Annotated in this window: 54 protein-coding genes and 1 tRNA gene (1 of these 55 only partly in view); 22 read left to right on the top strand and 33 right to left on the bottom strand. The window is 40.4% G+C overall.

Annotated elements, in window-relative coordinates:
• Nucleotides 1–92: 92 nt before the first annotated feature.
• The 7 genes from HZB59_01660 to HZB59_01630 all read left to right on the top strand — a co-directional run bounded on the left by HZB59_01660 (nucleotide 93) and on the right by HZB59_01630 (nucleotide 4934).
• Nucleotides 93–992, top strand: coding sequence for a DUF3667 domain-containing protein (locus HZB59_01660; protein ID MBI5020121.1), 900 nt, complete (start codon nucleotides 93–95; stop codon nucleotides 990–992).
• A gap of 31 nt (nucleotides 993–1023) precedes the next feature.
• The gene (locus HZB59_01655; GenBank protein ID MBI5020120.1) at nucleotides 1024–1524 is read left to right on the top strand and encodes a DinB family protein; all 501 of its coding nucleotides are present in this window, start codon (nucleotides 1024–1026) and stop codon (nucleotides 1522–1524) included.
• A gap of 84 nt (nucleotides 1525–1608) precedes the next feature.
• Nucleotides 1609–2850 carry an MgtC/SapB family protein gene (locus HZB59_01650; protein ID MBI5020119.1) on the top strand — a complete coding sequence of 414 codons (1242 nt, stop codon included), beginning with the start codon at nucleotides 1609–1611 and terminating at the stop codon, nucleotides 2848–2850.
• Nucleotides 2851–2878: 28 nt separating this feature from the next.
• Nucleotides 2879–3448, top strand: coding sequence for an RNA polymerase sigma factor (locus tag HZB59_01645; GenBank protein MBI5020118.1), 570 nt, complete (start codon nucleotides 2879–2881; stop codon nucleotides 3446–3448).
• Between the two features lie 51 nt (nucleotides 3449–3499).
• Nucleotides 3500–3964 (top strand): zf-HC2 domain-containing protein, encoded by a 465-nt coding sequence (locus HZB59_01640; GenBank protein MBI5020117.1) that lies wholly within the window; start codon nucleotides 3500–3502, stop codon nucleotides 3962–3964.
• 9 nt (nucleotides 3965–3973) lie between these two features.
• Entirely contained in the window at nucleotides 3974–4471 is a 498-nt protein-coding gene (locus tag HZB59_01635) for a periplasmic heavy metal sensor (GenBank protein ID MBI5020116.1), read from the top strand.
• Between the two features lie 16 nt (nucleotides 4472–4487).
• A complete protein-coding gene (locus HZB59_01630; GenBank protein MBI5020115.1) occupies nucleotides 4488–4934 on the top strand; it encodes a hypothetical protein in 447 nt (148 codons plus the stop codon).
• Nucleotides 4935–5039: 105 nt separating this feature from the next.
• Here the strand turns inward: HZB59_01630 and HZB59_01625 are convergent, their stop codons facing one another.
• Genes HZB59_01625 through HZB59_01600 form a run of 6 tightly spaced genes read right to left on the bottom strand, consistent with a single transcriptional unit; the run spans nucleotide 5040 to nucleotide 12563 of the window.
• A complete protein-coding gene (locus HZB59_01625; protein MBI5020114.1) occupies nucleotides 5040–6503 on the bottom strand; it encodes a sodium/solute symporter in 1464 nt (487 codons plus the stop codon).
• Nucleotides 6504–6554: 51 nt separating this feature from the next.
• Nucleotides 6555–6890 carry an STAS domain-containing protein gene (locus tag HZB59_01620; GenBank protein ID MBI5020113.1) on the bottom strand — a complete coding sequence of 112 codons (336 nt, stop codon included), beginning with the start codon at nucleotides 6888–6890 and terminating at the stop codon, nucleotides 6555–6557.
• A gap of 15 nt (nucleotides 6891–6905) precedes the next feature.
• Nucleotides 6906–7445 (bottom strand): hypothetical protein, encoded by a 540-nt coding sequence (locus tag HZB59_01615; protein MBI5020112.1) that lies wholly within the window; start codon nucleotides 7443–7445, stop codon nucleotides 6906–6908.
• Nucleotides 7446–7448: 3 nt separating this feature from the next.
• The gene (gene ligA, locus HZB59_01610) at nucleotides 7449–9470 is read right to left on the bottom strand and encodes an NAD-dependent DNA ligase LigA (protein MBI5020111.1); all 2022 of its coding nucleotides are present in this window, start codon (nucleotides 9468–9470) and stop codon (nucleotides 7449–7451) included.
• A gap of 11 nt (nucleotides 9471–9481) precedes the next feature.
• Nucleotides 9482–10303, bottom strand: a complete 822-nt coding sequence (locus HZB59_01605) for a DUF4115 domain-containing protein (protein ID MBI5020110.1) — start codon at nucleotides 10301–10303, stop codon at nucleotides 9482–9484.
• A complete protein-coding gene (locus tag HZB59_01600) occupies nucleotides 10287–12563 on the bottom strand; it encodes a PAS domain S-box protein (GenBank protein ID MBI5020109.1) in 2277 nt (758 codons plus the stop codon). Before HZB59_01600 ends, HZB59_01605 begins: the two co-directional genes overlap by 17 nt.
• 169 nt (nucleotides 12564–12732) lie before the next feature.
• On the opposite strand from HZB59_01600, the gene HZB59_01595 reads away from it, so the two are divergent.
• The 3 genes from HZB59_01595 (at nucleotide 12733) to HZB59_01585 (ending at nucleotide 15662) form a co-directional block, all read left to right on the top strand.
• The gene (locus HZB59_01595; GenBank protein ID MBI5020108.1) at nucleotides 12733–13131 is read left to right on the top strand and encodes a response regulator; all 399 of its coding nucleotides are present in this window, start codon (nucleotides 12733–12735) and stop codon (nucleotides 13129–13131) included.
• Nucleotides 13132–13286: 155 nt separating this feature from the next.
• Nucleotides 13287–14030: a glycosyltransferase family 2 protein gene (locus HZB59_01590; GenBank protein ID MBI5020107.1), complete on the top strand. Its 744-nt coding sequence runs from the start codon at nucleotides 13287–13289 to the stop codon at nucleotides 14028–14030.
• 27 nt (nucleotides 14031–14057) lie between these two features.
• Nucleotides 14058–15662, top strand: coding sequence for a glycosyltransferase family 39 protein (locus HZB59_01585; GenBank protein ID MBI5020106.1), 1605 nt, complete (start codon nucleotides 14058–14060; stop codon nucleotides 15660–15662).
• A gap of 26 nt (nucleotides 15663–15688) precedes the next feature.
• Here HZB59_01585 and HZB59_01580 read toward each other — a convergent pair whose 3' ends face one another.
• From HZB59_01580 to HZB59_01520, 13 genes are all read right to left on the bottom strand, one after another.
• On the bottom strand, nucleotides 15689–16600 hold the full coding sequence (locus HZB59_01580; protein MBI5020105.1) for a DMT family transporter: 912 nt from the start codon (nucleotides 16598–16600) through the stop codon (nucleotides 15689–15691).
• A 133-nt stretch (nucleotides 16601–16733) separates the two neighbouring features.
• Nucleotides 16734–17975 carry a DUF1015 domain-containing protein gene (locus tag HZB59_01575; GenBank protein MBI5020104.1) on the bottom strand — a complete coding sequence of 414 codons (1242 nt, stop codon included), beginning with the start codon at nucleotides 17973–17975 and terminating at the stop codon, nucleotides 16734–16736.
• A gap of 141 nt (nucleotides 17976–18116) precedes the next feature.
• Complete coding sequence (locus tag HZB59_01570) at nucleotides 18117–19025, bottom strand: D-2-hydroxyacid dehydrogenase (GenBank protein ID MBI5020103.1); 909 nt, start codon at nucleotides 19023–19025, stop codon at nucleotides 18117–18119.
• Between the two features lie 11 nt (nucleotides 19026–19036).
• Nucleotides 19037–20107, bottom strand: a complete 1071-nt coding sequence (locus HZB59_01565) for an alanine--glyoxylate aminotransferase family protein (protein MBI5020102.1) — start codon at nucleotides 20105–20107, stop codon at nucleotides 19037–19039.
• Between the two features lie 375 nt (nucleotides 20108–20482).
• Nucleotides 20483–20557, bottom strand: a tRNA-Pro gene (locus HZB59_01560).
• 27 nt (nucleotides 20558–20584) lie between these two features.
• Entirely contained in the window at nucleotides 20585–21004 is a 420-nt protein-coding gene (locus tag HZB59_01555; GenBank protein ID MBI5020101.1) for a MerR family transcriptional regulator, read from the bottom strand.
• A 73-nt stretch (nucleotides 21005–21077) separates the two neighbouring features.
• Entirely contained in the window at nucleotides 21078–21449 is a 372-nt protein-coding gene (gene acpS, locus HZB59_01550; protein ID MBI5020100.1) for a holo-ACP synthase, read from the bottom strand.
• A 2-nt stretch (nucleotides 21450–21451) separates the two neighbouring features.
• Nucleotides 21452–22132, bottom strand: a complete 681-nt coding sequence (locus HZB59_01545; GenBank protein ID MBI5020099.1) for a TIGR02253 family HAD-type hydrolase — start codon at nucleotides 22130–22132, stop codon at nucleotides 21452–21454.
• Nucleotides 22129–22407, bottom strand: a complete 279-nt coding sequence (locus HZB59_01540) for a hypothetical protein (GenBank protein MBI5020098.1) — start codon at nucleotides 22405–22407, stop codon at nucleotides 22129–22131. The genes HZB59_01545 and HZB59_01540 overlap by 4 nt, the downstream gene beginning before the upstream one ends.
• A gap of 116 nt (nucleotides 22408–22523) precedes the next feature.
• On the bottom strand, nucleotides 22524–24995 hold the full coding sequence (locus tag HZB59_01535) for a glycosyltransferase family 39 protein (GenBank protein MBI5020097.1): 2472 nt from the start codon (nucleotides 24993–24995) through the stop codon (nucleotides 22524–22526).
• A gap of 50 nt (nucleotides 24996–25045) precedes the next feature.
• Entirely contained in the window at nucleotides 25046–25558 is a 513-nt protein-coding gene (locus HZB59_01530; protein MBI5020096.1) for a hypothetical protein, read from the bottom strand.
• A gap of 4 nt (nucleotides 25559–25562) precedes the next feature.
• The gene (locus tag HZB59_01525) at nucleotides 25563–25970 is read right to left on the bottom strand and encodes a hypothetical protein (protein ID MBI5020095.1); all 408 of its coding nucleotides are present in this window, start codon (nucleotides 25968–25970) and stop codon (nucleotides 25563–25565) included.
• 2 nt (nucleotides 25971–25972) lie between these two features.
• A complete protein-coding gene (locus tag HZB59_01520; protein ID MBI5020094.1) occupies nucleotides 25973–27463 on the bottom strand; it encodes a HAMP domain-containing histidine kinase in 1491 nt (496 codons plus the stop codon).
• A gap of 218 nt (nucleotides 27464–27681) precedes the next feature.
• Between HZB59_01520 and HZB59_01515 the strand changes: the two genes are divergently transcribed.
• Complete coding sequence (locus HZB59_01515; GenBank protein ID MBI5020093.1) at nucleotides 27682–28830, top strand: response regulator; 1149 nt, start codon at nucleotides 27682–27684, stop codon at nucleotides 28828–28830.
• A gap of 77 nt (nucleotides 28831–28907) precedes the next feature.
• Here the strand turns inward: HZB59_01515 and HZB59_01510 are convergent, their stop codons facing one another.
• The 8 genes from HZB59_01510 to HZB59_01475 form a co-directional block, all read right to left on the bottom strand.
• Entirely contained in the window at nucleotides 28908–29648 is a 741-nt protein-coding gene (locus HZB59_01510; GenBank protein MBI5020092.1) for a succinate dehydrogenase/fumarate reductase iron-sulfur subunit, read from the bottom strand.
• A gap of 65 nt (nucleotides 29649–29713) precedes the next feature.
• Nucleotides 29714–31630 (bottom strand): fumarate reductase/succinate dehydrogenase flavoprotein subunit, encoded by a 1917-nt coding sequence (locus HZB59_01505; protein ID MBI5020091.1) that lies wholly within the window; start codon nucleotides 31628–31630, stop codon nucleotides 29714–29716.
• A gap of 9 nt (nucleotides 31631–31639) precedes the next feature.
• Nucleotides 31640–32296, bottom strand: a complete 657-nt coding sequence (locus tag HZB59_01500; protein ID MBI5020090.1) for a succinate dehydrogenase cytochrome b subunit — start codon at nucleotides 32294–32296, stop codon at nucleotides 31640–31642.
• A gap of 185 nt (nucleotides 32297–32481) precedes the next feature.
• The gene (locus HZB59_01495; protein ID MBI5020089.1) at nucleotides 32482–33354 is read right to left on the bottom strand and encodes an ABC transporter permease; all 873 of its coding nucleotides are present in this window, start codon (nucleotides 33352–33354) and stop codon (nucleotides 32482–32484) included.
• A gap of 25 nt (nucleotides 33355–33379) precedes the next feature.
• Nucleotides 33380–33856, bottom strand: coding sequence for a hypothetical protein (locus HZB59_01490; GenBank protein MBI5020088.1), 477 nt, complete (start codon nucleotides 33854–33856; stop codon nucleotides 33380–33382).
• 54 nt (nucleotides 33857–33910) lie between these two features.
• Nucleotides 33911–34477 carry a hypothetical protein gene (locus HZB59_01485; protein ID MBI5020087.1) on the bottom strand — a complete coding sequence of 189 codons (567 nt, stop codon included), beginning with the start codon at nucleotides 34475–34477 and terminating at the stop codon, nucleotides 33911–33913.
• Nucleotides 34474–35070: a recombination protein RecR gene (recR, locus tag HZB59_01480; protein MBI5020086.1), complete on the bottom strand. Its 597-nt coding sequence runs from the start codon at nucleotides 35068–35070 to the stop codon at nucleotides 34474–34476. Before recR ends, HZB59_01485 begins: the two co-directional genes overlap by 4 nt.
• A 45-nt stretch (nucleotides 35071–35115) precedes the next feature.
• Nucleotides 35116–35445 carry a YbaB/EbfC family nucleoid-associated protein gene (locus HZB59_01475; GenBank protein MBI5020085.1) on the bottom strand — a complete coding sequence of 110 codons (330 nt, stop codon included), beginning with the start codon at nucleotides 35443–35445 and terminating at the stop codon, nucleotides 35116–35118.
• A gap of 212 nt (nucleotides 35446–35657) precedes the next feature.
• Between HZB59_01475 and HZB59_01470 the strand changes: the two genes are divergently transcribed.
• The 10 genes from HZB59_01470 to surE are packed head-to-tail and all read left to right on the top strand — an operon-like array spanning nucleotide 35658 to nucleotide 45739.
• On the top strand, nucleotides 35658–36494 hold the full coding sequence (locus HZB59_01470) for an isoprenyl transferase (protein MBI5020084.1): 837 nt from the start codon (nucleotides 35658–35660) through the stop codon (nucleotides 36492–36494).
• A 6-nt stretch (nucleotides 36495–36500) separates the two neighbouring features.
• Nucleotides 36501–38888 carry an outer membrane protein assembly factor BamA gene (gene bamA / locus HZB59_01465; protein ID MBI5020083.1) on the top strand — a complete coding sequence of 796 codons (2388 nt, stop codon included), beginning with the start codon at nucleotides 36501–36503 and terminating at the stop codon, nucleotides 38886–38888.
• Nucleotides 38889–38932: 44 nt separating this feature from the next.
• Nucleotides 38933–39469, top strand: a complete 537-nt coding sequence (locus HZB59_01460; GenBank protein ID MBI5020082.1) for an OmpH family outer membrane protein — start codon at nucleotides 38933–38935, stop codon at nucleotides 39467–39469.
• A gap of 19 nt (nucleotides 39470–39488) precedes the next feature.
• On the top strand, nucleotides 39489–40019 hold the full coding sequence (locus HZB59_01455) for an OmpH family outer membrane protein (GenBank protein MBI5020081.1): 531 nt from the start codon (nucleotides 39489–39491) through the stop codon (nucleotides 40017–40019).
• Nucleotides 40019–41092 (top strand): UDP-3-O-(3-hydroxymyristoyl)glucosamine N-acyltransferase, encoded by a 1074-nt coding sequence (gene lpxD / locus HZB59_01450; protein MBI5020080.1) that lies wholly within the window; start codon nucleotides 40019–40021, stop codon nucleotides 41090–41092. Before HZB59_01455 ends, lpxD begins: the two co-directional genes overlap by 1 nt.
• A 6-nt stretch (nucleotides 41093–41098) precedes the next feature.
• Nucleotides 41099–42520, top strand: coding sequence for a bifunctional UDP-3-O-[3-hydroxymyristoyl] N-acetylglucosamine deacetylase/3-hydroxyacyl-ACP dehydratase (locus tag HZB59_01445; GenBank protein MBI5020079.1), 1422 nt, complete (start codon nucleotides 41099–41101; stop codon nucleotides 42518–42520).
• A gap of 29 nt (nucleotides 42521–42549) precedes the next feature.
• Nucleotides 42550–43332, top strand: coding sequence for an acyl-ACP--UDP-N-acetylglucosamine O-acyltransferase (gene lpxA / locus HZB59_01440; GenBank protein MBI5020078.1), 783 nt, complete (start codon nucleotides 42550–42552; stop codon nucleotides 43330–43332).
• A complete protein-coding gene (locus tag HZB59_01435) occupies nucleotides 43329–44114 on the top strand; it encodes a lipoate--protein ligase family protein (protein MBI5020077.1) in 786 nt (261 codons plus the stop codon). Before lpxA ends, HZB59_01435 begins: the two co-directional genes overlap by 4 nt.
• Entirely contained in the window at nucleotides 44101–44928 is an 828-nt protein-coding gene (gene panB, locus HZB59_01430; GenBank protein MBI5020076.1) for a 3-methyl-2-oxobutanoate hydroxymethyltransferase, read from the top strand. Before HZB59_01435 ends, panB begins: the two co-directional genes overlap by 14 nt.
• Before the next feature lie 7 nt (nucleotides 44929–44935).
• Entirely contained in the window at nucleotides 44936–45739 is an 804-nt protein-coding gene (surE, locus tag HZB59_01425; GenBank protein ID MBI5020075.1) for a 5'/3'-nucleotidase SurE, read from the top strand.
• A 25-nt stretch (nucleotides 45740–45764) separates the two neighbouring features.
• Here surE and HZB59_01420 read toward each other — a convergent pair whose 3' ends face one another.
• The 4 genes from HZB59_01420 to HZB59_01405 form a co-directional block, all read right to left on the bottom strand.
• A complete protein-coding gene (locus HZB59_01420) occupies nucleotides 45765–46895 on the bottom strand; it encodes a DUF1624 domain-containing protein (GenBank protein MBI5020074.1) in 1131 nt (376 codons plus the stop codon).
• 29 nt (nucleotides 46896–46924) lie between these two features.
• Nucleotides 46925–47299 (bottom strand): response regulator, encoded by a 375-nt coding sequence (locus HZB59_01415; GenBank protein MBI5020073.1) that lies wholly within the window; start codon nucleotides 47297–47299, stop codon nucleotides 46925–46927.
• Nucleotides 47300–47341: 42 nt separating this feature from the next.
• A complete protein-coding gene (locus HZB59_01410; GenBank protein MBI5020072.1) occupies nucleotides 47342–49309 on the bottom strand; it encodes a hypothetical protein in 1968 nt (655 codons plus the stop codon).
• Between the two features lie 352 nt (nucleotides 49310–49661).
• On the bottom strand, nucleotides 49662–52979 hold the full coding sequence (locus HZB59_01405; GenBank protein MBI5020071.1) for a T9SS type A sorting domain-containing protein: 3318 nt from the start codon (nucleotides 52977–52979) through the stop codon (nucleotides 49662–49664).
• A gap of 197 nt (nucleotides 52980–53176) precedes the next feature.
• On the opposite strand from HZB59_01405, the gene HZB59_01400 reads away from it, so the two are divergent.
• A complete protein-coding gene (locus tag HZB59_01400) occupies nucleotides 53177–54628 on the top strand; it encodes a T9SS type A sorting domain-containing protein (GenBank protein ID MBI5020070.1) in 1452 nt (483 codons plus the stop codon).
• Between the two features lie 82 nt (nucleotides 54629–54710).
• Here HZB59_01400 and HZB59_01395 read toward each other — a convergent pair whose 3' ends face one another.
• Entirely contained in the window at nucleotides 54711–57128 is a 2418-nt protein-coding gene (locus HZB59_01395; GenBank protein MBI5020069.1) for a response regulator, read from the bottom strand.
• 324 nt (nucleotides 57129–57452) lie between these two features.
• Nucleotides 57453–57671, bottom strand: partial view of an RtcB family protein gene (locus HZB59_01390; GenBank protein ID MBI5020068.1) — the 3' portion only. It continues 1206 nt past the right edge of the window; 219 of the gene's 1425 nt are visible here — the last part of the coding sequence; the start codon falls outside the window, past its right edge; it ends in the stop codon at nucleotides 57453–57455.

Raw genomic sequence — 57671 nt, 5'->3', positions numbered from 1 at the left:
ATGATAATTTCTATCGTGATTCTGACAGGATATTCGCGGAATGATCGAAATCTAATGAGATAACATGCACTGTTGGAAGTTTTAGAATATTTATGAAGTGTAAGAGAAAGTCTTTTTCCTCCTGCCCGAACTGTGGGTACAGTTTCCAAAGTGCAAGTAATTTTTGCGCTTCATGCGGTCAGGAAAATAATGATTTAAATATTCCTCTAAAACATTTGATCGGTGAATTGTTAGAACACACTCTTCATCTTGATTCGAAATCGTTCACCACAATTAAAGCACTGATATTCAAACCTGGTTTTCTTACGAGCGAATTCAATTCCGGCAAGAGGAAAAGTTATGTGTCCCCTCTGAGACTTTATATATTTGTCAGCTTTGTATTCTTTCTCATTCTCAATTTATCTTGGCAGGAATATAAAACTCCCGAAGAAATAAATCGGGAAAATAAGTTTAAATTATCATTCACATTTTTCAATCTTAATTCAAATGAGCTTATTGGTTTGACCGAATCTCAAACCGAGTCGTTGATGGCCGTCCGAAACATCGAACGAAATAAATATAATTTATATGCAGTTAAGCAGCTGCATAGGATCACGAATGGTGGTGCTGAAGATTTTTACCATTTGCTGATCAAGAATATTTCTTATTCGATGTTTGTACTGATGCCATTATTCGCATTATTGCTTAGCATTTTTTATAAGGGACAAAACAAATATTATATAGGATATCTAGTTCATTCCCTCCACATTCACACTTTCGGTTTCGTTGTCTTGTCACTGTTTTTTATTATCAGTAAAATTGTTTCTTCTATTTTCATTACTCTTGGTTTGATTATAATACTAATTCTATATTTTATTATCTCTCAAAGCAAAACGTATAATCAGACACGACTTAAAACATTCCTAAAAACCGTAGCAATAACTATTTTGTATCTGATATTAATTTTAGCCACTATTCTCATTGCAACGTGGATTATTGTTTTATTATTCTAATAAGCTATCAACGGATTGAAAGGATCACATCATGTATCATACCATAAACGAATTTATTATTGAATGGAATAGCGAAAGTAGTTCAACGCTTAAAGTTCTCAAAGCTATGACAGACAGTTCGCTTTCACAGAAAGTATCCGCTGAGGGTCGTTCCCTAGGTTTCATCGCATGGCATATCGTACTTACACTTGGAGAAATGGGGAGTAAAGCAGGACTCGTGATAGAATCACCTGCCGAAAATTCGCCTACCCCAACTTCTGCGTCCGAGATATCGATAATATATGAAAAAGCTGCAAAAGGGTTAGACAAGGAAGTTCAAAATAAATGGAACGACAAGATGCTTGATGAAGTAATTGAAATGTATGGTGAAAAATGGACGCGTGCCCAAACGCTTGTCGTATTACTCAAACACGAAGTCCATCACCGCGCTCAAATGACCGTGTTGATGCGACAGGCAGGATTGAAAGTTCCGGGTGTTTACGGACCTGCAAAAGAAGAATGGGCAACCTACGGTATGCCGCCGATGGCATAATTGATCTAACAACTGAACACCGGCAAAAATTGATACTTCCATCTACATTTCTTAAATTCATAGAGATTATTAAAGGAATTATTCGTGAATACATTTGAATGGACGTTCGAATTAAGATTTACCGTCGCATTAGCACTCGGTTTATTGATAGGTTTAGAGCGCGAAAGTGCAAGCTCGGACAGAAAATTTCAGTACTTTGCAGGTGTTCGTACCTACACACTGATAAGTTTGTATGGATTTGGTTGTGCTTGGTTGTACCACATTAACGTAGCACTCGCCCTTCCAATAGGAATGATATCCGTGACTGCGTTAGCGGTGGTAGGATATCTTGCGAAATTAAAAGACGGTAGAATCGGTTCGACCAGCGAAGTTGTAGCGCTTGTAACATTCATTATAGGCGCGTTGACCGTTTTGGCAGATGTTTGGGTGGCAATGTCTCTCGGAATCATCAGCACTATTCTACTTTCGGAAAAAGCCGACTTAGATAATTTTGTTGAAAAACTGGATAAATCGGAATTCCTTGCCGTCTTAAAATTCCTCTTAGTCACGGTAATCATACTTCCTGTGCTACCAAACCAGGAGTATACCCAATTCAAATTAAATCCAACCCGTGTTTGGCAAATTGTAATCATGGTTTCTACCATAGGATTCATCGGATATTTTCTGATTAAAAAATTCGGCAGTAAAGTTGGCTTGTGGCTTTCAGGATTACTCGGCGGTATCGCATCCAGCACTGCTGTTACGGTTGCAACAGCCCGGATTGCAAAAAAATCACCGGAAAAATGCGGCGATGCTTTACAAGCATCCATATTAGCCAGCAGTGTCATGTACTTACGAATACTTGTTCTTATTTGGCTCATCAATCCGATCTTCGTTTCGCACCTTTGGTGGAAAATGGTGATACTTTCAATCGTTGGAGCGGCAATGGTTGTAAGAATTAAATCCAAACATATCGCAACCGAAAATTCTGAAGTTACTTCAATTCAAAATCCGTTCGAAATCAGACCTGCAATGATGTTCGGGATATTCTTCGTGGGATTATCGGTAATTACGATCCTCACCAACAAACTTTTCGGCAGTACCGGACTTATCGCTCTTTCTGCTATCACGGGTGTAACTGATATCGATCCGTTCATTCTATCTTTAGTTCAGCAATCCACATCGGTTGAAAATATCTTCGTTTCTGCAATACTGATGGCAGCTATGAGTAACACAATTATGAAAGGGATTTATTTCACACTGATATCAAAGCAATTACGGCACGAGGCAACCATTCGATATGGCATTTGGGCATTGGCACATTTACCGCTTATATTTATAGCATGATATTTATATTGAAGATTGATAAGCATTCGTGAAGGAACAAGACCTCCTCCTTAAATTAATTTCCGGAGACCAATCTGCTTTCAAAGAACTTTTCGATGAATACAGTTCGATGGTTTTCAATGTCTGTTGCAGAATGTTGGGTAACCGGCATGAGAGCGAAGATATCACGCAAGATGTTTTCATTAACGCGTTCAGATCGATAAAACATTTCCGATCCGATTCAAAGCTTTCCACATGGCTTTATCGCATCGCCGTCAATCACTGTTTGAACTATCAATCCAGAAAAAAACGGAATAAATGGCTCTCCTTTGAAATTTTTTCTACCACTAATGGTGAAAACAAATCAGAGCCGTCCTCTACTGATAATTTACCTGATATATTAATGGAGAAAAAGGAAACAGAAATTATCATCCAGAGAGCAATCAATTCACTTCCTGAACATCAACGAATAGCTCTGCTTTTACATCGTTATGAAGAATTATCATACGAAGAAATTGCAAAAGTGATGGAATGTTCAGTTTCTGCAGTAGAATCCCGCATTTTCAGAGGAAAACAAAACCTTTGCAAGAAATTACTTCCCTATTTAAATCAGTTATGACCGCAAGTTTTATTAATAATCCTTGTCTAATAATATGAAAGGCACAAAAGGATGAAACACAGCAGTATCCAAAACAAATTACTCCTTTATCTCGATGGCAGTCTCAACGATGTCGATATGAGTGAGGTTGAAAGACACCTCCCTCAATGCCCCCATTGCAATAACCAACTTGCAGTGCTATCGACTATCTGGGAAAAAAAGGCTGCCATCGATAAATTTACGACTCCACCTTTCTTATGGACAAGAGTTCAATCAAGGATGAGTAATCCCGCGCAGAAATCCGCTTCAGGAATACTGTTGTATGCTCTTAAAACTACGACTGCAATTATTTTATTACTTATCTCATTTTTTATCGGTAACTATTTAGGGAAGTTGCCGAGCACAGAAACTGAAATGACATCGAACCTTTCGACAACAGAATATATAGCCAGATCATATCATTTCGATTCGTTCGAACCGATTTCCGAAGAATCAATCGGACAAGCAATCATCCTTACTTCATCCCAAAATAAGTGAGGTACTAAGATGATAAAACCTTGGATTATAATTGTTATCATACTGCTCACATTGATCAATCTTTCGGCATTGGGAACGCTTATTTACTACCGATGCTGCCCGTCAACTGCTTCAAATTGTATGATGGATCAAACCATGGATCACGGTTGCTACATGAAAGAACATCTGAATATGAGCGAAGAGCAAGCCGCGAATTTAAGTAAAGTCGAGAAATCCTCACGCTCAATCACTGATGCACTCACTGTAACCATGAAGGAAAAACGGATCAAGCTTGTTGAAGAATTGATGAAAGACGAACCCGACAGTTCCCGTATCGAAGATATATTACGTTCAGTTGACTCTCTTCAGGCGGATATGCAGCGCGCAGTAGTGAAGCGTTTGCTCCACGAAAAAAATGTACTTACACCTCAACAGCAAGAGAAGTTCTTCTCTCTTGTTCTTGGACAGTTTTGTATGGAAATTGATAGTATTAAACAAACTCAATGTCAAAACAACAAATCTCATTGAAAGGAGAAACCCCGCAGTGAAAAAACTAATTATATTCACATCGATTATTACGATTGCTATTTTGATCGTAGCTATGGCGCTTTATGCCGGTGACGACAAAGCCGCAAAAAAAGAAACAGTAAAATGCCCGATGAGCGGCAAACAGGCATCATCCAAGGATGCAAAAGCAACCTGTCCGAGCATGACCGGTGATAAAGCGAAAGATTGTGCTGCAACATGCGCAGATAAAACCGCAAAGGTGCAATGCGATCCTGAAAGCAAAGAATGCAAAGATAAGATGGCAAAAGGCGAATGCAAACACGGCAGCCAGGAGTGCAAAGATAAAATGGCGAAAGGTGAATGCAAACACGATAGTAAAGAATGCAAAGAAAAGATGGCAAAAGGTGAGTGCAAACCCGATAGCAAAGAATGTAAAGAGAAGTGCTCGGCAGATTGCAAGCACGAAAAAGGAACAAAGAAGTAAATTACTTTAATAGACAAAATAAAGCGGTATGTTGAACCAACTTACCGCTTTATTTATTATACCTCCATAGGACAATTATCCTATAAATACTGATTTACTTCGTTTTCATTGTGTGAATAATTTAGAGCCTAATTTTCCAACCGTTATCGTCATCAGAGCCCCAATCATCGTATGCCATGTCCAATCAATAGTTGTAAAATTTAATACAATGATCATTGTAACCAGCCCGGCAATAAATCCTATAAAAGCATCTTGCTGGTTCGTGCGTTTGAAAAATAAACCTAAAAAGAATGTTCCCAATAATCCGCCATAGGTGAAAGAAGCGATTTTGAGACCTATCTCAACAACCGGATTTTTATTATCGGTGAACAACAACGCTCCACCTATCAGAACCAATCCCCAAAACAATGTAAATATCTTCGACCATCTCAACTCCATCTTTTCGGTCAATAACTTTCCTCTCTTCGTCATCTTGAATAAATCAAGATATGTGGCGGATGCTAGTGAGCTTATTGATGAAGAAAGAGATCCCATAGCAGAAGCGAATACACCTGCTATTACAAGTCCGGCTACACCGACAGGAAGATTTTCAATTATAAATTTCGGAAATATTTCATCCGATGAATTTAATCCAAGCTGCTGGTATGGCACACCGTGGTAGAATGCGTACAAGCATAATCCCAAAATCAGAAAGAAAGCAAATTGCAGAACAATAATCGATGCATCAAGCATAAGCGCGCGTTGGCTGTCGCGCTTTGATTTGCATCCCAACAATCGTTGCACAAGCAATTGATCGGTTCCATGCGAAGCCATTGTAAGGAATGTCCCACCAAGCAAACCGCCAAGAAGTGTATACGGTAAAGAAACAAACTCAAATATATTTGTGCCGGTTTTTAGATTGAATATTTCAAATTTATTCAAGCTATTTTGTGTTGCATATCCAACGACATCGTTCCATCCGTTTGGAAGATGGTTGAAGATGATAACCATCGATGCTACTGCGCCGCTAAGATATATGAAAAGTTGAACCACATCCATGGCAACAACTGCTTTCAATCCGCCTAGGTAAGTATAAATTAATGTAAAGCCGCCGATGATAACAATGCTGGTCGGATAGTCGAATCCTGTTATAATGTGAACCGGTATCGCGGTTGCAAATAATCGAACACCGGACGCTAAAACACGTGTAATAATAAAAACTGAAGATGCGAATTTCCGGAGAGACAAACCGAATCGTTTACCTATAAAATCGTAAGCGGTTTCCAGATCGCCCTGATAATATGCGGGAATGAAAATGATGCTGACCAGCAGCCTGCCGATAAAATAACCGAATGCGACTTGAAGAAAGTGCATATCGCTTTTATAAGCCAACCCCGGTATGCTGATAAATGTAAGAGTGCTCGTCTCACTTGCGACGATTGAAAATCCGACCGACCACCACGACATATTTTTTCCTCCAAGGAAATAATCGCGCGACGATTTTTGTTTGCCCGAAATGATTGAGCCAATTACTGTAACACCCAATAGATAAACTGCTACAATAAAATAGTCAAGATTAGAAAAACCCATTGAAGAATTTACCGGCAGGAAACGAAAGAAATATCAATCAAATGCCACAGATTATGCTTTAAGAGCATCATCAACTTTTTTATTGATGGTGAACATCCTGTCTAATTGAGTAATCCGCATCAGATCCAAGACTTTATCGTGCACATGAACAAGATGCACCGTCCCGCCATGCTGGCGCATAGTGCGATCAGCGATGAGAAGTGCGCTCAAACCGCTGCTGTCGCAGAACTGAACCTCTTTCAAATCGATTATCAGTTTTGTCGAATTCTTCGGTTTGCAAAGGATAAGGAATTCAGCTTTCAATTCCGGTGCAACTGTGGAATCAAGTTTTCTTCCATGCAGTTTGAGAATTGTTGCTTTACCATCTTTAGTAATTTCAAATTTCATGAAAACTCCGGTGTTCTAGAACATAGCCAGACATTCAGCGAACTTTTCGTAGAGTGCCTGAGGTGTTCGTTCTTTGTTGAGATTTAAGATAATGTTGTAAAACGTGTCGGATACAGGTCCGGCGAAACCAACGCGAATTTTAGCTCGAGACGCTTTACAAATATACGCAGTATGTAACGCGAAATCAAGATTTAAATCGATTGCAACATCGTATTCACGTTTAAATATTCTTTGAAGTATTGTTTTTGTTGGAAGTGAAAATCTGTTTATATCCGGCGGGTCAAGACGTATAATTTCGCACCGCGGAAAATTTGCCAATGCAGTCTCACGCGTACTGTTATGTACTACAGTGATATGTATGTTTTTCATCCGCTCTCGAAAACTTCGCAATGCGTTGCCGGCGATTATTGCATCTTCGTACCCGACCGGAAGTGTAATCAGAACGTTTCCGGCTCCGCGTAAAAAATCGGTAAGCGGTTGCGGTTGATCGAAATCGTTTCGAAATTGAAATTTTGCAAACTGCAATCCGACATATGCAAGCGCATGTTCAAACATCTATCACCTTTTATTAGCCTTAATTATCGATTTAAATTTTTCTTCGTTCCAGATCTCGATCCCTAATTCTTTCGCTTTCTCAAGTTTGGAACCGGGATCTTCACCTACTACTAATATATCAATATTTTTTGAAACTGTCGAGGAAACCCTGCCACCTAATCCTATTATTAATTCCTTTGCTTGCTCACGCCCATATGAGGTCAACGATCCGGTGAGAACAAACACTTTCCCTGCCAGCGCACCGATTGCTACACCAGCTTCACTCCGCATTTTGATGCCTGATTTCTTTAAATGTTCGATGATTTTAATATTCCTATCATCTTTAAAGTATCTCAGGATGCTTTGAGTGATTTTAGGACCTATTTCATGAATTGCCTGCAAATCCAATGCTGTCGCATTCATCAACACATCCATCGATGTAAAATTATCTGCAAGAACTTTAGCCACTGTGGCACCAACATGCCTGATGCCAAGTGAGAATATAACATAATGGTATTGCCTCAGTTTACTCCTTTCAATTCCATCGAGTAATTTTTGAACGCTCTTTTCACCCCACCGATCAATCTCTATGAGCTGTTCTTTATATTTGTGAAGGTCATAAAGATCGGCAACGTTGTTGACGAATTTATTCGATACCAATCTATCAACAACCGATTCGCCAAGACCTGAAATATCCATTGCACCGCGAGCCGCCCAATGCTCAATGCGCCCTCGAATTTGCATCGGGCATTCGCTGTTATCACAATAATGATTTGCTTCTTCTTCTGCTCGCACCAGATTTGATCCGCAAGCTGGACAATTTTTTGGAAACGAATATTTTTTGGAATCATGTCTTCTCTTTTCGATAAGGACCGATGTTACTTTTGGAATTACGTCACCTCCACGTTCAACCACAACAGCATCCCCGATGTGAATATCAAGATTTCTGATATAATCTTCATTGTACAAAGAAGCACGACTTACAGTTGTACCTCCTATTAATACGGGTTCAAGCTCTGCTACAGGAGTGATGGTCCCAGTCCGGCCGACCTGTAAACGAATACCTTTTAGTTTTGTCTCAGCTTTCCTTGAGGCAAATTTACACGCCACCGCCCATCTCGGACTCTTAGCAATCGTACCAAGAATTTCCTGTTGTTCCAGAGAATCAACTTTTACAACGATACCATCGATATCGAATGGAAGCGTCTCCCTCTTTTGCTCCCATTCCTTCCAGTGTTGGATTACCTCTTCAATATTATCAAACCGCTTGGCGTGATTATCGATTAGAAATCCGAATTCCCGAAGAATTTTCAAATTCTCGAAATGACTTTTTAGCGGCAGGTTTTTTGAAAGCAGAGCATATCCGAAAAACCTCAATGGACGAGAAGCAACAATCTTAGGATCCTGCAACTTCAATGTCCCGGCGACAGAATTACGCGGGTTGGCGAATAATTTTTCTCCGAGCAATTCTTTTTCTTCGTTCATCCGCTTGAAATCCTTCAAATTCATAATCACTTCACCGCGCACATCACAATCGATTTTGGAAGATTTGTCATGACTAATTCGAAGCGGAATTGAACGAATGGTTTTTACATTTGCAGTAATTTCATCTCCCTGATAACCATCTCCCCTTGTCGCTCCGGAAATCAAACTGCCATTTACATATTTTAGAGAAAGCGAAACACCATCGTATTTCAGCTCACAAACATAATGAATATTTTGTTCGGGCAACAGTTCTCTCACTTTACGATCAAAATCTCTGATATCATCTTCTGAATAAGTATTGGATAAACTCAACATCGGTGTTGAATGTGTTACATTAGAGAATTCCTTGGTTGGCTCTCCCCCTACCCTTTGAGTCGGTGAATCAGGGGTAACAAGTTCGGGGTATTCTTTTTCCAGCTTTAGTAATTCCGAGTAAAGTTTATCATAATCAAAGTCTGAGATAACAGGTTCGGCAATCACGTAATAAAGATAATCGTGCCGGTTGATTTCGTCTCTTAACTTTTCAACTCTATTTTTGATTTTTGGAGAAAGATTTGTCACGATTGAATATTTTATGGATTTATGTTCTTAAGTTTATCGATTGTTTCTCGCGAAAGAAGAATATTTTTCAATGGGCGCTTAGTTGCAGAAAGTTGCCCGATTCTTTGACCGTTCAGAGTGAACGACATCGCAGCGCCGTTACCGATTGAAATAAGAAATTCTTTTTCCGCTACCCATCGTTTTCGGGCAAAAGCAGGTATGACAGCCTCAGAAAGATGGATTCCATCGGAGGAAACCCGTACCCATACACTTTCGGCGGCAACGCCTTCAAGCGTGATCGTATCGGCAATCATCTTTCCTGATTTCGATTGAAAAGCGAGTGATGTATCTTGTTTGAGATTCAATCTTGCTGCCTTCGATTCTTTATCGCGAAGCATTGCATTGAAAGATATCTCTTGTACAACTGTCGGCATTTTTTTTTCTCTGAAAAAGAATATCGAGAGAGCTAATCCTGTGAAAATGAAGATGGCAATGACTACAATTATCTGAAATTGATGTGTCTTTTTTTTCTTCCGTAATTCAGTATGCACCGATGGCGCAACGCGGTCGGAGACGCTTATAACCGTGTACCGTGGTAATTTATCTAACTCAAGTGCTGATGCTGCATCAGGATCTTTTCTTAATTCGTCAAGGATGGTTTCAGGTTCTATGCCGAGTTCTATAGCAAAATCGCGTATAATAGCACGAACGTATGTTGTAGGCAGAGATGGTATTTTATCATTCTCAATATTAATTAAAAATTGTTTGTTTATTTTTAATGCTGTAGCTACATCATCGATTGTACGATTTTGACTTTCTCTCGCTTTCCGAAATATTTCACCCGCTAACTTCATTTTTGACCCCCAATTTTCGAGGAGTATTGAGAACTTCCCTGACTTTGTAAGCCATATCGTCTATCGTGTATGGTTTTTGGAGAAATCCATCAATAAGCTCCATAAATTTTCCATCTTCCAACATTGTTGCGCTATAACCGCTGCAAACCAGGATTTTTATTATCGGGAATTCATTCTTCAATTGATCGAAAGTTGCCTTGCCACCCATGCGCGGCATATTCATATCGAGAATCACAAGATCATACGCGCCGTTCTTTTCACGGATTTTATCTATCGCTTCTCTGCCGTTTTGGGCACGATCAATTCTGTATCCTAATTCTTTTAAAATATCAGCCCCGACTTCGCTAACAGACACTTCATCCTCGACAAGGAGAATATTCTCCGTTCCACCCGTCATCTCGAGTTTGTTGTTTGGAAGGTCAGTTCTCGATTTTTGATCAGAAATACGCGGCAAGTATATTGTAAATATTGTTCCGCTGTTCACCTCGCTGCTTACATTCACAAATCCGTTATGACTTTTAACAACTCCGTACACAACAGATAAACCGAGACCGGTTCCTTTACCTTGCTCTTTGGTTGTAAAAAATGGTTCATATATTTTATTGATGATTGAAGTTGGAATACCCACGCCCGAATCTGCGACAGATATCATTACGTATGAACCGATATTCCCTTCAGTCAATTGCCGGGCTTTTTCCTCATCGATGTCGATCCCGGAACAACTCACAACTATAATCCCGCCGCTCGGCATGGCATCGCGAGAGTTCAGACACAAATTCAGAATTGCCTGCTGTAACTGTCCTTCATCTGCTTCAACAAAAAGCGGCTCGTGAGAAAGCGAGTGTTTGATGTGAATAGTTTTAGGTGTCGTTACTTCAAACAATTTGATTGTTTGATCAAGAATTGAATTCACGTTTGTACGGACAATGTTAGGATTATTTTTCCGTGCAAAAGTCAACAACTGGCGAGTAACCGCGGCTCCGCGCCGTGATGTTGTTTCAATAAGATCTACGTATTTTAACAGCCGAGGATTCTCCTCTACTCTTCGGCGCATTATGGAGGCAGAACCTAATATCGCTGTTAAAATGTTATTGAAATCATGAGCGATACCACCGGCAAGATTTCCGATACTGTCTATTTTCTGTGCCTGAAGAATTTTCTCCTCCATCAATTTCTTCTGTGTAATATCGCGTAAAACCATTCGAGCAACCGCAGGTTTCCCCTCCACATCATAAACTATAGAAGCATTTGTGCTGACATCTATGAAGGTACCATCCGACCGAACAATTTGTTCTTCGATTCCTTTTAATTCTCTTCCAAAATCAAAAATATTTTTAAGATTACTCGCAATATGTGCATGCTGTGCAGGTGGATAAAGCGAAGATAAAGATTTTCCTATGATATCTTCTTTATTCTTTCCTAAAAATAAGCATTCTGTTTTGTTACAACTTATCACTATCCCATCCCGATCGACGCTATGATACATATCGGGTGAGTTTTCATAAAGATCGGCGTACAATTGTTCCGATTGACGAACTTGCTCGAAGAGAGATGCATTATTCAGCGCCATGCTTATTTGATTGCCAAATGCTTGCAGGAGTGCCACATTTTTAAAATGGGCGCGATGAGTATCGCGCCTGCCTATTATCAAAGCACCGGCAAAAACTCCCTGCCGCAACAGCGGTATCGATATCAGCAGTTTAATCCCTTCATCAAACATTTTCGGATCAAATATATTGTTTCCATTTTCATCCAAAGTGATATAGAGTCCGGGAGTTTTAATCCACCCAAGGTATTCCTGATCAGCGTTTATATCAGTTTGAAAAAGTGGAACCGTAGTACCATAATGGTGTTTAAGCATCAGGGTTTTATTTTCGATAATATAAATCCAACCGGCATCAGCACGCATCAACTGAAGCACTTTTATCAACGAAGACTGTAAGACATAATTAATATCGACCGAATAATTTACAGCTTCCGCTATTGAATTTAGTTCTATCATCTCACGGCGTTGTGATTCTAAATTTCTGCCATATTTAAGAGCAAAAAATATGCTCACATAACCGAATAATCCAACAGTTACCACGCTGATAAGATCAACAGCGCTGAGCTCAACACCAACCGCGATTCGAACAGTAATCAGTGTTATCATCGCAACTATTACAGCGGTTGAGGCAACAAGCTGGGCTTGTTCAACCAACCCCATCGATTTAAAGAATACTTTTATACCGATAAATAAATTTTGTATGAGTTTAATCATATGATGAATGTAATAAGAAAAGCAATTAGTTTCAAAAAGCACAGCACGGCTTCTATCTTTTCAATTATCTCAATGTTTCAAAAGTGTCCTGCATCAATAGGTGTGAACAAATACACAACCGATTTCCTCTCTTTTAAGGATATTTAGATAGCTTTTAAAGGAGTGCATTATGGACAGTATGACAGTATTAATTGTTGAAGGAGATAAGAATTTAAGATCCGGAATGGAAAGAATTCTTACGAACGAAGGTTTCAAGGTTTATGGTGTTGCCGATGGAATGGTGGGATTGGATTTTTTGAGGAATCACAATTACGATCTCGTTTTATTGGATGTTTACTTGCCCCGGCTCAGCGGGATGCAACTGTTACGATACATGAAGCGGTACAAGCTGGCAAAACGAGTAATCATTCTTACCGCTACAAGCGAAATGAAGATCGGGCAGGAAGCTGTTCGAATCGGCGCAGACGATATATTGGTGAAACCGTTCGATCTGAAATCGCTTTTGAATTGTATTAGTAGGGTACTAACTCCGGATAATCAAAAAAAGGTTACCGCCGCATATAATTGATATTTCGATAAACACATTTTATCATTTATATTTGGTGTAATCCTTTACCTAAATTTTATTTCTTTTCAATTAAATTAAAATTTTCACCTCCGATCTTATGAGATCTCCCTGAACTACTATTGTTAATTAACCGATAGTTTCTTATTTTCGGTATAATTAAACTTAAGTATCTCGATTTTTCCGTGAAAAAGAATAAAGTTATTGTAGTATTTCCGGCTTACCGCGCCGAAAAAACACTCGAGCAAACGATTAATGATGTTCCGAAAGAAATTGTCAGCGAGATGATCCTTGTCGATGATTGCAGCAATGATCGTACTGTGGAAATCGCAAAACGTTTAGGTATGACAGTACATCAACATCAAACTAATACCGGTTACGGTGGCAACCAAAAAACCTGCTACAAACTTGCTCTCGATCGTGGCGCCGACATTATAATTATGCTTCATCCCGACTATCAGTACGATCCAAGATTGATTCGTTATTTCGTAGAGTATATATCCGATGGTTATTTCGACGTGATGCTCGGCTCCCGTATCCGCTCAAGAAAAGAAGCTCTCGCAGGAGGCATGCCGAAATATAAATATCTTTCGAATAGATTTTTAAGTGTTATCGAAAACATTGTTACAGGTCAGAACCTTTCGGAGTGGCATACGGGAATGAGGGGATACAAAAGAGAAGTGATTGAATCGATTGATTATTTACATAACTCCGATGATTTTGTTTTTGATAGTCAGGTTCTTTTTCAGATTATCGCTAAAGGTTACAGAATAGGAGAAATTCCGGTACCTGTTCGTTACTTCCCCGAGAGCTCAAGTATAAATTTTAAAGCCAGTGTTCGGTACGGAATCGGTACAGTTTGGGAAGCCGTTAAATATCTTTTCTCAAAAAAACAATTCTGATTCTAAACTATTATCAATAATTGAGAGTTGAATTCAAAAGAAGAAAATAACAAATTAACATACCTACTATTACTTCTGGTAATACTCATTGTTACCATTCTTCGCATCCGTTTCCTCGGGTTTCCGCTTGAACGAGATGAGGGCGGATTCGCTTATATGGGCAAATTGATTCTTCAAGGAATCCCCCCTTACATATCAGGATATGATTTTAAACCTCCGGGTCTGTATTTGACTTACGCGATCTTTCTTAAAATTTTCGGACTAACTGCCGGCGCCATTCATATCGGATTACTGTTATTTAACGCAGCGTCAATGGTGTTGATCTTCGAATTTACAAAAAGATTATTTGGCACCGATGAAGGAGTAATTTCAGCTTTAATTTATGGAGTGTTGGCTTTGGCTCCAGGCGTTCTCGGATTTGCTGCTCATGCAACACACTTCGTTGTTTTCTGGATGCTTCTCGGCATTATTCTTGTGATGCAATTCCATAAAACGGGAAAGATATTTCTACTTATCTCTTCAGGAATTGCTTTCAGTCTTTTGGTTCTGATGAAACAACCGGGCGTAATGTTTTTCGGATTCGGAGTCGTATTATTATTGTATCCTCCAAACCGAATAAAATTCAATCTGAGTAATGCATTAAAAAATATTTCACTGTTTATCCTCGGATTTATTCTCCCATTCGCACTAATTCTTTTTTGGTATCGAACTCTGAATGCCGTTGACAAATTCATCTTCTGGAATTTCGAATATGGTTTGAAGTTCAGCAATCTTGTTAAAAGTAGTGAGGGGATTAGCGAGTTCATGATGATCTTTCCCGAGGTTGCGCACGATTTCCTGCCGGTTTGGATTATCACTGCAATCGGCTTTATTATAATTCTAGCAGACCGAAAGCAACGATACTCAAGAGTTATAATTATGCTATTTCTCTTCACATCGGTGGTCGCGGTTAGCTTAGGTCTTCATTTCCGTAATCATTATTTCGTAATGATCCTTCCAATCGTTGGTATTCTCACAGGATATCTCATCAATAAATTTACACACTTGATAGCATCCAATAAAACGGAATTATTCAAATCAATCTTATCGTTACTTTTAGGTTTATTGATTGTCGGTTACGGAATCATCTTGAACCGATCTTATTTTATCTATGATGATCTCAATACTATTTCCCGACGTATATACAATCCTAATCCATTCGCCGATTCAGAAACTATAGCGAAATATATTCGATCCAAAACCCAAAAACACGATAAAATTGCGATACTCGGTTCTGAACCGCAAATATTGTTTTATGCGGATAGAACTTCGGCAACACCGTATCTTTTCACATATTTTCTGATGGAACCGCATCCTTATAGTTTAACAATGCAAAAAGAAATGGCAAGCAATATAGAAGCGGAAAAACCCAAACTTCTGATATATATCAATCATCCGATTTCATGGGTCGTATGGCAGAATTCTCAAATGTATATCTTTACATGGGCGGATAAATTCATTAAAGAGTATTACTCGCTTACAGGATTAGTTGATGTTGTCTCTCCGGATAAATCAATTATAAAATGGGGAGATAATGCGAGTTCATATGCGGATTTGGATCGTGCAACAGTTCTTATCTTCGAACGAAAATGAATAATAGATAACTGGAGGAGGTAATCTCAGCGCAAGAAAAGCACCACTACCCCACCTACCGCAATGAAAGATCCTATAATCGCTGTCATTGTTAATTTTTCTTTGTAAATAAATTTAACAAGCGGCAGCATTAATATCGGAACCATTGCCATAATTGTTGAAGCGATTCCGACATTTGTATTCGCGATTGCGATTAAACTGAATGTAATCCCGAAGAACGGTCCGAGGAATGAACCTGAAATCGTCAGCCAAAAAGCGGTGCTGTTACCCCGGAATGTTTTTATAGGATTTCCATATCTCTTTGTTAGAATCGCGAAAGGTAAGATTAAAATAAGTGAGGCGATGATGCGAAATCCGGTTGCGACGAAACCATTTATACTTCCTTCCTGAAATGCCATCTTAGCAAGCACCAACCCCGCACCTTGTCCCGCAGCAGCAATAAAAGCATATATAATTCCAAGAGGAATGATTTTATTCTTTTGAAATCCGTCTGACTCGCGATCTATAACAACAAGAACAATTCCTGCTATTGTAATAATAATTCCAACGATACCGGTAAATGATATACTTTCATTGAGAATGTAATAGCTAAGCAAAGCCGCAATTGCCGGAGCGAGCGACATCATCAGCATTGTAACGCGTGCACCAATTAACTGGTAAGATTTGAATAAAAACGTATCCCCAATCGAAAGACCTACAACTCCACTAGCGCAAAGATAAATTCCCTGCTTCAATGATATCCCGATATCAAAACCGGCGACAGGAATTAAAACAATCAGGTAAGCAGCGGCAAGAAGCAAACGCGATATATTTACATTGAACGAACCAAGACGCTTGGTTGCCGAAGCGAATGCCATCGAACTTCCAGCCCATAAAAATGCTGTAAGAAGCGCACTCAGTTCACCCAAGTATGGTATGTTTTGATTAAGGTCAGACATCTGAAAAATAATATAAAAGTCATGGTGAGCCTGTCGAACCATGACTTCTTGAATCAAAATCACGCTTCGACAAGCTCAGCGTGACAGTTATTTGTCGATTAAAATAATAACTTAGATGTCTCTAAGATAATAATCAACTTAAAAAATGAACAACTATTCCATCTCGAAGTTTCGGTTCGAACCATGTTGACTTCGGCGGCATAATCTTCCCTGCATCCGCAATTGCCAATAATTCTTCTATCGAAGTAGGATAAAGAGCGAATGCTACGGCCATCTCGCCCGAATTTACACGTCTTTCCAGCTCTGCAAGTCCACGTATTCCGCCGACAAAATCGATTCTCTTATCCGTTCTTGGATCTTCGATACCAAGCACGGGCTTTAAGAAATAATTTTGTAAGATTGCAACATCAAGTTTTTCTACCGGATTAGGATTAACAAGGTATTCATTCTTAATTTTTAGTAAATACCAATGATGATCAAGGTACATTCCAATTTCACCTTTGGCTCCCGGATGAACCGGATTTAAGCTATCTCTTACATCAAAAAACTTTTTCACTTCTGATTTAAATTCATTAACCGTACGTCCATTTAAATCTTTAACAACCCGGTTATAATCCATTATCTTCAATTGATTGTGCGGGAAGAGAACCGCAAGGAAGAAATTATATTCTTCTTTCCCCGTATGACGTGGATTGGCATCCGCATACTCTTTCCCCACCCGCGCGGCGGCGGCGGAACGATGATGTCCATCGGCAACATATAAAGAGGGTACTTTGCTGAACGCGGTACTTATCTCATCTATCTGTTTCGCGTCTGCTATTATCCATAATTTATGTCCGATACCATCGTCAGCTATAAAATCTACTTCCGGCTTTGTGTTTTTAATTTTATTTATCATCGAATCAATCATATCAGTTGCGCGATACGTTAAGAAGATAGGACCCGAATGCGCGTTTGTTACTTTCACATGTTTAGTTCGATCGTCTTCTTTATCTTTTCTTGTTAACTCGTGCTTCTTAATCGTATTGTTCAAATATTCCTCAACCGACGCACACCCTACTATACCGTACTGCGTATGAGTTCCCATAACTTGGGCATAGAGATAAAAGCATGGAGTTTCATCTTCTTTTATGATACCATCGTTGATCAGCTTTTGAAGATTCTCTTTCCCTTTTTGATAAACTGATTCATCGTAAAGATTTGTCCCGACAGGAAGGTCAATTTCCGGTTTACCAACATGAAGGAAAGAAATTGGATTTCCTTTCGCCTCAATTCGTGCTTCTTCTGAATTTAATACATCATAAGGTCTAGCCGCCACAGATTTCGCATATTTGGGAAGTGGTCTGAACCCTTTAAAAGGTTTAAATGTTGCCATAATTAAATTTCGAATTAATAATTTGATAAAGAACGGACGCGCTTGCTTGTGCCTTTGAATCAGCAAAACGCGTCCGATTATTATTTAAGAATCGAAAATGATTTGTAATCTTTTTTCGACTTTTCTAAATTAAAGCGGATATTATTTTAATGCCTGTACAACCTTCTGAGCTATCTCTTCTCCAACACGTTCCTGCGCTTCGTTCGTTGACGCACCGATATGAGGTGTAACAGAAACATTCGGATGCTTAATTAACTCGCTTTCTTCCGGTGTTGGAGGCTCGTTCTCGAAAACATCCATCGCCGCGCGTGCCACTCTGCCGTTCTTTAACGCTTCGAGAAGATCTTTTTCCGAAACTACTCCACCTCTCGCGCAATTAATCAGAATTACACCCTTCTTCATCAGGTCAAACTCTTTCTTTGTTATTGTCGGACCTGTTTTTTTATCCAAGGGGATATGCAACGAGATGTAATCTGAATTCTTAAGAACATCATCCTTGCTTACAAGTTTAACATTCAATTCGGTACTTGTAACAAAAGGATCATGCGCGATCACTCTCATTCCTAAACCCAGTGCGCGCTTTGCCACTTCTTTACCGATATTTCCAATACCGATAAGTCCCAACGTTTTTCCGGTAAGCTCAACGCCTTTGCTGTATTCTTTTTTGGGCCATTTTCCTTCGCGCATTTCGGTGTTTGATAAATGCAAGAATCTGCTCAACGCAAACATATGCCCGATGGCAAGTTCAGCTACGGAAATAGATGATGCGCCGGGAGTGTTCAACACTTTGATTCCTTTTCCTTTCGCATACGGAACATCTATGTTATCAAGTCCAACACCGCCGCGCGCTATGGCTTTCAGATTCTTTCCCGCGTCAATGACTTCTTTTGTCACCTTCGTCGCGGAGCGAACGATGATTGCGTCGTACTGCGGAATTTCTTTCAGCAACTCTTCGGGAGTTAATTTTTTATCAACGACATCAAGACCCGATTCGATTAAAATCTTTTTCCCAATATCTTCAATTCCATCAGAGATTAAAATTTTCATAATTCATCCTTTTTTTAAAGTGATAATACTTTTTCAATTGCCGAAGTCACCTCTTTAATATCGGCCATTGTCAACTCGCCCATATGAGCGATACGGAAAGTTTTTTCTTTCAAATCGCCGTATCCATTAGAAATTTGTAATCCAACTTTTCCCAGCGCAGAATTCAGATCGCCAACATTAATATTCTTCGTGTTGGTGATTGTTGTTAATGTTTGCGATGAATATTTTTCAACAGGGAATAAAGCGAAATGCTTCTTCGCCCATGCGCGTGTGAATTCTGCCATTTCAAAATGACGTTTGAATCTGGCATCTAAACCTTCAGCCAATATTCTGTCTAATTGGAAATTCAGAGCGAACATATGCGAGAGCGAAGGAGTTGACGGGTACTGATGATCTTTTTTCTCGATGTAATTATAAAGATCAACTATATCAAGATATAAGCCGCGGTTCTTTACTGTCTTTGCGTGTTCTATTGCCCGCATCGAAACCGACGCAATCGACATTCCCGGCGGAAGCGCGAGCGCCTTTTGGGTTGATGTTATACAAACATCGATACCTAATTTATCTACATCAATCTTAACACCGCCAAGTGAACTTACAGCATCCACGAGCCAGTAAACATCCGGATATTTTTTCTTTAAGTCGGCAAATGGTTGAAGATCGTGCATTATGCCTGTGCTTGTTTCGTTATGCGTGATTGTAAAAACATCGTACTTACCTGTTGATAAATATTTTTCAACATCTTCTGGCGTAGTTGGTTTACCCATCTCGGCAGAATGTTTTTCTGCCGGTACGCCATTCGCCTCTGCCATTTTGAACCAACGGTCGCCGAACGCACCGACAGAAAACACAACAGCACGCTTTGCAGTGATAGAGCGGATTGCGCCCTCCATTAAACCGGAGCCGGATGTTGTTGAAAGTAAAATCGGATTCTGAGTGAACATTAGCTTGCGGAGCTTTTCGGTAATTTCACGCTGAAGAGCCGACGCGTCTTTAGATCGGTGTCCGATCATCGGTGTTGCCATTTTCTGTAAAACTTCTGGAGCTACTTCTGTAGGTCCGGGTATAAATAATTTTTTTCTCATGCTGATTTAACTCCTTTATAGTTTAAATTTTTCAGGTAAAAATTCACAAAGATTTCAATGTTTTTATTCAACTTAATCAGAGAAAACAATCTTATTTCGAGAATTTCATCTATTTTTAAAATCATGCGGGTAGATCGTAGAAGAAGATAAGAAGAGAAATTGACTATTTCAAACCGTAACTACGATTGGATTAGAGCTATACAATTTATTAAATGATAACATAGAATATGACACAAATAAAAAAAGCCGTGTTTCTTTCACGGCTTTCTTGTTGGAACGGCGGGATTTTCCGCCAGAGGCGGATCAGCCTACGGCTGAGAACCCGCGACTTTGACATAAATAAAAAAAGCCGTGTTTTTCTACACGACTTTCTTGTCGGAACGGCGGGATTTGAACCCGCGACCCCTTGCACCCCAAGCAAGTGCGCTAGCCGGGCTGCGCCACGTTCCGAGGACTGAAATTTTTTAGACTAAAACTTTAGGTTAACTTCACCAACAACTCTTCGAGGAACATTTTTATTTCCACAAGATCGTTAGATAACCGATTGTCGACACTTTTAGAAACAGGCACAACATTCGGTTGAACGGAGACATCGGAGCTTTGGGATTGTTCCGGTATCAACTCTAACTGCTCACCGTTATCGGCATCGGGTAAATAAGTCGCAAGAATTTGTTTAGCGCCTTCAATGGTGTACCGTTCTTCCCGAAGTAATTTCTTTATAAAAAGAATCAGCTTAATTTCTTTGTTGGTATAAATGCGGTTCCCGGCACGGTTTTTCGCTGGTTGAAGTTGTTCGAATTCCGTTTCCCAGTACCTTAGCACATACTGCTCAAGATCGGTGATCTTGCTGACCTCGCTGATCGAGTAGTAAAGTTTTTTTATTCCAAGCTGTTTCATAATATTTCCGCCAAATTGACGTTTATACAATTCTTCATATCAATAATACGGAAAATATGAAAGAAAGGCAATCTTATCGCTTTTCGATGATCGCGAACGCGATCACCACATTCTCGGAATGAGAAATCGAAACTAACACGTTGCTTCCCGATAATATCTCTTTCACATGTCCGTAAAGAATAACCGACGGCTTTCCAGCATCATCGTTTTCAACTTCAACATCTTTCCATTTAAAACCGCCGCTCCACCCTTTTGCCAGCGCTTTCGCGACCGCCTCTTTTACGGCAAAACGCGCGGCAAGATGCTGTACCTGATACATTTTGGAATCGGCATAGGCGCGTTCTTTATCGGTAAAGATCTTGTTCAGGAAATGTTCACCGAATTCATCTATCGATTTTTTAAATCGGGATATCTCAACAACATCAACGCCTACTCCTTCAACCATATTTATCCGTTCTCCTCGTCGACTATAAGCAGTAAATCTTTTATGTCGTTGATCTCAAAATCAGCGTGTGTTTCAATCGTACCGAATGTGTCGCCATAGCGGGCAAAGACAGTTTTCATCCCAATATTCGCCGCGCCGATCATGTCACGCTCTGCCCAGTCGCCAACCATCAGCGAATCTTCAGGTTTAACATTCAATCTTTCAAGAGCTTTTCTAAAAGGTTCCGGTTTGGGTTTACGTTCACCCGTATCATCGAAGGTGACAACCGCATCAAATATGTGATGGAAGTTTAAGTAGCATAATCTCAACCATGCTTCACGCGCTGGCGCATCCGAAACTACCGCGAGTTTGATACTCCGTTTTAATAATTCTACCAGCGTGAGATAAACGTGGGGATATGGAACAAGAGCCGCTTCGCGTGCGCGCCGGTAAGCGATAATGCCTGCAGAAAGGATTTTATAATCGACTTTGTTAAAGACATCGTACAAAAGCTGATCGAAAACACTTTGGAATTCCATTCCCCTTTCTTTGTAAATCGTATCGATTCGCGACTGCACCTCTTCCTGGGGAATATTTAAACCGGCATCTATCATAGCATGAATCGCCGCTTCTATTGCTTGTCGCTTCATTGCCATGAAATCTACGAGCGTATTGTCAAGATCGAAGACGACAGCTTTTATCATTGTGTCCGATCCGATCTGCGAAGTTTAGCCGCTTCATCTTCAACAAAGATACGTAGTTTATCGCTGATACCTTTCAACTCAACTCCATAATCGTTGAGAGCCAGTGCAAGAGCGCTGGCTTTTCGTGAATCGAGTAAACGCTTGTTGACCACAACAACCTTTTGATCTTTCAATACGCAAAATCCACCCTCGAAGTCACCTTTCTCGTACCTTATATTTATGCCTAACTGTTTGGCGAGCTGTTCCAACTCGGTTACTAAATGTGAATAATTCATTTTCTCGTTTAAAGAAATCTTTCTTTTGATGAGGAAAAAATAACGATTTTCTATTCGATATACAAATGATTTCCAGATCGGAACTAATACCTTTGTTAAAAAAGATATGATTCAGATTATCTTTTTATTTTTAATTCAAGAGAATCTATATGATTTTGCAACGCAAAATTGGTAGGATTTATCTCCAAAGCGTTTCGATATACTTTATTTGCAACTCTAAATTTTGATTTTGTTTCGAATACCTGTCCAAGAGAGAGAAACGCAGGCTCATTCCGTGGATCATAATAAACAGCCCGCTCGAACTGATCAATCGCCTCTTCAAACAACTCGATTCGTTTATATTGCTCACCGATGTTGAAATATAATTCACTCTTCTCCGTGACTGATTCAATCATCGCCAGTGAATCGTACAAATTGAAGATCGTATCGAAGGCAGATACAACTTGATTTTTTTGGTCGATATTCTTAAGTGTCGCTAAATATTTCTTTGCATGAGCCGTATCTCCATTCTGAAGATTGAAATGTATACCCCAAAGCAAACCGACAAAATATGTCGAATCGCTTTTAAGATAGTCATCAAGAATTTCTTGCGCACGGCGCGGATAACCCAATTTCCAGTAAAGGGATGCGGTTTTGAATGATTCAACTCCTCTGCTTAGTTCAAATTTTTCAATTCTGGTATTCAATACTTGTTCCATTGCTTGCAGATGAAGGCGGGATTGAAAAATAAAACCGAGAGACTGCGGTAATTTATAAAGCGTATTATAATGTTTCATTGCATCCACAGAATCGCACGCAAGAGATCTGCATACAATCATCTGGTAAATCAATGCAGGGTGCAATGAATCAATTTCCAGAGCTCGTGAAAATATCGAACGTGCTTCATCGTATTTACCGTCTAGCATATCGGCGCGTCCCTGTTCAACTAAATAATTTACAGTTGTTGAATCGCTTGAATAAGTGAGCACTGCACCGGAAGTTGCCGGCTCGCGAAATCTGGAGTGAATTTTATATAAATATAAATTTCCGACCGAATATACCTTTTCGAACCATAACCTTTTCGATTCAAGCATCAGGAAATGAAATATTTTTAAATCTTGTCCGCGGCTTGGCGAAAGTATATACCCGACATTATTATCGCGCAGTAACGTCTCGAACACCGGCTGGACCACACCTTGATCGATTTCGATCATTTTTCTATTTCCAATAACGGTTGAGAGATTTTTCGCCGGACTAGCAATTGTCACGCTGTCGGGTAAATTTCTTGAAATCCACTCACCTAACATCGACCATGGCTGTGTGAACATGATTGGACAATGTTCCTCTTTGCCATATTTCTTGAAGAATTCAACCGGTGAAGATCGGTAGGTGGTATTAAGTTTTAATATTTCCCACGCACTAATGAAATTCGGAGACAGCAATATCACCACGACTGCGGTTATTATATATTTATTTTGAAATATTTTTCTATACGTGTAGTCGTTTTTATATTTTATGATTGTCCTGCATGAATAATAGATGATCAATGGCAGAACAGGCATCAGAAATCGGATATCATAAACAGGATATAGGAATATTGTGCATAAATAAAGGAAAAGAAAAATAGATTTCAGCAACGCAGTTGTTGATGACTGAAAATCGAGGACAATTCCTCTAGCGACAAAAGGTATAACCACAAAAAGAACGAGAAACTTCCCGGCACCTGCAAAGAACGAGACTAATCCGGTATAGATGCCCGACGATAATAATTGCAGCTTGAACTGATGAGCAATGAACAACGGATAAATTACCATTCCGCCAAGTTGATAAAAATATAATTTGATATTCAGCCAAACACGCAAAGCAATTTCGTTAATTAAAGGAGTTTCGGGTGTTGTAACAAAATGCTGTGCAAGTAATGAATAATTGCTCGATTGTCCTTCGGGAATATCGCCGATCAAATAATGATTCCTCAGATACCACAACCCCATTAATGAAACCACAGCGCCGGCGATTATGAAGGCGCGTCTCCATTCTTTCTGCAGTAAACAAGAGATGACTGCCCCGACTGCAAGTACAACACCGATTTCACGTAAAAGCGCGACAGCCGCGATTGACCAAACAGATATAATTAGATTTTTTTTGTTCTCTATTTTTTTATCTAACCATATGAATGAAATAAAGAGAAAAGAAAGAAACGGGGCTTCCGATAAAACTTCGGTGCTGTAAATAAAAGTCAGAGGATTAAACGCGAACATTATTGAAGCGCCAAGTGCAACTCCGTGATTACCGAAGGTAAGGATGAGTCTATAAAACAATATGATCGCAAGAATGCCCCAGAGAAGTGTCCAAATTTTTGCGGCTTCAAGTGAAAACGGAAAAATCAGTTGAGAGGGAATTAAAATGATCGGATAAAGAGGTGCCTGAACTGAAAACATATCCGGTTCCGGCTGTGTATTATCTACAAATCCGTTTCCATGAGCAAGAGAATTTGCAAAGATAAGATAGCGGCTGCTATCAGGTGTATATATTGTCAGATCGTTCAGCCGTAACAATCCGATTCCGAAAAATATGACACAAATCGAGGCCAAATATATTTTGTGTCTCATATTTAAATTAGATAGCATTAAAAAATAATCTGATAAATTAAATGGCTAGTTCAATTAACAGCAGATTTCTTCATCGGTTGTAAAACTGCAATAATAATTGCTGTATAATAACTTAACAAAGCAATCATCGGCACTCCTGAAAGGGCGGCAAGGCGATGTATGAGAAGTTTCCTAAATTCAACAAGATCATTAGACCCTAAATGATCCAGGTACCACAATTTTAAATCGAGTATCATACTGTAAATTTCAACAGGTGTAAATAGATAAAAGAGAATCGCAGTCATCATTAACCAGCCATTATCTTTCAATCGAAATGGTGATGTTTTGAGAAAAACAATTCCGCATATCCAGACTATCAAATAAGCGACATAAATGACCATCGAACTTTGGGCTATTAAACTGAAAACTGCTCGTTCAACGAAAGGATGAATATTCGGTTTAAAATCGAGCGTACCCATCTGCAGCAGATCGAAACCGACCATAGCCCTGATATTTATTCCGCCAAGCCAAACAATTGCTGCCATTAATAATATTGCCAGAGCGATTTTCCAACTTTTCAACATTTTTCTACCGTTTTGCCTTTCGTTCAATATAATAATTTTGCAGCCAACTCAATTCGTGTATAAAGATTCTGAATTCCTGAAAATCCTCGGAAGTTGTAATCTCGCAGAGCCGCGAGAACGAGTCCTCTCCTTCTGTAAGATTGCCGATGATTGCTTGGGTCGTTTCTATACTTTTTGTGAATTCCAATTTGATCTTTTCTGTTTCCTGTGATTCTACACCTGCGCGATCTAAGATATTCCAAGAGTTTGTAATAAACTTCGCTAAAAAAATCAACTCATCGAATTTAGATCGATTATCTTTTTGATTTGCATAATCAACAAGTCGGCATATTTGATTAAAGTATTGAAATTTTCGCCGGGAAAGATCTTCAACATTTCTTACTAACTTTATGGACTCAGGCGTAAGATGCAATTTTAGTTCACCTTAACAAGTGGAAGAAGTATGGTGAATGTTGAACCTTTGCCAACTTCACTTTGAACACCGACTTTTCCACCATGCGCTTCCGATACGTGTTTAACCAAGGCAAGTCCCAATCCTGATCCTTTCTCTTTCACTAACGGTACATTTTGAGCTTGATAAAATTTATTGAATAATTTGGCGAGGTCGGCTTGCGGAATTCCAACGCCGGAATCTTTTACTTCGATACGCACACAATCAGATGGCGGTTTGCCTTCTGCCAAAGAAGTGAGAACCGTTTTTACCTGAACCGAGATGGTACCGGCATCCGGTGTATATTTCAACGCGTTCGATAGCAAATTACTGAACACTTGACTCATGCGTTCTTTGTCGAGCATCATGCTGCCGAATTTATCGTGAGTAAAATCTAAATTGATTTGACGCGTTTGGGCGATCAATTGCGCTTCCTGAATCAATGGTGTGATCACGTCAATCAGATCGGTCTGCTCATAATTAAATTTCATCAAACCGGCTTCCATCTTGGCGATATCGAGAAACGAATTTACGAAATTATTTATTCGGTTTGTTGCCTGATGAATCATTCCAACAGCATCCTTTTGCTTCTGGGTCAGCGGAACACCGTCTTTTGTATGAACGATTGAATAACACCCTGCTTTGATAACCTGCAAAGGAGTGCGCATCTCGTGCGAAATTTCAGACATCATTTGCATTCTCATATCGTCGAGTTGTTTCAATTTTTCACTCATCAAATTAAACGCGCGGGTTAAATCGGCAATTTCGTCGTTTGATGTTATCGGAACTGTTTCATAATGCGCCTCACCCACCTTCATCGTTCCAAGTTGAAGCGCGCGTATAGGTTTGATGAACATACGCACAAGTAAGAACGCAATTGCACTCCCGACAACCAACCAAAGGGCTATGGCCCATCTGACCGTTGATACAGCATCGGTCATTTTTTTATTGTAGCGGGTCATTGCTTCGTCGAGAATCGGGATGAACTCATCGTTCAATTTTTCTATCCACTGCCTGATAGCATTAAGTGTTATTGATTGTACCGGTCCTTCACTGAATTTATACCCATTCTCTTTCCTCTCCGCTTTGCCGACTTCATCGAGAAGCATAGATTCGTACTTATCGTGTTCACGTCTAATCGCTTCAAGCAACAATCTCAGAGTGTCGACACCAATAATCCGGCTGAGCGAATCAGTGGTTTTGACGAACTCACTTTTTGTTAAACTGAATTTCCTTTGATCATCGCTGCTGCCACTAATAATGTATTTGTCACCGACAACGATCTCGGTCTCAAAAACACGATCAAGGTATCTGATTAATGATAGCGTACGAAATGCAGGTTGATCTTCAGGAAAAAGCTCGGATAAGACCGTCATGCTTGCCATCACGAAAAAAAGGATAATTAGACCATATCCGGCAAGTATTTTTAGTAACAGCGGGAAACGGTATTTGGAGAAATTTTTATTTTGATTCAATGATAACCTGTAATCGATAGTTCTTATAATCTAAACGGTTTCAAGATAGGCGAGAAATCTGAAAAAGTCAAATTTTTCGTAGTTGTTTCTTGTTTTCATTATTTTTATATTTTCTCAGAAATATTAGCGTTTCTCATTATTTGTTAGATGTAGTGTGTATGCGAAATCTCTAACATGACAAACATTTGAATTCAATTCTGCAAAATTAAGGAAATGAGATGGAAGATATCCGTACTGCCTCGTTAGATGCAAATCAGAAATCACAAATTGAAGAATGGCTTCGGGAAGCCGATAAAAATATACGCACAGGTAGATATCTTGCCGCCGACGAATTACTTCAAAAGGTATTCGCCATCCATCCTCAAAATACAACCGCACGTGCATTTCAGGATAGGATACAGTTTCTGGTTAAACAATTATCTCAGCGTGTCGGGCTTGAAGATGATATGTACAAAGAGATAAAAAAATACAGAGACCTAATCACTAAACGAGGAACCATACAGCTCAATAATCTTCTATCGTCGGCGCAAAATTTCCTTAAAGAAGGAAACATAAGAAAGGCAAACGAACAGATTAGTAAAGCACTTTCACTCGATAGCCAAAACTCGTTTGCCAAAGCTCTTCAGCAACAACTTATTGATCTTCAAAACAGACCTGGCGTTTCCGCAGCCGATGTCGGAAAGGAACTTAAATTTTGCGCTATCTTAAAGGAATCTTGGAAAGATGGTATCCCCAACGATGCGCAGGAAGCATTAATCGCCAAAATGCAGCAGGAATTCAGTGTTACTCCTGGCAAGCGTTTGCAGTTTGAAAGAGAAACAAAAAATTTATTATACAAAGAATCGCTGGAGAGTATCTGGGCTACAGGGGGATTATCTGCGTTCACGACCGAGGCAGTTGACGCTTTAAGAAAAAAATACGAAGTCTCCCGCGTCGATCACGCTGTTATTGAGAGCAATCTCCTCAAAGAATTTAGAAAAAACAGAATTCGCGGAACTATTCTTGTTGTGGATGAGGATGATCAAACTCTCCTTAATATTACGAGTGCATTGCGAACTAATCATTTCGCGGTTATCGGTGCAAACAATATCGGGGAAGCTCTTTCCTGCCTGAAGATTGCGACACCGAATGTGATTATATCCGAATCGCATTTTCAATCGGGCGAAGCGGGATTCGAATTATACAACTTTATTCGCGGTAACTCTTTTTTAAAAGGAATACCATTCATATTCATCACCGGTTCGCTGGATCGAACAACATTATTGATAGGAAAACGACTTGGTGTTGATGAATTTGTACCTAAACCGATAGATTATGAGTTGCTCGTCGCGATCATTACCGGGAAAATTCATCGAAGAACAAATTGATTAATCCGGATAAAACCTCATGAAAAAAGGCGAATTAATAATTCGCCTTTTTGTTTGGAATTCATTACTGATACCGGTCAGAAAAATTTAGCGCGTATAAATTCGCGGTTCATGCGGGCGATATGAGCAACGGAAATTTTCTTCGGACATTCGGTTTCACATGCGTAAGTATTCGAACATAAACCGAAACCCTCTTTATCCATTTGACGAACCATTTGTTGAACTCTTAATCGTCTTTCGGGATCGCCTTGAGGCAGTAATGCTAATTGTGATACTTTTGCGCTCATGAAAAGCATGGCGGAAGAATTTTTGCATGCTGCCACACACGCTCCGCATCCTATACATGCGGCAGCGTCCATAGCTTCCTCGGCATTCGCTTTCGGCACCGGAATAGAACTGGCATCCGGCGCTCCTCCGGTATCAACGGAAATATAACCACCGGCTTGAATTAGACGTTCGAAAGCGGTACGGTCTACCACTAGATCTTTTATCACAGGAAACGCTTTCGATCTCCATGGTTCTACGATGATGGTAGTGCCATCAACAAAGTGGCGCATTCTGAGTTCGCAGGTCGTAACCCCGCGCTGAGGACCGTGGGCTCTTCCGTTTATGTATAAACCGCAACTGCCGCAAATTCCTTCCCGGCAATCGTGATCGAACGCGACTACATCTTCATTCTTCTTGGCAAGATCGCGATTTATTGCATCGAGCATTTCGAGAAAAGACATATCAGGAGATATATCAACTGTCTTATATTCCACAAACTTCCCTCTCGAATTTCTATCGCTTTGCCGCCAGATCTTTATTGTAAAATTCATATGATATCAATACAAAATTAATATGGAAAATTTCAAAAATATTTCTAACAAAAAAAATATTAATCTTATTTATAACTACGTGTTGCCTGCTTTACATTCTCAAAAGTTAACGGTTCTTTATGTAAATCCCATTTCATTCCGTTTCCTTTATATTCCCAAGCAGCGACGTATGAAAATTTTTCGTCGTTCCGTTTCGCTTCACCGTCTTCTGTTTGGTACTCCTCACGCAAATGACCGCCGCACGATTCCTCCCGGTGCAAGGCATCTGTTACCATTAATTCGGCTATTTCAAAATAATCTGCTGCACGGATCGCCTTTTCTAATTCGGGATTAAAATTATCTGCCGAGCCCGGAACCATTACATCTTTGTAAAACTCATCGCGAAGCTGGGGGATTATTTCAAGCGCTTTTTTCAAACCTGCTTCATTACGGGCCATCCCGCAATAATCATACATAACTTTACCTAACCGCTTGTGTAATTCGTCTACTGTTTGCTTTCCCTTGATCGATAGAAGGCGTTTGATCGTCTCGTTAATACTCTTTTCACTCTCTTTGAATTCAGGATGATCATTTTTCACGGAAGGAAATTTTGTTGAAGCCAGATAATCGCCGATTGTGTATGGAATAACAAAATATCCGTCGGCAAGTCCTTGCATTAATGCGCTTGCACCAAGGCGGTTTGCGCCATGATCTGAAAAATTAGCTTCCCCGATAGTATATAAACCGGGAATTGTTGTCATTAAATTATAATCAACCCAGAGGCCACCCATCGTGTAATGGACTGCGGGATAAATTCTCATCGGTGTTTCGTAAGCGTTTTCCGCAGTAATCTCATGATACATATCGAACAGATTACCATACTTCTCCTCTACCCATGCTTTACCGTTTCTTTTTATTGCATCAGCAAAATCTAGATAGACTGCAAGACCGGTTGAGCCGACTCCGAATCTTTTATCGCACATTTCTTTCGCGCGTCGCGATGCAACGTCGCGAGGAACCAGGTTTCCAAACGACGGGTACATCCTTTCTAAGTAGTAATCTCTTTCAGCTTCAGGAATATCTTTTGGATTTCGTTTATCACCCTGTTTCTTGGGAACCCAGATGCGTCCATCATTCCTTAAGCTTTCGCTCATAAGAGTAAGTTTAGATTGATAATCGCTGGATAGTGGAATGCATGTTGGATGAATCTGAGTAAAGCACGGATTACCGAAGAACGCCCCTTTTTTGTGCGCTTTCCAGATGGCAGTGCCATTAGAATATTTTGCAAGCGTGGCAAGATAAAAAACATTTCCGTATCCGCCGGTAGCAAGTATTACTGCGTCTGCTATGAATGGTTCAAGGACGCCTGTCTCTAAATTGCGTGCAATCACTCCGCGGGCTTGACCATCAATTTTAATCAAGTCAAGCATTTCGCGCCGACCGTAAAATTTCACACTCCCTTTCTTTATCTGTCTCGATAATGCGCTGTACGCACCCAATAAAAGTTGCTGTCCGGTTTGTCCGCGAGCGTAAAATGTTCGGGAGACCTGAGCTCCGCCAAAAGATCGGTTATCCAATAATCCGCCGTACTCGCGGCCGAACGGCACTCCCTGCGCAACACATTGATCAATAATGTTACCACTTACTTGCGCCAGCCGGTAAACATTTGCTTCACGTGCGCGATAATCACCGCCCTTTACCGTGTCATAGAACAATCGCCAAATGCTATCGCCGTCGTTCTTATAATTTTTAGGCGCATTGATGCCGCCCTGTGCCGCGATACTATGCGCCCGCCTTGGAGATTCGTGATAACACATCGATATCACATTGTAACCGAGCTCCGCAAGAGAAGCCGCTGCAGAAGCACCCGCTAAACCGGTCCCGACAACTATAACTGAATACTTTCGTTTATTGGCGGCATTCACCAGCTTCATGTTGAATTTATGGTTATCCCATTTTTGTTGTATGGGACCTTCAGGAATTTTTGAATTTAATATGCTCATAAAAATCGATCAAAAATATAAAAGAAAATAGAGTGGCATACTTGCAAAAGCCAACGGAATAAAGAGCCAAATAATTATACCGATCATTTCTATAAAAGATAAATAAGATTTTGTACGAATACCGAAAGTTTGACATGCAGATTGGAATCCGTGTTTAAGATGAAAACCGAGTAGGAACATCGCAACAACATAAAAAACACCATAGACAGGATTGCTGAATGTTTCTCTCACTACTTCAAACATAGAATACTCTGCACCTGCTTCATAGCGCGAGTTGAACCAGAATTGCCGCATATGCACAACAAGAAAAATGAATACGATACTTCCCGACAGGAACATTGTCCGTGACGTGAGTTTACTGGTTTCACTTTTTTTCTGAAGTTTATATGCGGAACCCCGGGCGCGCTTGTTCAGGAACCAAGTATACGCTGCAGTAACCATGTGAAATATAAAGATCAGAAAAAGTCCCACCTCGATGATGCGAATAACGACAACCTGAGGTAGAATTTCGGCATAAGTATCAAACGCTTCGCCTCCGTCGTTTCGGAAGATTAGTAGATTACCAAACAGATGAATCACCAGATAGGTGATAAGGAAAATGCCGGTTGCACCCACTACCAATTTTTTCCCGACCGACGAGTTATAAAAATCTACAAGGACACGCATTGTTCAATAAGTATAAAAATGATTAAAAAAATATGGTATCGAAGAACAAATCAAATGATGGTGTGATTGGTCTGAAACAGATATTATCACGTTGAAAAATGTAGGAAAAGAAATAGAAAGATGCAAGCCATTTATTCTTTCATCTGCAGGTGCGTTTGTTTAAATCGATCCGGAATTCCCATTATTCAGATAGATTCATTAATAAATCTTCTGACGGAGATAATACTTCCGAAAAATCCAAGGAATATTCCACCCGAAATTATTGATAAATAAAACAAAATATCCACCTCAAGGAAATCTACTAATTCATTCGATACTAATCCTGCAGCCATTGTGAACAGGTAATAAAATATCGCGGTAGAAATTATACCTCCGATCAATCCTTGTAAAATGCCTTCGATCACGAATGGCAAACGAATCAACAAGCGTGATGCCCCAACCAATTTCATTGTTTGAACAGATTTTCTCTTTGCATAAATTGTCAACCGAATTGTATTGGATACAAGGAAAATTGAGGCAACGGCGAGTAAAGTTCCTAATAAAAGTCCTACCGAATAGAGCATCTTAACTCGTTGATCTAAAAATTCTAAAAGTTCTCGACGATAGGCGATGTTATCTATACCTTTAATCTCTAAAATTTTCTTATGAATCTCTTCAGCTTTTTCTCTGGTTCGATATCCTTCTTTAAGGACAATTTTAAAAGACGATGGTAGCGGGTTGAAATCCAGAACACTGTTAATATCTTCGCCGAATTCTTCTTTGAATATTTTTGCCGCTTCATCTTTTGAAATAAACCGTACCTGCTCGATACCCTCAACCGATTTTAACTGACGCTCTATTTCAATAAGGCGCGCATGATTAATTGGCTCTTCTAAAAACGCTTCCAACTCAACACGCTGTCTGATACCTTCTACTAATTTAGATGTATTTGTTGAAACGACATAAAAAAATCCAACAAGCAGTAAAGAGATGGTAATCGTAATAATCGATCCGAACGATGCGAATTTCGCCCGACGAAAGCCGCCTATTCCTTCTTTAATAATGTACCCTAAACTCACTTTTTATCCTTTCAGATAAACAAAGTTAAAAATTCGATTCATCACGCCAGTGTACAAGTTTCCATGAGTCGTCTTCAGTTGACCTGGTAAAAACAAGTTTTGCGTAACCGTCGACCCGCTCAACATCACCGGGATTGAATGTAACGGTCAAATTAAAACCACGGACTACTGACCTCCGCGTCTCTCCGGTATCGGCAGAGATCAGTGTATTCCATATAACCGAAATAGATTGCACACTCTGAAACAATCCGTAAGTCGACCTCATCTCATCGTCTCTTCCCCAGCTTACGTCAACACCGTGGTCGTAGTCGCGGTAACTGAATGTAAATTTTGAATCGATAAGAGAACCGTAAAGATTTGTGTCTTTAAATGCGTAGGCATTCCTGAACGCGCAGAAGAAATTTTCCAGGTTCCGGAGATCGGAACAAGATTGTGACGATGATTCGGTATCTAATCTTGGAGCAAACGGATTTATACATTTGATTCCTGTCAATGAAATCATTACGGTGATGATTACAATGAACAATATGTTTGATAATTGTTTGATGTTAGTGTTTCAAAAATTAAAATTGTATTTCAAATAACTCCAAGTAGAATCGGTGGTGGTTTTACTGTCTTCCCATCGATAGATCGACCAGCGCTGTTGTTGATTTATCGAAAGAAACAGATGCATATATCCTTGAACTTGCTTTGTAACACTCGCGCGTTGGTGAGGATAAATCAGCAGATAATTCGCGGTGAATTCCGCTGATGATGAAGTTCGGTTTTCGGAGTTGAGATTTGTAAAAAGCAGAATCGGTACCGAATAAAGCGGCTTTCCCAAATTCTGGAAATATCTTTTTTCGTCTTCCAGTGACCACGATGTGAAGATTCCCTGAAAATTTCCCGAGGGAACGAAGGTGAACGATTGCGCAGAGAGAGCTGTATCAACAAAACATCTTATATAATTATCGACATTTGATGAAACAATGGCATTCTTTAAATTATCAATAACAATTTCCGGAGTTACGGGCGGTTCGAATAGGGAGCCATCGGACACAGGTTTCTCCGGCGTACGCGGCGTGAACAAATCGCAGCCGACAATAAAGATGAAGAACGGAAGTGAAATCTTCCAGAGCTTCAAACAACAACTCTCCCTTCAAGCGCCCTGGTAAGTGTTGCCTCATCTGCGAATTCCAAATCGCCTCCAATCGGAATTCCACGCGCTAATCGCGTCACCTTTACACCGAGCGGTTTAAGCAATCGAGTAAGATATATTGTCGTTGCTTCTCCCTCGATGTTCGGATTGAGAGCGAGTATAACTTCATGAATGTCGGCATGAATTCTAACCAATAACTCTTTCACTTTGAGATCTTCGGGTCCAATTCCTTCCAGAGGCGATAGCGATCCGCCGAGGACATGATAAACTCCGTGATACTCGCTTGTTTTTTCGATGGCAAGTACGTCGTTCGGTTCCGCCACGACACAAATCGTATCAACCTCGCGTTTATTACTGATACAAATCCCGCACGGATCGGTTTCTGTAAAATTACAACAAATGGAACAATACTGCATTCGTTCTTTAACATTTACCAGCGCCTGAGAAATTTTCAGCACATCTTCTTTCGGCAATTTTAAAATATATAAAGCAAGTCGCTGTGCCGATTTTTTCCCGATACCGGGTAACTGAGAAAATTCTTCTATCAATTGGTTCAGAGATTCAGAGATATAAAGCATGGATTAATTTAAGAGAGATTAAAAAAACCATATTAAATCTACGATTTAAAAACCAGGTAAGTTTAAACCCGGAATATTTGGTATCATCCCCGCTGTAACTTTCTGCATTTCTTCCTGTGCCATCTTCTGCGATTCATCAAGTGCCTTGTTTACGGCAGCAACTACGAGGTCTTCCAACATATCGGCATCATCGGGGTTGATTACTTCTTTTTCAATTTTAATTGAGGATATTTGTTGTCGGCCGTTTGCTGTTACTTTTACCATACCCCCACCTGAATCAGCCGTAACGGTTTTATGTTCGAGTTCCGCTTGCACCTGAGCCATCTTCTCCTGCATTTTTTGAACCTGCTTCATCATCCCTTGCATATTGGGCATACCCATTGTTTAATCCTTTGCTTTATAAAAAATAATTGAAATGATATTTGAATTTCACATTAATATATCTTTTTTCGTAAGGAAAAACAATCTGTTATTTAATATCTGTATGATTTAAATATATTCGGTGATTTCTTGACTTTCTATGCAAAATGCCGTAACTTTTAATACAAATCATCAACAAACTATCGAATCCAGAGGAAATTTCAAGTTTGATCTCCCGTCGGACTAAAAAATCAAACATAGACGACAATTATCTTCAGAACCAACTGAAACAAAGCGGTGCTGTACCCGTTCACATCGCAATAATTATGGATGGAAACGGACGCTGGGCGAAGAAGCGAAATCTACCAAGAGTTGCCGGACATAAAGAAGGCGTTGAGTCGGTTAGAGATATTGTAGAAGTGTGCGGGCAACTCGGTGTTCAACATCTGACTTTGTATGCTTTTTCAACCGAGAACTGGAAACGACCCAAAGATGAAGTCTCAATGTTGATGCGGTTATTGATGAATGCTCTGAGAGATGAAACCGATAAATTACATAAGAACAATGTTCGGGTGAATGCGATCGGAGATATTTCAGCACTGCCTGTTGAGGTAAGAAATGAATTGAATGATGCGAAAGAGAAAACTCTTAACAACACCGGTTTACAATTACATCTAGCTTTAAGTTACAGCGGACGCTGGGATATCACTCAAGCGGTCCGTAAAATTGCCGATGAAATAAAAACCGGAAATCTATCTCCGGACCAAATCACCGGCGAAATAATTGAAAAGCACTTGACCACGCAGAATATTCCGGATCCGGATTTGCTTGTCAGAACAAGCGGAGAATTTCGGATAAGTAATTTTTTACTTTGGCAGCTTGCCTATTCCGAAATTTTCATCAGCACAGTATGCTGGCCCGATTTCAGACGCAATCAGTTGTACGAAGCGATTATCGATTACCAAAAAAGGGAACGACGGTTCGGCATGGTCAGTGAGCAATTAGGAAAAACATCTTCTGAATTCAATTTCGTAAAAAAAATTTTAAAACACGTATCAGGATAAAATACTTTGCAAAAATACTCAGTTCTTATCATCGCATTAATCGGAATATTGCTACTCAACAACAAAAGTATTTCACAGCGATCCAAACCGGAACAATTCAGCATTCTCGGAATCTCAGTTGAAAGAAACACAAAATCCACGGGAACCGATATCGGCGCGATAATCGGTAATTCAGGACTGAAAATCGGAGATGAGATTTCAATCCCCGGAGATGAAATTCGTCAGGCGATTCAAAAGCTTTGGGCATTAAGAATATTTTCGGATGTCCAAATCATGATTGAGAACAAGATCGAAAAAGGTGTTTATCTCCTGATTAAAGTTAAAGAATATAATCGACTCGGGAAACTCGAATATACCGGCTTAGACGATTTAAGTGAAGATGACATTAAGAAAAAAGTCATGCTAACAACCGGACAAATACTAACCCCCTCCGATATTCAAAGCGCTATCAGCAAAATCAAATCTCTCTGCGAAGAAGAAGGGCATTTGCTCGCTACTGTCACACCCGAGGAGATTATTGAAGATTCATCAAACAATAATAAAGTCACTTTAAAACTTCATGTTGATGAAGGACCGAGACTGACGATCAAAGAAATTTATTTCACCGGCAATAAATCTTTCGAAAACAGCGATCTTAAAAGCGAGTTTGAAGACACGGAAGAAAAGAAATGGTATCACTTCATTCTCCCTTCACCTAAGTTCGAGAGAAAAAAATACGAAGAAGATAAACGTCGATTGATAAAGTTTTATCAAAAAAGCGGTTATATCGACGCAGAAATTCTTTCAGATTCCTTATGGTACAGTGAAGATAAGAAGAAAATATTTCTTCAGATAAATTTAAACGAAGGTGAACAGTATAAAGTCCGCAATATCTCTTGGGAAGGAAACACAGTTTATTCATCTTCAACTCTTTCGGAACGTCTTGGTTTCGTGAAAGGTATGGTGTTTGATCAGGATAAATTTGAAAAGAACCTGCGCGGGAATGAAGAGCAAACCGATGTCGGCTCGTTGTATTTAGACGATGGTTATTTGAGGTTCAATCTTGATCCGTCTATTCAACGCGTTGGTGCCGATAGCCTGGATATAAACATTCAGATTTATGAACGTAATCAATTCCGCATCGGACAGGTTGATGTGCGCGGGAACAGAAAAACGCGCGAGAATGTGATTCGCCGTGAATTATTCACAAGACCGGGAGATTATTTCAGCCGAGCGCTGATTATCAGAAGTTTACGCCAACTCTCTCAATTGAATTATTTTAATCCCGAGAAACTTCGTCCCGACACTCGGCTCGAAGATGATCAAACGGTCGATTTAATTTACGAAGTCGAAGAAAAATCTAACGACAACGTAAACGCATCGGTGGGGTACAGCGGAGCGTTCGGAGTAACCGGCGCGCTCGGTTTCACCATAAACAATTTCGCCATTTCAAATCCGCTTGAAGGCGGAGGCGGACAAATATTAAATTTCGATTGGCAGTTCGGCGAAGGAGCGAGGTTCAGAACTTTTTCGTTGAGCTTTACTGAACCATGGCTATTTGATCGTCCAACCACTCTGGGTTTCAGTATCTTCGATTCGCGTCAACGGTTTCAGTGGGACTTACGGCAGACCGGAATTTCGGTACGGCTTGGCCGGCGGTTGAGCTGGCCAGATAATTATTCACGCGCCGATTGGACTCTTAGATACCAGAGTAATGATATACGCGATGCAGGTGGAAGTCCGTATTATGAACTTGGAGTTTCGAAACAAGTTAGCATTACACAAATTTTATCAAGAAACAGCACAGACAGCCCGATATTTCCGTCAATCGGTTCTAGTGTCGCTCTATCAACAGAAATTTCTGGCGGTCCGCTTCCGGGTACTGTAGATTATCACAAATGGAATTTCAATTCCGAATGGTATATTCCGCTGTTTGGATCGAGCCGGGTTGTTTTGTTCTCTTCAACCTCAATAGGATTTCTCGAAGGCTTCTTCGGTAATTCGAAAATTCCTCCGATAGAATATTATTATATGGGTGGGACATTGATGGGATACGTTTCAACAACTCCGCTACGCGGATATGAAGACCGAAGCGTAGGCCCGATAAACAATCTCGGTCAGGAAGAAGGCGGAAGAGTGATGAGCAAACATTCTCTGGAACTTCGGTTTGCAGCTACCATCAATCCGATGCCGATTTATTTTTTATCCTTCGTTGAAGGTGGCAATGTTTTTCGTAATTTGAAAGAAACAGATTTCTTCGACCTCAAACGTTCTTACGGTATAGGCGCGCGGTTATTGATCCAACCTATCGGAATGATCGGTTTCGATTATGCATACGGCGCGGATGACGTATTACCTAAAGACGGTAAACCGGACGGATGGCATTTTCACTTCCAATTCGGAAGAGGTTTTTAAAAAATTAAATATTAATTTCATTAACAATAATTCAAGAGGTAAAAGTGAAACAACCAATTTATTTTCTCTCCATCATTCTCGCAATCATTATTTTATCGACGGCAGCTTTTTCACAAGCCCCGAAGATCGGATATGTGAACTCGGCTAAAATCCTTCAGGAATTCCCCGATGCGATAGAAGCCAACAAGAAAATTGAAGCGATGGGTAAACAATGGCAATCGGAACTTGAACGGATGAGCCGGGAGCTTCAGGCGAAATATGAAGAGTTCCAGAAAAAAGAACCTCTCCTAAAAGAGGAAGAAAAAAGATCACAACGCGAAGAATTAGTGATGCTTGAACAAAAAGGGATTGCCTACCGACAAGAAAAATTCGGAAACGACGGCGAATTGGCTATCGTGAGTGATTCCTTGATGCGACCGATAAAACAAAAAGTCATGAAAGAGATTGAATCAGTTGCCAAAAATGAAAAAATTCAATTTATGTTCGACCGGAACGAGCAAATCATGTTCTTGTTATATGGTGAAACCAAATACGATTACACAAATCTGGTTATCGATCGTTTAAAACGCGGTAAAAACTAACTCAACCCAAGAGGTATATATGAAACGAATATCATTAATCGTTCTTATTTTTCTTTTTATTTTCTCATTGTCACCAACATTCAGTCAATCCAAAATCGGCTGGTTTAATTCGAAGACAGTGATGGAAAAACTTCCCGAAGCACAGGATGCTCAAAGGCAACTTGATAATTTGGTTGCCGAATGGCAGAGTGAGCTTGCAAAAATGCAAAACGATTGGCAAAAAAAATATCAAGAATATGACAAGAAGAAACTTATACTCACAGATCAATTGAGAGTTCAGGCAGAAAAAGAATTGCAAGACCTCGATAAAAAAATTGCCGAATACAGAAATAAAAAGTTCGGACAAAACGGCGAACTGTTTGCCAAGCAGAACGAAATCATGAAACCGATTCAGAATAAAATATTCAAAGCGCTTCAGGAGTTAGCCCAGGAAGATGAATATGACTACATCTTCGATAAAAGCGGCGACGTATTGCTGATGTTTTCTAATGACAAATTCGATTTGACATCTAAAGTCATTGATCGACTAACAACTTATGATAAGCAATAATGCTGCTAAGCGAGATAAATAAACTTATCCGCGGAGAATTAGCCGGACCGGACGTCGATATCCAAGGTGTAGCAAAAATCGAACATGCCGGTGATCGAGATATCACTTTTCTCTCGAATTTGAAGTACAAAAAACATCTCGCCACCACAAAAGCAGGCGCGATTCTAATATCAACCAATACCGAGTTTCCCGAATTACAATCTCGCAAAACACCGATTAGCATTATTAAAGTAAGCGATCCTTATATCTCGTTTCTTCAGTTGATCGATTTATTCCATCCTCCGGCTTCACCTCCGGCAAGAGTCATACATCCAACCGCGATAGTCGCATCGACGGCATCGATAGAAAAAGAAGTCGCTATCGGTGCAAACGTTGTGATCGGAGAACGAACGGTTATCGGAAAAGGCGTGATCATTCATCCCAATTCTACGATTGGTGATGATGTTATAATTGGCGACGACACTCTCATATATGCGAACGTTGCAATCCGGGAACAATGCAAAATCGGTCAGCGAGTAATCATCCACAGCGGCGCGGTTATCGGCAGCGATGGATTTGGATTCGCACCAAAATCTGATGGCAGTTATGAAAAAATTCCACAGCGGGGAAATGTCGTCATTGAAAACGATGTCGAGATTGGATCGAATTGCACAATTGATCGTGCTACATTGGGCAGCACGATAATCAGATCTGGTACCAAATTAGATAACTTGATTCACGTTGCTCACAACGTAATAATCGGTGAGCATACGGTAATTGCCGCCCAGACTGGAATCTCGGGCAGTTCCTCAATTGGAAATTTTTGTCAAATCGGAGGTCAAGTCGGGCTAACTGGACATATCTCTATCGCAGATCGGACAACCATCGGCGCACAATCTGGAGTTCCAAAATCGATAACTGAAGAAGGTAAAATTTATTTCGGTTATCCGGCACGGGAAATTCACGAAACATGGCGCATCGAAGGAGCTCAGCGACAGTTACCACAACTCCTTTACGATTTTCGCGCTCTCCAGAAAAAAATAGAAGAGTTGGAAAATATTATTTCTTCACTTAAATCAGAAAATAAGTTATAGATAATCATGTTAGAACAGCAACGAACCATAAAACAACCGGTATCAATAAACGGGACCGGACTTCACACAGGGGTTTCTACAAGCTTAACATTCAAACCCGCACCATCCAATTACGGTATAAGATTTAAACGAATTGATTTACCGGGACATCCCGAAATACCCGCGCTTGTCGATTACGTTGTTGAAGTTGCCCGCGGTACAACGCTCCAAGTCGGTGAGGCAAAAGTCCATACAGTTGAGCATGTACTTGCCGCGATTGTTGGATTGCAGATTGATAATATTGTCATCGAGTTAAATAATATCGAACCGCCCATAGAAGACGGCAGCGCAAAACCGTTTGCCGATGCTCTTTTAAAAGCTGATTTCGTTGTTCAAGATGCTCCAAAAGATTACCTCATCATCGATCAGACTGTTCAATATATCGATGAAGCAAAAGGTGTACACATAGTCGCTCTTCCAACCGATGAATATAGGTTGACCGTGATGATCGATTATCATAATCCGGCATTGGGCAGTCAGCATACCGGTCTGTTCAATTTAGAAAAAGAATTCATGGGAGAATTCGCGCCTGCGCGCACATTTTGTTTTCTTCACGAAGTTGAATCGCTCCACGATCAGGGTTTAATCCGCGGCGGCACTTTGGATAACGCGATAGTGATCGCGGATGAAGATTTAACGGAAGAAAAAGTAAAAAGAATCACGGATAGACTAGGGATCAGCGACAAATTGATAATCGGTACGAACGGAATGCTGAACAATAAATTACTCCGTTTCAAGAACGAACCTGCACGGCACAAGCTGCTCGATCTGATGGGCGATCTGGCACTTATCGGCGCACCGTTCAAAGCACAGATACTTGCCGCGCGGCCCGGACATGCAAGCAACGTCGAATTCGCGAAGAAAATCCGCAAATTGTATCAGCAACAAGCCCTTATTAAGAAATATCAATTCGAGAAGAAAGAGGGAGTTGTTTTCGATATCAATGCTCTGCAAAAAATTCTTCCGCATCGTTATCCTTTTTTGTTCGTCGATAAGATTATTGATTTTCATCTCGATGAAAAAATCGTCGGCGTTAAAAATGTAACGATGAACGAATGGTTTTTTGAAGGGCACTTTCCCGGATACCCTGTTATGCCGGGTGTGCTTATCATAGAAGCGATGGCGCAGGTCGGCGGAATCTTACTCCTCAATGGTCTCGACAACATGCAGGGAAAGCTTGCTGTTTTTACAACCATTAATAATGCAAAATTCCGGAAGCAGGTTGTACCGGGTGATCAATTATTGATAGAAGTAGTTATAAAAAACCGACGATCCAAAATTGCAGTCCTTGAGGCGAAAGTGTATCGTAACGGTGAGTTGGCTACGGAAGCAGAATTCAGCGCTGCCGTTGTAGAACGCGGAAACTCGGATTCCGAAAAGAAAATTTAACATTATTTTTTAATCTTTAGATAATTTTTATGAGCATTGTAATCGATAGTCATGCTATAGTCAGTTCAAAAGCACAGATCGGGGATGGGGTGAAAATTGGTCCATTCACAATCATCGAAGATGACGTAATAATTGATGCAGGAACAGAGATTGGTGCGAACGCTCTTATCGCGAATGGCGCACGAATTGGCAAGGAATGTAAAATACATCATGGTGCAGTTCTTGGAACTCCACCACAAGATATTAAATTCCGCGGCGAAACAACCACACTCGAAATCGGAGATCATAATGTGATCCGTGAATATGTAACAATGAACCGCGGCACACATCATCGGATGAAAACGACTGTCGGGAGTCATTGCTTTCTCATGGCTTATGTGCATGTTGCTCACGATTGTTCAGTCGGTAATCATGTAATCATCGCGAATGCTTCTAATATGGGCGGGCATGTTTCAATTGAAGACCACTCTGTGATCGGTGGCTTGGTCGGCATACATCAATTCTCTCATATCGGGTGCCATTCGATGATAGGTGCTTGTTCAAGAGTCACAAAAGATGTTCCGCCCTATACTCTCGCCGGCTCAGAACCATTATCCTTCAAAGGATTGAATGTTGTTGGTCTGAAACGGCGGGGATTCAATTCCGAAACCATTCAGGTGATTGATCGAGCATACAATCTTATCTACAATTCACAAATGAACGTCTCACAAGCATTGGAAATTATTCGCGGTGAATTGCTTGTAAATGATGAAGTGAGGCATATAGTTGAGTTCGTGGAGAAAAGCAAACGGGGAATCATCGGCCGAAGATGATTTGGCGTTTTCTCAATACCGGTTTTAACACCGGCAAATTCAATATGCAACTTGATGAGCAATTAGCCCGCAGTTTCGATTTCAATTCCGATATCCCTATCTTCCGTGTATACGGCTGGAAGCCATACACAATATCGCTTGGATTTAATCAATCCGAATCTGATTTTAATATTTCCAAAATTCTCGCTGACGGCTTAGAGATCGTTCGCCGACCGACCGGCGGACGTGCAATCTTTCACGCACACGAATTAACATACAGCGTAATAATGTGTTTGGGAGATCAACGACCACGGGATATTTATCATTCTATCAATAACGCCCTGATGCGCGGTTTGAGAATGATGAAAATTGATGCTCAACTTTCGCCGGAGAGCGAAAACTTTCGGATCCATTATCAAACTGTAAATTCGATTCCATGTTTTTCATCTTCAGCCAAGTATGAAATTCAATATCAAGGGAAAAAAATTATCGGAAGCGCGCAAAGACGTTTCGGAAAAATTATTTTACAGCACGGCTCATTTTTACTCGGTATCGAGCACCGTCAACTTAGCTCTTATTTAATCGATCATGCCGCAGGTAAAATAAATGACGCCGAAGAATCATTCACGGCAAAAACAATTGAGGCAGAAACAATATTAAACCGGAAAGTTTCATTCGAGGAATCGGTTGAGTATATTAAAGAAGGATTTCAGGAAGAATTTGATATCACGTGGGAAAATTTCGGAAGCGAATCGATTCCCAAACTAAACGATGGAAAGGTAGCATTATATGAAAAAGATTAAACCGAACGGTCAAAAACCTCGCGTCGTAACGACAAAGACCGTTGTAAAGATGAAAGAGACGGGTGAAAAAATAGCAATGCTGACCGCGTACGATTATTTAGTTGCCAAATACCTTGATCAGGTCGGTACAGATATCATACTCGTAGGCGATTCACTCGGTAACGTAGTTCACGGTTACGAAACCACATTGCCCGTAACGGTTGATGATATGATCTATCATGCTAAGGCAGTAAAACGTGCAGTTAAAAATGCTCTGATCGTAGTTGATATGCCGTTCATGTCGTTTCAGGCGAGCACAGATGATGCGGTGAGAAATGCGGGTAGAATCATGAAAGAGGTCGGTGTTGGTGCGGTGAAATTGGAAGGTGGAGCATATATCGCAGACATCGTTAAGCATCTTGTAAAAATCGGAATTCCCGTGATGGGGCATTTAGGTTTGACTCCGCAGGCAATCAATAAATTTGGTACATACGAAGTGCGAGCCACAACGAAACAGGAGGCAGAAGAGTTATTACAAGATGCGAAAGTCCTTGCTGAAGCAGGTGTATTCGCTCTGGTGCTTGAAAAAATTCCTGCTGAACTGGCGAAGAAAGTAACAAAATCGATTCCTATCCCGACAATCGGAATCGGCGCCGGTCCGCATTGTGACGGTCAGGTACTTGTGGTTTATGATATGCTGGGATTAACCGAAGAATTTAAACCGCGATTTGTGCGACGTTATTCGGAATTGGCAAATACAATACGCGACGCGTTCCGTCTTTACATAAATGACGTAAAGTCAAATAAATTTCCAACGAACAAAGAGAGTTATTAGGAATAGAGTGAAAAATCCAAAAAGAAAGAAGCGACCCACAATTCTAGTCTCAAACGATGATGGCATAGATGCACCCGGAATATATGCTCTCGCCCAGGAATTGAGTAAGATCGGCGATGTTATTGTGGTTGCACCTGATGAACAACGAAGCGCTGTAGGACATGCGATCACCATGAATTATCCTTTACGCTTAAAAAAATTCTACAAGAACAAAAAATTCTTCGGGTATGCGGTTGATGGAACCCCGGCTGACTGCGTAAAACTTGCGGTCCGGAAAGTGTTCAAAAAAAATCCGGATTTATTGATCTCCGGAATTAATCACGGATCGAACACAGCGATAAATATCATTTATTCCGGAACGGTTTCTGCAGCGACTGAAGGTACTATTCTGGGCATTCCCTCCATCGCAGTTTCTCTCACGACGTACGAGAAAGCTGATTTCCGTTATGCCGCCAAACTTAGCCGCCAACTGGCAGCTTATATTTTAAAAAAACCGATTCCAAAAGATACACTTTTGAATGTGAATGTTCCTCCGTTGAAGGAAAAAGAAATTCAGGGTATCAGAATCACACGCCAGGGGAAATCGAGGTGGGACGACACATTCGATGTGCGCCGCGACCCGAATAACAAAGAATACTTCTGGCTGACGGGCAAACTGGATGTTGTAGATTCTTCTGAAGAAACCGATCTCATTTCAATATTTCAGAAATATGTTTCCATCACACCTATTCATTTCGACCTTACAGATTATAAAGCTCTCGCCGAAATCAGGACCTGGCAACTCGATAAATTATTGAAACCGGGGAAATAAAAATCTGATCGATGCCAACTTAAGATTACTTAAGGATGAAAACAACCATGATCGCGGTTAACCAAACATACTGAACACTTTTCGCGATTTTCGGATTCCAATTCTTCATCCAATGCCACAGATAAGCCAGCAGATACATTACCAATGTTAAAAGCAAAAACAGACCGATACATTCGGTATAATTCAGAGTTTGGCCGAAATATCTTATAAAACTCCAAGGGTAGGTGTAGCCATAGATTATTAACAGATGAACAACATAGACAAGAAGCGATTCCTGTCCGAATAACGAGAATACAGAATTGCCGGCAGAATTTTTCCGTTGTTCATATTTCCATAAACCAAACAAACTGAGCACAACAAGTCCTAACCGAACGAAGAAGAATTCAGGGCTTGCTTTCCAAAAATTATGATTCGGATAAGTTGTAAACGGAATATATTCAGCCACAAGTGCAATCACAACCATCAACACCGATGTAATCCCCGCACGTTTCATAAAAGATTCTTCTACACCGGCTGTTCTTGATTTGATGAATAATAATCCGAGTATCGTTCCGCTGATTAAGAACGCAGACCAAGGAAATAGCGGAAATTGAGATTTATATTCAATAGTGAAAAGCGGCCGCAGCCATACATTCCAATCAGAATAATCGAACGCTCTGATTATTGGAGCTGAAAAAACTATTAATAATCCGAAAATGATGATGGCAGGAATAAATATTTTCTCTTTTCTAATAATCACGGCAATTAACGTAAGTAGAAAAAGAGTAATAGCTATCGTCTGAAGAATGTCGATTTGAAAGAATGAACTCCACGCTTGGACATTGCTCAAGACAAGTAGTTTTTTAAGAGAAAAGAATGGCAGATGAAGGGAATAGCCAACAATCAATATGAAAAAGAGTCGCTGAATATATTTCCAAAAAGGTTTCTCAAGTTTGACGTATTGATCCCACTTCCTTGATAAAGAAATAGCCAAACCGAAACCCGCGCAAAATAGAAACGAAGGAGCTACAAGTCCGTTGATGAAAGTCAATATCTTGAATGTAGGTTCATCCCTCAAATTTGGGACAATGAGTGCGTTCACCACGTGCGTTTCGATCATTACAAAGACCGCCCACCCTCTGAGGATATCGACAAAATGAAATCGTTGAGATGTCAAATTATTTTCCTAATGGTAGGTGAGGATTATTATTTACCGACTTTTTGTTTTATTACCGAATCAAGGTAATCCAATTCAATCGGTTTCGTAATGTAAGCATCAACGCCAAGCGTTTGACCGTATTTCTGGGCAAGAAAATCATCGACCGCAGTTAGAAAGAAGAAGACCACCGACTTTAGATTTTTCTTTTTCTTGATTTCCTGATATAATTCAAATCCGTTCATCGGCGTCATTCTTAAATCGGCGATAATCACATCGGGTTTTTCGGACCTTAATATCTCGAGTGCATCTGCACCTGTTTCTGATATCAGCACTTCAAATCCACGATCTTCCAACCCAAGCTTAAGAGCGTGCAGAGCATCGACCTCATCATCAACATACAATATTTTAATTTTTGGTTTCATAGTATTGTTCCATTTTTCAAATACCGTCGGTTGACATGTTCATTATTTAATTTCCTTCAGAGCTTTTTCAGTGGCAATAATCAGAGATTCAGGCCCAACGAATAAACCGGTTGCTTTTTTCATCCATAAGTCAGGTGCTATCCTGCCGATCAATGCCATCCTCTCAACTTCCGAACCGATGTTTCCAACTTTTTTTACTTGTTCTTCGATCTGGAACGCGATCAGATGTCCGATGGTGTAATCGGGAAGGTACATATACGAATCGATCATGTGCGAATATATCCCGAGTAAAAGAACATCTTTTTTCTTAAACACAGGCGCATAATACTGATTCCAAATCTGTTTTGATATTTTGATAACCGCTTCTTTCAACTCGGATGGTGATGAATTTGGATGATCGTACATCCAATGCCACACCGTCATATCTACCAGTGAGACACCGGCGATTTCGTAGGTCTGCCAAAAATCATTCAAAACTTTGAAAGAAACATTTTCAGAAGTCGGGGCTGCCAAGTCGAGTAATTTTAAATCGTTATCCTGAAAAGTGTAAGCAATCGCTTCGGTGAACGCTGTGTTAGGAACACCCTGTAAACACCAATTATCAATATTATCCAAAGAAAATATCTGCTCAACATTATGACCCATTTCGTGAACAGCAATGTTGAATCCTTTATAATTCATTCCTCCGGCGGCAACACGTGTGCGGAGGTGCGCTTTTTCTCCCTTCATTCCGGCACCCATTGCATGACCTGAACCGCGCGCAGGATCAACTTCAATCCTATCTGCTAAATATTTTGCACGTTCCTGCGAAAATCCAAGTTTTAAGAGCATGTTAGGTATATCATTCTTGTAAGCTTCAGGAGTCGGATATTTTTTCGATACTATCTCATCTAGTTGAGCTTCACTATAAGTGCTGCGCTGGCGGAAACCATTATACCAAATATCGAACGGTTCCAGTGGACGTCCCAAACGCTTTTGGATAATTTTTGCAACCTTCTCCACCAATGGTGAAGTAAGTACTTGTTCGAACATCGCTTTCACTCTCAATTCAGGTATCTCACGATTCTCGTCAAATCGTCGGGTGATCAATGTTGGTGCTGTTGGAGAGTATACATCAATTTTTTGTGAGGCTTTGAATGTTGATAAGAGAGTCGCGTATCTCGTGTCCGGTTCAGGAGAATTGGAAATTTTCAGATCCGATTGGACCGGTTGATCGAAATCTTTCACGCCAGTCAATTTTACATCGTTAGTGAATGGATTCCAATCAACGTTTGGATTGTTCACGGCAACAGCAGGAATGGTTTGAGTTACTATTCTCTCCATAACTTGCTGAATCATTTTTTGTTTAACTAAACCGTTTTTTTCGTCAGCATAATTCGCTTTCAATTCATCTCGCAGATTCCAATGTGAAAGCAATCTTAGTTTTGGAGGAAACAATCTCTCTCCTTTCGAGTCGAGCAGGTGGTGCATCCAGATATTATAATCAGAAATGTATCTATCTGCATCGGACGAGATTTTAGCAACTTCGAGATTGACTTCCGCCGGAATGCGTTTTGAGAACATTTGTGCCAATCGCGCTTCTGCCCATTGCCTGCGCGTCCATTTTTCTCCTTCGGCTAATCGTTGCTCCAAAGTTGTCAATGGAAAATTTAAGAGAACTATAAATGCTAATTTATTCTGGAAGAAGTCATCCGCGGTATGTGCCGAAACGTCGTAACCGGCAAATATTTCGTCGTAATTTTCAACAGGTCCGAAATCGAGATCGACTTGCGTGCGAAATTCGCGGCCGATCTCCTGCATGTGTCCATTAAGTTTTTCAAGAAGGTATTGATACCTATTGAACATCACATCGAGTTTCGATTGATCACCTGAGAAATTTGATCCAACAAATTCTTCGTAAGCCAACGCATCACCATCTTCGGAACGCCAGAAATCGGCAACCTGCTTGAGTCCCCTTACAATCCGGTCTCTCTGATTTTCACCATATTTTTTTACAAGTTCCCCTTCCATTTTGGTGACAGATGTTTTTGGAAAAGCGGGTGAAAAATTTTGAGTGTGCACTATTTGCATTCCAAAGATTAATAGAATTACTGAAGTCAATACTAAACGATTCAGGTTCATCGTGAATTACTCCGTTTTATAAATATAAAGATTTAAGCCATCGGAAAGAATTTAACTCAATTTCTGAAGGATTGCAAATTCGCGCGATGAAATAGAAAACCTCCAAAATCCATCTCTGAATCTTGGAGGCATATAATTATCAAGCGAATATCTCACATCTCAAATCTCACATCTCACATCTCAAATCGCATATCGAAGATCTGATGTTCGATCTCCGTCGTTCGCTCTTCGCCTTTCAGTTTTATCGCATCAGCACCATCTTCTTCACATCAGTGAATTTTCCGGATTGTAAGCGGTAGAAATAAACACCACTTGACATCTTACTCGCATCCCAAGTGACTTTGTAACTTCCGGGCTTCATCTCTTCGTTCACTATTGTCGCAACTTCCTGTCCGAGAAGATTGAACACTTTCAAAGAAACAAATGCTCCGCCAGAGGCGGATCCGCCTTCGGCGGAGAAATCGGCAATCTGAAATCCGAAATCTGTTGTCGGGTTGAACGGATTAGGATAATTCTGCGACAATGAGAACGACGACGGAATTCCACCGTCGGTTTCAGTTACACCCAGAACGATGTTGTTCGTTCCGCCTGCTTCGTAATAACGAGCGGCAAACTCTTGGAGATAAAGATTTGTGATCCGGTCATCTTTAACAATGACAGTGTTCTCATCGTTCTTGGTTTCCGCGGAGTTCGACCAGTTGTGCGAACCGGTGATCGTATACGACATTCCGTTCATATGTTCCGCATCAACCAGCGCGTATTTATGATGCAGGAAACCGGTGCCGACGTTCAATAATACATCTACTCCATTCGATTGGAGATATGCGTACTGATTGCCTGTGTCTACATTGTTATCCATCAACACACGTGTTGTCTTTCCTGAGTTCTTTTTATTCACAACACTATCGGCAAGGTCTTGCCGGGTAAAAGTGAGAAGCGCAGCATTGATTGAATGTTCTGCTTTGCCTAATGTTTTCCCGATCTGGGATGTTGTTCGATCGCTTGGACTAAAATAACATTCGACATTTTTTCCACCTATGATAAATTTATGCGGGGTGTTGTTAGTCTTGCGAGCACTGAATCGTGAAACGGATGAATTGGGTGTTTGTGTACTGCTTCCCCACATCTCTTCGAACTCAACAGTGTAAGCACCTGCGAGCGCGACATCTTGAAATTCGATAACATTTTGTCTGTCATCGTTGGTACCGGGATCGGTCAAATTCCATGAACCTGTCCACACCCAAACACTTTCAGGTGCGCCGCCTTTGTAATCGATCACTAAGAATTTATTGTGCTGTAACCCTGTACCGTCATTTACGCCATACAGATCAAAGATCACCGGAACACCATTGTTCGATAATGTTGTCCAGGGGGCAGTGGTTCGATTATCGTACTCGCCAATCACACGGATGTTCACACCACGATTTTTCGCGCTAACCAGCGCGTTCGCTACTGTCGCACCAACCGTACCACTAAGACTATAAATGGACGCATCGATTGAACGCTTCGCATCATTAATACGTTGAACGAGTTTTGATGTCAAATCGTAGTTCCCGAATGCTGTTTCGCCTGAAGAGACAGACGTGTTGATGCTCTTGCTGAAATAAACATTGATCACTCCGGTTGTTGGTGCATCGGAGGTTGTGCTTACAATAAGATTACCAGCAAAACTTGTATCGGTCCCGCTTGTGGAAAATGCTTGTATGTTATAGATGGTTGCAACCGATAAACCATTAAGCGGTACATAGTGGTCAGTCTGCATTGAATCTGCATGTACTCCCACTACACCAAGCTCGTACGATGTCGTCATCCCATAACGAATGCGGGATGTCCCCGGTGAGATTGTTTTCCACGTGATCGCGAGCGAAGACGGGGTTAATTCAATTTCCTGCGGAAATTCCGCGAATAACGGACCCTCAGAAATAATATCTTGGGTTGAGCGTGGCATAATTTGATAACCACCGATGAACGGACTCGTCGTCTTATACTGGCTGATCACTCCGATGACATCAAAAGCTCCTGCCGGTGCCACAACACCGGGAATATTCGTGCTCTCGTCTATTCTTATTTGCAATGTATCACTTAGAGAAGCACCTGTCAAACGATAATTCTTTCCACTCGTTCCACCACTCCAATTGGCTACAACGGTACCATTTAATTCAGTAACTGTGACACCATTTAAACGGACAAGTTGACCCTCGTAATTCTCTATACCCCCAATCCCATCGTTGTTTACTGCAGAGGGAGTTACGACAATTGGATCAATTATATTTCCGGTACTGATGATCGAATGAAGAATTGGCAATTCAATCTGGTTCAGTCCACTAAATTGAGTTACCTTACCACTCACTAATATTTCGTCGCCAATATTGACGGTTGATGAAAAGGGAACGTTATAAATTGACATACCGCCGGAATTATCTTGGATATAACTTGGGCTTGGGAACTGATTGGAAGCAGTAATAATACCCCGGACTGTAACAAGATCCCCGATGCGAGTTGCTACGCCATTAGCGTCGTTTACTTTTGTTTCGGCAATTGGAACAGGAGCTCCATAAACGGTCATGACGGAGATTGGTGAGACGTCACCGTATGATCCGTCAACACCGGATTGAAGTTTTATTTTGTAATATCCTGTGTACATCGGAGTTATAATATGCGGTATCATAATGATAGATGAATCCGATGAGAAAATTATGTTGGTGAAATATATTGTATCTCCTGAAATACTCTTCACTGCTGTCATATCGGTAAAGAATACATCGGCTGTATCCTTCGACCAACCAAATGATGCAGGAATGATCAACCGCAGATTGTTTACATTAAAACCAATATTGCGGGTGTAAACCATGGTAAGCGTTGTATCGACATTACCGTTGACAACGGTAGGACTAAATGATACACTCCCTGATCCATCGGCGCGGGCACGCAATAGATTGAGCCAGGCGATATTGGCAGCAGTATTTCCCGCACCTCGCGTAATGCTGACTGTATTCTGCGCCCAATTAGCTGTGTTCGTTAATTGACCAACGGCATCACCTGTAAATGCGGTTGCAGTACTTGATGTCGCAGAGGCAGTAAAATGAACCTTGGGATCAGGTAAACTCGACGCATTATTCGCTCCCCACGATACACCGAAGATATGGACCTGAGATGCATTCCGAATCTCAATTGCCTCGCTACTCCCCGCTACTGAAAAAACATTACCGCTGAAATATGTGGCGTTATTAGACTTAATGGTAAGAGTATAATCACCCGGATCTGTATCTTCATTGAATGTATTTTCCGATCGAGCAACGACTATAATAGTACCGGCTTTTAAACTGCTCCATGTTGAATGAGTAGAAAATACTAACGGAGTTTGGGCAGTTCCGCTACTCGAAAAATCGCGGATATCCCATCCCCGCACATCGAGTCCGTCTTGCACTACCAACAGTTCGATCCATTCGTCTGTGCTACTTGAATTATAAATCTCATTTATGATGATCGATTGACTGAAACCGATAATCGAAAAGAGAGTGAAAAAAACGGAGAAAAATAAAATACGATAAAGCTTCATAGTGCTTTCCTTCGAAAATCAATTGAAATATGGAATTATTCGGGCATTTATGTTGTTAATGTAAGAAATTTCCAAACAATAAGATAATTTTCGTTCCGCCAAGTTGAATTCATCTTTCTTTCTTCGTATTATCATGCAGAGGACTTTTTTTGGATATAATAGAAAATAATATTAATCTTCCCCCATCTTACTCAATCATGAACAGAAGGGTTTATGAATCGGGATCTATCCCTTATTTTCTATTACGAATATTACTGATCGTTGTCACATCGACATTTCTCTATTCAACAACGGGTAGATGCCAAATATTTTCTTGTAATCTCAACTGGCAACCGATTATGCAAGTTTCGCACGACTCTGTACTTTCAATCACTCCAAAAATTGTAACCGATGGAAACAGCATCCACATCATCTGGTTCGGCATCGACACCATCGGTGGTTTATCCGGAACCGGAATTCAATATGTCCATAGTTTTAACAACGGTGAAATATTCTCCGCACCTACAACTGTAGTTTCTCCCGATGTTGCATTCAGTCCGGGACAATTCGCTAATTCGGATTTCAATTTGTACATAACATTCACCGGTTATATTAACGGAATAGTTGGAACCGGATTTATCAACAGTTCAGACGGAGGATTTACATGGAGCGAACCGCGAATTCTACGATCAAACGCTCAACCTCGATTAATAGCCGCTCGCGATTCAATCGTACTAATTCATTATGCAGAACAGAGACCCGGTACATGCGGATTGTTGCGAAGCGGAGATTACGGAAATACTTGGCGCATCATGACTACGAACATGCCTCCAATGAACGATTTTTGGTTGAGTTCGACGGAATTTCATGCCGTTGGTATTATCCCAACAACCCGCCGTAACGACGTCGGTTATTTTTTTAGTCCTGATGGCGGAACTCAATGGTATGGTCCGGAATTAGTTTCACCCGAAGATGCTATATCTTCGCTCTACCCAAAAATCGCTATCGATGAATTAGGAGAACGATTAATCGTATGGAATGATTCCGGTTCAATTTTTTTAAGACAAAGTAACGGATATGATGAAGAAGATAACCTGAGATGGCTGGCTCCAATAAAAATACCTGCCAGCACGAATGCCGTTTTCCCCGACATAGGTTATTCAGAAGGATTACTTGTAACCGTTTGGGATAACTATCTTGGAGATTCAGGTACCTTAATTTTACAGCACAGCACAGAAAAAGGGGAACCATTCTGCCCGCCATTCTACCCTTCTGATGGTAAACGATCGGGTGAACCTATATTAAGTTTAACAGAAAACGTATTAAGCCTGGCATGGTCCGGAGATGACAACGGAAACGGAGAGATATTCTTCCGTCGGGAAATTTTCCCCGGTGAAACAAGGCCTAAAGAAGCGATGCTGAGACAGAACTATCCAAATCCATTCAGCAGATTAACAAATATCGACTATGAAATATCAAAAGAGGGTTTGGTAAGATTGGAAGTGTTCGATTTGCTGGGAAGAAAAGTTGAAACCCTTGTGAATCAAAATCAAAAACCGAGAAGATATCATGTTCAATTTAATGGAGGAAATCTTGCATCGGGGATTTATTTTTGCAGATTATGGACAGTACAATATTCCGAGGTTAAAAAAATGATCCTCCTCCGCTGACTCTTTGGAGGATAGATTTTGGTGAGGGAAATAAGTAACCTTGCGAAGGTTCAAAACCTTCGCAAGGTTTATCAGAAAAGAGTTATTTCAGTTTCTCAATCGTATTGATTTCACGCAGCAGGTCTTTTTTAGTAAATCGCGATTTGCTCATGATACTAGAGATGAATCCCTGCATCTGTTCCCGCGTATCATCGTCAACTTCCATAGACGTGAGAATGATTATCGGGGTATTCCGAGTTTTTGCCTGTTGTTTCAACTGATAAGCCACATTGAATCCTGATATATCGGGCATGATGAGATCAAGAATTATCAGATCTGGATTTTCAGATAATGCGAGTTGAACGCCATCTTTCCCGTTCATCGTACTTATGACCTCGTACCCCTCCGCTTCCAGCATTACCTGGATCAATTCGGATGCATTCTTGTCATCATCTATAATTAATACTTTGGGATGCTGTTTTTGCTCGATAGTCCGCATCGGAATTTTGTTCAACGCGCTAAGCAGTTCATCTTTATTCACGGGCTTCACAAAATAATCAACTGCGCCCATGCTGAAGCCGAGCTTCTTTTCATCTGTAATTGAAATTATTATTATCGGAATATCTTTGCATATCGGATGGCGCTTCAATTCCTTCAATACTTGCCAACCGTCTTTTACCGGCATTATCATATCGAGTGTAATGATTTGCGGTTTAAGTCGTTTAGCTTTTTCCAATCCTTCGTTACCGTCTTTGGCTATTTCGGTGCGATATCCAGCTTCCTGCAAATACATCTGGATAAGCTGACTGGCCTGAGCGTTATCTTCAATGATCAGGACAAGAGGTTTTTCGCCGTCAGACATTGCAACCGGCTGCTCACTCACGATCCGCAGAAGTTGATCGGCAGATTCAACAACTTCACCAGCCAGAACCATTGGGATGCGAAAACGGAAAGTTGTCCCCCTACCCCAATCGCTTTCAACTGTAATATGACCGCCGTGGAGTTCTACAAGTCGTTTGGTGATAACCAATCCGAGCCCGGTTCCTTCTTTCATTCCTTTTGAATTCTTCCCCTGAGTGAAAGCATGAAACAAACGCACCTGATCTTCGGGTTTTATTCCAACTCCTTCATCTTTAACGGCAATTTCAATTTCGTTCACGAATCGTTTTACCGCCACGGTTATTGTCCCGTTCATGTGGCTGAATTTAACAGCGTTCGATACAAGGTTCATTAATATCTGTTTGAAGCGGGTCTGATCTACGACGAGTTGATCAATATCGTGTCCGATCTCAAACTTCAGATTCAATTTCTTCTGCGTAATTTGCTGTTGAAGTACACGTTCAATACTTTCGGTGAAATAAGAAACCGGATATGCTTCGATGTGAAGCTCCATCTTTCCTGCTTCGATTTTGGAGAGATCGAGAATATCGTTTATGAGTCCCTGCAAGTGTTTTCCGCTTTCATGAATATTCTTCATGAAATTGCTGACTTTTTCGTGCGGAAGGTTTTGCAGTTCGGTTGTTAAGATTTCAGAAAATCCAACTATCGCATTCAAAGGAGCGCGTAATTCGTGGCTGAATGTTGCCAGAAATCGCTTTAATGTTTCATTCGCGTCATCTGTGCGTTTCTTTTCGTTCTCCAGCTCGATATTCTTAATAGTTATCTCGTCCATCAATCGCTTGCGGCTCATTCCAATCGCTAATTCGTTTGAAATGATCGATAATAATTTCATTTCATCGCGAACATACTTATCCACCTTCGGAGAGAGCACTTCCAAAATTCCCTGCAATTCATTTTGAACCATAAGTGGAATCGAGATGAGAGTTTTGAGTTTAGATTCTTCGGCTTCACCAAGGAAATAGGCGGCTATTGTGCTGCGAGCAAGCTCATCCGTAACTATTGCTTTACGTGTCAACGCGGTTTGAACCGCAATAGTATTGGTTTTTTCATCGACAATCTGATGTTCAACTTCAGGATTAACTCGAACATCGACAAGCGACGGCGCCATCAAGTGAAGAAGTCCTGAGCGCTGATCGTATCGGTATATGCAAACAAATTTGGAGGGTATTTCCATAAACTGGGCGATGCGCTCACCTGCATTCAGGCAGAGATCGTCAAGATGAGGCGCGACGTTGATAACATGCGATACCTCCATCAACATTTCTTTCTGACGCTGTTCCCTTTTTTGATTAGTTATGTCTTGAAAAAAAACAGATATACCGTTGTCGGTGGGATATATCCTAATATCGTACCATGATTCAAATCGCTCATCCCGATAACATGTTTCAAAACTTTGAAACGTTTTAGATTCCATGGCGATCCGATATTTTTCCCCAAGCTCGGCATCCTTGGCATTCGGAAAAACCTCGAAGACGTTTTTACCTAAAACATCGTCGCGTTTCATTCCTGTTCCGTCTTCTGCTGCACGATTCCAGTAGGTAAAGCGGTAGTTCTGGTCTAAAGCAAAAAAGCCACCTGATATACCTTCTAAAATCTCAACGTATTTATCGGAAGAATCCATTGTGCATTCCTTAATTATTTGAATTATTGAGATATGGGCTTGGGGTTGCCCTTCGGGAAATTTACAAAATGAGGATAATCATTTTTTTAATAAGATGCAAGCTTTTTTTTAAAGAAAGAGTTTAGATGAAGCTATTAATCCTTGATAATACGTTGATAGCAGACTTATCCACAATTTATCCAGACTGAAAACCTTCGTATTTTCATCATTTTTAATGATTTTATATTTCTTGTCCACAACGGTTATATTTTATTAATAATTTTAAAAAATTTAGAATTTTTTAAAAAAAGTCTCCGATTTTACCATTTTAGAGTAATAATTTATTCATCCTTTCATTACCGCTAAAGGAAAGAGTTTTGCGACTTTTAATGCAATCCCGGCTCCGTGAACTACATCTACAACTTCACTCACATCTTTATATGCATCCGGTTTCTCTTCTGTTAATCCGGATTTAGTTTCTCCTTGCACAATGATATCTTTCGATTTCATCTCACGGAATAATTCTTCAACAGATGTTTCTTTTTTTGCTTGCGTCCGACTTTT

The sequence above is a fragment of the Ignavibacteriales bacterium genome, assembly GCA_016214905.1.
Lineage (GTDB): Bacteria > Bacteroidota > Ignavibacteria > UBA10030 > SZUA-254 > PNNN01.
Note: the sequence above shows the minus strand (reverse complement) of the source record. Positions and strands in the feature narration are given on the sequence as shown.

Bases quoted from the DNA above. Each gene is read 5' to 3' on its own strand.
- HZB59_01400 (MBI5020070.1), top strand. From the start codon at position 53,177: ATGAACAGAAGGGTTTATGAATCGGGATCTATCCCTTATTTTCTATTA.
- HZB59_01510 (MBI5020092.1), bottom strand. From the start codon at position 29,648: ATGAATTTTACAATAAAGATCTGGCGGCAAAGCGATAGAAATTCGAGA.
- HZB59_01640 (MBI5020117.1), top strand. From the start codon at position 3,500: ATGAAACACAGCAGTATCCAAAACAAATTACTCCTTTATCTCGATGGC.
- HZB59_01575 (MBI5020104.1), bottom strand. From the start codon at position 17,975: ATGGCAACATTTAAACCTTTTAAAGGGTTCAGACCACTTCCCAAATAT.
- recR (MBI5020086.1), bottom strand. From the start codon at position 35,070: ATGCTTTATATCTCTGAATCTCTGAACCAATTGATAGAAGAATTTTCT.
- HZB59_01580 (MBI5020105.1), bottom strand. From the start codon at position 16,600: ATGTCTGACCTTAATCAAAACATACCATACTTGGGTGAACTGAGTGCG.
- HZB59_01565 (MBI5020102.1), bottom strand. From the start codon at position 20,107: ATGAGAAAAAAATTATTTATACCCGGACCTACAGAAGTAGCTCCAGAA.
- HZB59_01475 (MBI5020085.1), bottom strand. From the start codon at position 35,445: ATGCCCAATATGCAAGGGATGATGAAGCAGGTTCAAAAAATGCAGGAG.
- lpxA (MBI5020078.1), top strand. From the start codon at position 42,550: ATGAGCATTGTAATCGATAGTCATGCTATAGTCAGTTCAAAAGCACAG.
- HZB59_01620 (MBI5020113.1), bottom strand. From the start codon at position 6,890: ATGAAATTTGAAATTACTAAAGATGGTAAAGCAACAATTCTCAAACTG.
- HZB59_01615 (MBI5020112.1), bottom strand. From the start codon at position 7,445: ATGTTTGAACATGCGCTTGCATATGTCGGATTGCAGTTTGCAAAATTT.
- HZB59_01655 (MBI5020120.1), top strand. From the start codon at position 1,024: ATGTATCATACCATAAACGAATTTATTATTGAATGGAATAGCGAAAGT.
- HZB59_01505 (MBI5020091.1), bottom strand. From the start codon at position 31,630: ATGAGCATATTAAATTCAAAAATTCCTGAAGGTCCCATACAACAAAAA.
- HZB59_01435 (MBI5020077.1), top strand. From the start codon at position 43,329: ATGATTTGGCGTTTTCTCAATACCGGTTTTAACACCGGCAAATTCAAT.
- HZB59_01395 (MBI5020069.1), bottom strand. From the start codon at position 57,128: ATGGATTCTTCCGATAAATACGTTGAGATTTTAGAAGGTATATCAGGT.
- HZB59_01410 (MBI5020072.1), bottom strand. From the start codon at position 49,309: ATGGAAGGGGAACTTGTAAAAAAATATGGTGAAAATCAGAGAGACCGG.
- HZB59_01530 (MBI5020096.1), bottom strand. From the start codon at position 25,558: ATGTTGAAAAGTTGGAAAATCGCTCTGGCAATATTATTAATGGCAGCA.
- HZB59_01405 (MBI5020071.1), bottom strand. From the start codon at position 52,979: ATGAAGCTTTATCGTATTTTATTTTTCTCCGTTTTTTTCACTCTCTTT.
- HZB59_01540 (MBI5020098.1), bottom strand. From the start codon at position 22,407: ATGAATTATTCACATTTAGTAACCGAGTTGGAACAGCTCGCCAAACAG.
- HZB59_01660 (MBI5020121.1), top strand. From the start codon at position 93: ATGAAGTGTAAGAGAAAGTCTTTTTCCTCCTGCCCGAACTGTGGGTAC.
- HZB59_01535 (MBI5020097.1), bottom strand. From the start codon at position 24,995: ATGAGACACAAAATATATTTGGCCTCGATTTGTGTCATATTTTTCGGA.
- HZB59_01415 (MBI5020073.1), bottom strand. From the start codon at position 47,299: ATGAAACCAAAAATTAAAATATTGTATGTTGATGATGAGGTCGATGCT.
- HZB59_01600 (MBI5020109.1), bottom strand. From the start codon at position 12,563: ATGATTAAACTCATACAAAATTTATTTATCGGTATAAAAGTATTCTTT.
- HZB59_01545 (MBI5020099.1), bottom strand. From the start codon at position 22,132: ATGATAAAAGCTGTCGTCTTCGATCTTGACAATACGCTCGTAGATTTC.
- HZB59_01555 (MBI5020101.1), bottom strand. From the start codon at position 21,004: ATGAAACAGCTTGGAATAAAAAAACTTTACTACTCGATCAGCGAGGTC.
- HZB59_01515 (MBI5020093.1), top strand. From the start codon at position 27,682: ATGGAAGATATCCGTACTGCCTCGTTAGATGCAAATCAGAAATCACAA.
- HZB59_01625 (MBI5020114.1), bottom strand. From the start codon at position 6,503: ATGGGTTTTTCTAATCTTGACTATTTTATTGTAGCAGTTTATCTATTG.
- panB (MBI5020076.1), top strand. From the start codon at position 44,101: ATGAAAAAGATTAAACCGAACGGTCAAAAACCTCGCGTCGTAACGACA.
- HZB59_01490 (MBI5020088.1), bottom strand. From the start codon at position 33,856: ATGATTTCATTGACAGGAATCAAATGTATAAATCCGTTTGCTCCAAGA.
- acpS (MBI5020100.1), bottom strand. From the start codon at position 21,449: ATGGTTGAAGGAGTAGGCGTTGATGTTGTTGAGATATCCCGATTTAAA.
- HZB59_01500 (MBI5020090.1), bottom strand. From the start codon at position 32,296: ATGCGTGTCCTTGTAGATTTTTATAACTCGTCGGTCGGGAAAAAATTG.
- HZB59_01635 (MBI5020116.1), top strand. From the start codon at position 3,974: ATGATAAAACCTTGGATTATAATTGTTATCATACTGCTCACATTGATC.
- lpxD (MBI5020080.1), top strand. From the start codon at position 40,019: ATGCTGCTAAGCGAGATAAATAAACTTATCCGCGGAGAATTAGCCGGA.
- HZB59_01455 (MBI5020081.1), top strand. From the start codon at position 39,489: ATGAAACGAATATCATTAATCGTTCTTATTTTTCTTTTTATTTTCTCA.
- HZB59_01605 (MBI5020110.1), bottom strand. From the start codon at position 10,303: ATGAAGTTAGCGGGTGAAATATTTCGGAAAGCGAGAGAAAGTCAAAAT.
- HZB59_01595 (MBI5020108.1), top strand. From the start codon at position 12,733: ATGGACAGTATGACAGTATTAATTGTTGAAGGAGATAAGAATTTAAGA.
- HZB59_01445 (MBI5020079.1), top strand. From the start codon at position 41,099: ATGTTAGAACAGCAACGAACCATAAAACAACCGGTATCAATAAACGGG.